Origin of the sequence: Mesorhizobium sp. M0904 (assembly GCF_040319475.1) — a bacterium.
Lineage (GTDB): Bacteria > Pseudomonadota > Alphaproteobacteria > Rhizobiales > Rhizobiaceae > Mesorhizobium.
In genome coordinates, this window is record NZ_JAMYOC010000001.1 from 1 (window position 1) to 55372 (window position 55372).

60 protein-coding genes, 2 tRNA genes and 2 pseudogenes (1 of these 64 cut by a window edge) are annotated in these 55372 nt (G+C 62.7%); 27 read left to right on the forward strand and 37 right to left on the reverse strand.

The features are described 5' to 3' along the window. Positions 1-250: 250 nt before the first annotated feature. On the reverse strand, positions 251-859 hold the full coding sequence (locus NKH80_RS00005) for a TetR/AcrR family transcriptional regulator (protein WP_352508846.1): 609 nt from the start codon (positions 857-859) through the stop codon (positions 251-253). Positions 860-962: 103 nt separating this feature from the next. Here NKH80_RS00005 and NKH80_RS00010 point away from each other — a divergent pair, with 103 nt between their 5' ends. Genes NKH80_RS00010 through NKH80_RS00020 form a run of 3 tightly spaced genes read left to right on the forward strand, consistent with a single transcriptional unit; the run spans position 963 to position 2875 of the window. Then, positions 963-1973, forward strand: coding sequence for a zinc-dependent alcohol dehydrogenase family protein (locus NKH80_RS00010; RefSeq protein WP_352988886.1), 1011 nt, complete (start codon positions 963-965; stop codon positions 1971-1973). 51 nt (positions 1974-2024) lie between these two features. Further along, the gene (locus NKH80_RS00015) at positions 2025-2471 is read left to right on the forward strand and encodes an OsmC family protein (RefSeq protein ID WP_352884924.1); all 447 of its coding nucleotides are present in this window, start codon (positions 2025-2027) and stop codon (positions 2469-2471) included. A gap of 17 nt (positions 2472-2488) precedes the next feature. Beyond that, positions 2489-2875, forward strand: coding sequence for a nuclear transport factor 2 family protein (locus tag NKH80_RS00020; RefSeq protein ID WP_352884925.1), 387 nt, complete (start codon positions 2489-2491; stop codon positions 2873-2875). Between the two features lie 6 nt (positions 2876-2881). Here the strand turns inward: NKH80_RS00020 and NKH80_RS00025 are convergent, their stop codons facing one another. Together NKH80_RS00025 and NKH80_RS00030 are read right to left on the reverse strand one after the other, a co-directional pair. Next, entirely contained in the window at positions 2882-3493 is a 612-nt protein-coding gene (locus NKH80_RS00025) for a LysE family translocator (protein WP_352988889.1), read from the reverse strand. Between the two features lie 86 nt (positions 3494-3579). Beyond that, on the reverse strand, positions 3580-3999 hold the full coding sequence (locus tag NKH80_RS00030; RefSeq protein WP_352649706.1) for a nuclear transport factor 2 family protein: 420 nt from the start codon (positions 3997-3999) through the stop codon (positions 3580-3582). Between the two features lie 169 nt (positions 4000-4168). Between NKH80_RS00030 and NKH80_RS00035 the strand changes: the two genes are divergently transcribed. After that, entirely contained in the window at positions 4169-5089 is a 921-nt protein-coding gene (locus NKH80_RS00035; protein WP_352988894.1) for an AraC family transcriptional regulator, read from the forward strand. Positions 5090-5127: 38 nt separating this feature from the next. On the opposite strand, the gene NKH80_RS00040 is transcribed toward NKH80_RS00035, so the two are convergent. From NKH80_RS00040 to NKH80_RS00070, 7 genes are all read right to left on the reverse strand, one after another. Continuing rightward, positions 5128-5466, reverse strand: a complete 339-nt coding sequence (locus NKH80_RS00040; protein ID WP_352479330.1) for a YkgJ family cysteine cluster protein — start codon at positions 5464-5466, stop codon at positions 5128-5130. A gap of 50 nt (positions 5467-5516) precedes the next feature. Next, on the reverse strand, positions 5517-5681 hold the full coding sequence (locus NKH80_RS00045) for a hypothetical protein (protein WP_023722752.1): 165 nt from the start codon (positions 5679-5681) through the stop codon (positions 5517-5519). Position 5682: 1 nt separating this feature from the next. Then, positions 5683-6090, reverse strand: a complete 408-nt coding sequence (locus NKH80_RS00050) for a hypothetical protein (protein WP_254820653.1) — start codon at positions 6088-6090, stop codon at positions 5683-5685. Next, the gene (locus tag NKH80_RS00055; RefSeq protein ID WP_352479329.1) at positions 6090-6317 is read right to left on the reverse strand and encodes a hypothetical protein; all 228 of its coding nucleotides are present in this window, start codon (positions 6315-6317) and stop codon (positions 6090-6092) included. Before NKH80_RS00055 ends, NKH80_RS00050 begins: the two co-directional genes overlap by 1 nt. Before the next feature lie 470 nt (positions 6318-6787). Next, the gene (locus tag NKH80_RS00060) at positions 6788-6997 is read right to left on the reverse strand and encodes a cold-shock protein (RefSeq protein WP_010915421.1); all 210 of its coding nucleotides are present in this window, start codon (positions 6995-6997) and stop codon (positions 6788-6790) included. Between the two features lie 538 nt (positions 6998-7535). Next, positions 7536-8327, reverse strand: coding sequence for an SDR family oxidoreductase (locus NKH80_RS00065; protein ID WP_352988896.1), 792 nt, complete (start codon positions 8325-8327; stop codon positions 7536-7538). A gap of 67 nt (positions 8328-8394) precedes the next feature. Further along, positions 8395-8856: a RidA family protein gene (locus NKH80_RS00070; RefSeq protein ID WP_352508858.1), complete on the reverse strand. Its 462-nt coding sequence runs from the start codon at positions 8854-8856 to the stop codon at positions 8395-8397. A gap of 97 nt (positions 8857-8953) precedes the next feature. Between NKH80_RS00070 and NKH80_RS00075 the strand changes: the two genes are divergently transcribed. After that, complete coding sequence (locus tag NKH80_RS00075; protein ID WP_352508859.1) at positions 8954-9805, forward strand: LysR family transcriptional regulator; 852 nt, start codon at positions 8954-8956, stop codon at positions 9803-9805. Between the two features lie 19 nt (positions 9806-9824). Here the strand turns inward: NKH80_RS00075 and NKH80_RS00080 are convergent, their stop codons facing one another. Further along, positions 9825-10580, reverse strand: a complete 756-nt coding sequence (locus tag NKH80_RS00080; protein ID WP_352753252.1) for an SDR family NAD(P)-dependent oxidoreductase — start codon at positions 10578-10580, stop codon at positions 9825-9827. Positions 10581-10657: 77 nt separating this feature from the next. Then, the gene (locus tag NKH80_RS00085; protein WP_352508861.1) at positions 10658-11326 is read right to left on the reverse strand and encodes a glutathione S-transferase family protein; all 669 of its coding nucleotides are present in this window, start codon (positions 11324-11326) and stop codon (positions 10658-10660) included. A 148-nt stretch (positions 11327-11474) separates the two neighbouring features. Here NKH80_RS00085 and NKH80_RS00090 point away from each other — a divergent pair, with 148 nt between their 5' ends. Next, a complete protein-coding gene (locus tag NKH80_RS00090; RefSeq protein ID WP_352479307.1) occupies positions 11475-11654 on the forward strand; it encodes a CsbD family protein in 180 nt (59 codons plus the stop codon). 63 nt (positions 11655-11717) lie between these two features. Here the strand turns inward: NKH80_RS00090 and NKH80_RS00095 are convergent, their stop codons facing one another. Next, positions 11718-12848, reverse strand: coding sequence for a metallophosphoesterase (locus tag NKH80_RS00095; protein WP_352988900.1), 1131 nt, complete (start codon positions 12846-12848; stop codon positions 11718-11720). A gap of 119 nt (positions 12849-12967) precedes the next feature. Here NKH80_RS00095 and NKH80_RS00100 point away from each other — a divergent pair, with 119 nt between their 5' ends. After that, positions 12968-13561, forward strand: a complete 594-nt coding sequence (locus NKH80_RS00100) for a hypothetical protein (RefSeq protein WP_352988903.1) — start codon at positions 12968-12970, stop codon at positions 13559-13561. Positions 13562-13610: 49 nt separating this feature from the next. Here the strand turns inward: NKH80_RS00100 and NKH80_RS00105 are convergent, their stop codons facing one another. Together NKH80_RS00105 and NKH80_RS00110 are read right to left on the reverse strand one after the other, a co-directional pair. Then, the gene (locus NKH80_RS00105; RefSeq protein WP_352988905.1) at positions 13611-14222 is read right to left on the reverse strand and encodes an LmrA/YxaF family transcription factor; all 612 of its coding nucleotides are present in this window, start codon (positions 14220-14222) and stop codon (positions 13611-13613) included. Between the two features lie 186 nt (positions 14223-14408). Then, complete coding sequence (locus NKH80_RS00110; protein ID WP_352988907.1) at positions 14409-14807, reverse strand: hypothetical protein; 399 nt, start codon at positions 14805-14807, stop codon at positions 14409-14411. A gap of 150 nt (positions 14808-14957) precedes the next feature. On the opposite strand from NKH80_RS00110, the gene NKH80_RS00115 reads away from it, so the two are divergent. Beyond that, positions 14958-15755: an NIPSNAP family protein gene (locus NKH80_RS00115; RefSeq protein ID WP_352988910.1), complete on the forward strand. Its 798-nt coding sequence runs from the start codon at positions 14958-14960 to the stop codon at positions 15753-15755. Positions 15756-15798: 43 nt separating this feature from the next. On the opposite strand, the gene NKH80_RS00120 is transcribed toward NKH80_RS00115, so the two are convergent. Genes NKH80_RS00120 through choX form a run of 3 tightly spaced genes read right to left on the reverse strand, consistent with a single transcriptional unit; the run spans position 15799 to position 19027 of the window. Beyond that, entirely contained in the window at positions 15799-17247 is a 1449-nt protein-coding gene (locus NKH80_RS00120; RefSeq protein ID WP_352988913.1) for an amidase, read from the reverse strand. An 8-nt stretch (positions 17248-17255) separates the two neighbouring features. Further along, a complete protein-coding gene (locus tag NKH80_RS00125; RefSeq protein WP_352988916.1) occupies positions 17256-18095 on the reverse strand; it encodes an alpha/beta fold hydrolase in 840 nt (279 codons plus the stop codon). Next, the gene (choX, locus tag NKH80_RS00130; protein ID WP_352802589.1) at positions 18092-19027 is read right to left on the reverse strand and encodes a choline ABC transporter substrate-binding protein; all 936 of its coding nucleotides are present in this window, start codon (positions 19025-19027) and stop codon (positions 18092-18094) included. The genes NKH80_RS00125 and choX overlap by 4 nt, the downstream gene beginning before the upstream one ends. 123 nt (positions 19028-19150) lie before the next feature. Between choX and betI the strand changes: the two genes are divergently transcribed. The 5 genes from betI to NKH80_RS00155 all read left to right on the forward strand — a co-directional run bounded on the left by betI (position 19151) and on the right by NKH80_RS00155 (position 23292). Further along, positions 19151-19753: a choline-binding transcriptional repressor BetI gene (betI, locus tag NKH80_RS00135; RefSeq protein ID WP_254820639.1), complete on the forward strand. Its 603-nt coding sequence runs from the start codon at positions 19151-19153 to the stop codon at positions 19751-19753. A gap of 113 nt (positions 19754-19866) precedes the next feature. After that, positions 19867-20625, forward strand: coding sequence for an SDR family NAD(P)-dependent oxidoreductase (locus tag NKH80_RS00140; protein ID WP_352988919.1), 759 nt, complete (start codon positions 19867-19869; stop codon positions 20623-20625). Between the two features lie 142 nt (positions 20626-20767). Beyond that, the gene (gene fumC, locus NKH80_RS00145) at positions 20768-22165 is read left to right on the forward strand and encodes a class II fumarate hydratase (RefSeq protein ID WP_352988922.1); all 1398 of its coding nucleotides are present in this window, start codon (positions 20768-20770) and stop codon (positions 22163-22165) included. A 160-nt stretch (positions 22166-22325) separates the two neighbouring features. Beyond that, positions 22326-22760: a DoxX family protein gene (locus NKH80_RS00150; protein WP_352988925.1), complete on the forward strand. Its 435-nt coding sequence runs from the start codon at positions 22326-22328 to the stop codon at positions 22758-22760. Positions 22761-22878: 118 nt separating this feature from the next. Beyond that, complete coding sequence (locus NKH80_RS00155; protein ID WP_352508872.1) at positions 22879-23292, forward strand: DoxX family protein; 414 nt, start codon at positions 22879-22881, stop codon at positions 23290-23292. Positions 23293-23463: 171 nt separating this feature from the next. Here the strand turns inward: NKH80_RS00155 and ppx are convergent, their stop codons facing one another. Then, on the reverse strand, positions 23464-24996 hold the full coding sequence (ppx, locus tag NKH80_RS00160) for an exopolyphosphatase (protein ID WP_352988928.1): 1533 nt from the start codon (positions 24994-24996) through the stop codon (positions 23464-23466). Continuing rightward, positions 24996-27197 (reverse strand): RNA degradosome polyphosphate kinase, encoded by a 2202-nt coding sequence (locus NKH80_RS00165; RefSeq protein WP_352988930.1) that lies wholly within the window; start codon positions 27195-27197, stop codon positions 24996-24998. The genes ppx and NKH80_RS00165 overlap by 1 nt, the downstream gene beginning before the upstream one ends. 149 nt (positions 27198-27346) lie before the next feature. Here NKH80_RS00165 and NKH80_RS00170 point away from each other — a divergent pair, with 149 nt between their 5' ends. Together NKH80_RS00170 and NKH80_RS00175 are read left to right on the forward strand one after the other, a co-directional pair. Next, entirely contained in the window at positions 27347-27592 is a 246-nt protein-coding gene (locus NKH80_RS00170) for a zinc-finger domain-containing protein (protein WP_254820632.1), read from the forward strand. A 19-nt stretch (positions 27593-27611) separates the two neighbouring features. Then, positions 27612-28844 (forward strand): FAD-dependent monooxygenase, encoded by a 1233-nt coding sequence (locus tag NKH80_RS00175; RefSeq protein WP_352508874.1) that lies wholly within the window; start codon positions 27612-27614, stop codon positions 28842-28844. 15 nt (positions 28845-28859) lie between these two features. Here the strand turns inward: NKH80_RS00175 and NKH80_RS00180 are convergent, their stop codons facing one another. Beyond that, positions 28860-29531 (reverse strand): TIGR02117 family protein, encoded by a 672-nt coding sequence (locus NKH80_RS00180; protein ID WP_352508875.1) that lies wholly within the window; start codon positions 29529-29531, stop codon positions 28860-28862. A gap of 104 nt (positions 29532-29635) precedes the next feature. On the opposite strand from NKH80_RS00180, the gene NKH80_RS00185 reads away from it, so the two are divergent. Continuing rightward, the gene (locus NKH80_RS00185; RefSeq protein ID WP_023719742.1) at positions 29636-29899 is read left to right on the forward strand and encodes a metal-sensing transcriptional repressor; all 264 of its coding nucleotides are present in this window, start codon (positions 29636-29638) and stop codon (positions 29897-29899) included. Between the two features lie 5 nt (positions 29900-29904). Further along, positions 29905-30858: pseudogene (locus tag NKH80_RS00190) on the forward strand (cation diffusion facilitator family transporter); the annotation flags it as partial. A 94-nt stretch (positions 30859-30952) separates the two neighbouring features. On the opposite strand, the gene NKH80_RS00195 reads toward NKH80_RS00190, so the two are convergent. The 5 genes from NKH80_RS00195 to NKH80_RS00215 form a co-directional block, all read right to left on the reverse strand. Further along, positions 30953-32869, reverse strand: a complete 1917-nt coding sequence (locus NKH80_RS00195; RefSeq protein ID WP_352740304.1) for a multicopper oxidase domain-containing protein — start codon at positions 32867-32869, stop codon at positions 30953-30955. 258 nt (positions 32870-33127) lie between these two features. Next, positions 33128-33877 carry an amino acid ABC transporter ATP-binding protein gene (locus NKH80_RS00200; RefSeq protein ID WP_031212005.1) on the reverse strand — a complete coding sequence of 250 codons (750 nt, stop codon included), beginning with the start codon at positions 33875-33877 and terminating at the stop codon, positions 33128-33130. Between the two features lie 69 nt (positions 33878-33946). Then, complete coding sequence (locus tag NKH80_RS00205; protein WP_352824008.1) at positions 33947-35104, reverse strand: amino acid ABC transporter permease; 1158 nt, start codon at positions 35102-35104, stop codon at positions 33947-33949. 4 nt (positions 35105-35108) lie between these two features. Next, on the reverse strand, positions 35109-36296 hold the full coding sequence (locus NKH80_RS00210) for an amino acid ABC transporter permease (protein ID WP_352753267.1): 1188 nt from the start codon (positions 36294-36296) through the stop codon (positions 35109-35111). Between the two features lie 63 nt (positions 36297-36359). After that, a complete protein-coding gene (locus NKH80_RS00215) occupies positions 36360-37388 on the reverse strand; it encodes an amino acid ABC transporter substrate-binding protein (protein ID WP_352649730.1) in 1029 nt (342 codons plus the stop codon). A gap of 427 nt (positions 37389-37815) precedes the next feature. Between NKH80_RS00215 and NKH80_RS00220 the strand changes: the two genes are divergently transcribed. From NKH80_RS00220 to NKH80_RS00235, 4 genes are all read left to right on the forward strand, one after another. Further along, entirely contained in the window at positions 37816-38985 is a 1170-nt protein-coding gene (locus NKH80_RS00220) for a cystathionine beta-lyase (protein WP_352649731.1), read from the forward strand. Between the two features lie 245 nt (positions 38986-39230). Then, on the forward strand, positions 39231-39902 hold the full coding sequence (locus NKH80_RS00225) for an RNA polymerase sigma factor (RefSeq protein WP_352508880.1): 672 nt from the start codon (positions 39231-39233) through the stop codon (positions 39900-39902). 104 nt (positions 39903-40006) lie between these two features. Then, positions 40007-40531 (forward strand): DUF4142 domain-containing protein, encoded by a 525-nt coding sequence (locus tag NKH80_RS00230; RefSeq protein ID WP_254820743.1) that lies wholly within the window; start codon positions 40007-40009, stop codon positions 40529-40531. Between the two features lie 14 nt (positions 40532-40545). After that, complete coding sequence (locus NKH80_RS00235; protein WP_352508883.1) at positions 40546-40857, forward strand: cupredoxin domain-containing protein; 312 nt, start codon at positions 40546-40548, stop codon at positions 40855-40857. 106 nt (positions 40858-40963) lie between these two features. Here the strand turns inward: NKH80_RS00235 and NKH80_RS00240 are convergent, their stop codons facing one another. The 3 genes from NKH80_RS00240 to NKH80_RS00250 all read right to left on the reverse strand — a co-directional run bounded on the left by NKH80_RS00240 (position 40964) and on the right by NKH80_RS00250 (position 42676). Then, complete coding sequence (locus NKH80_RS00240; RefSeq protein WP_352508881.1) at positions 40964-42184, reverse strand: anion transporter; 1221 nt, start codon at positions 42182-42184, stop codon at positions 40964-40966. A gap of 59 nt (positions 42185-42243) precedes the next feature. Further along, positions 42244-42320 (reverse strand) — tRNA-Arg (locus NKH80_RS00245). Positions 42321-42370: 50 nt separating this feature from the next. After that, entirely contained in the window at positions 42371-42676 is a 306-nt protein-coding gene (locus NKH80_RS00250; protein WP_352479279.1) for an ETC complex I subunit, read from the reverse strand. 160 nt (positions 42677-42836) lie between these two features. Between NKH80_RS00250 and NKH80_RS00255 the strand changes: the two genes are divergently transcribed. Continuing rightward, a tRNA-Pro gene (locus NKH80_RS00255) sits at positions 42837-42913 on the forward strand. 93 nt (positions 42914-43006) lie between these two features. On the opposite strand, the gene NKH80_RS00260 is transcribed toward NKH80_RS00255, so the two are convergent. Then, positions 43007-43834, reverse strand: a complete 828-nt coding sequence (locus NKH80_RS00260; RefSeq protein ID WP_352479278.1) for an alpha/beta fold hydrolase — start codon at positions 43832-43834, stop codon at positions 43007-43009. A gap of 129 nt (positions 43835-43963) precedes the next feature. On the opposite strand from NKH80_RS00260, the gene NKH80_RS00265 reads away from it, so the two are divergent. After that, complete coding sequence (locus NKH80_RS00265; protein WP_352988936.1) at positions 43964-44965, forward strand: GlxA family transcriptional regulator; 1002 nt, start codon at positions 43964-43966, stop codon at positions 44963-44965. 198 nt (positions 44966-45163) lie between these two features. On the opposite strand, the gene hdaA is transcribed toward NKH80_RS00265, so the two are convergent. Genes hdaA through NKH80_RS00280 form a run of 3 tightly spaced genes read right to left on the reverse strand, consistent with a single transcriptional unit; the run spans position 45164 to position 47611 of the window. Continuing rightward, the gene (gene hdaA / locus NKH80_RS00270) at positions 45164-45865 is read right to left on the reverse strand and encodes a DnaA regulatory inactivator HdaA (protein WP_352705431.1); all 702 of its coding nucleotides are present in this window, start codon (positions 45863-45865) and stop codon (positions 45164-45166) included. Between the two features lie 5 nt (positions 45866-45870). Then, positions 45871-47082, reverse strand: a complete 1212-nt coding sequence (locus tag NKH80_RS00275; protein ID WP_254820263.1) for an AI-2E family transporter — start codon at positions 47080-47082, stop codon at positions 45871-45873. Next, complete coding sequence (locus NKH80_RS00280; RefSeq protein WP_023677645.1) at positions 47054-47611, reverse strand: CDP-alcohol phosphatidyltransferase family protein; 558 nt, start codon at positions 47609-47611, stop codon at positions 47054-47056. The genes NKH80_RS00275 and NKH80_RS00280 overlap by 29 nt, the downstream gene beginning before the upstream one ends. 217 nt (positions 47612-47828) lie before the next feature. Between NKH80_RS00280 and NKH80_RS00285 the strand changes: the two are divergent. From NKH80_RS00285 to NKH80_RS00300, 4 genes and pseudogenes are all read left to right on the forward strand, one after another. After that, a pseudogene (locus NKH80_RS00285) lies at positions 47829-48484 on the forward strand (glutathione S-transferase family protein). A gap of 235 nt (positions 48485-48719) precedes the next feature. Continuing rightward, the gene (purM, locus tag NKH80_RS00290) at positions 48720-49784 is read left to right on the forward strand and encodes a phosphoribosylformylglycinamidine cyclo-ligase (RefSeq protein ID WP_352472623.1); all 1065 of its coding nucleotides are present in this window, start codon (positions 48720-48722) and stop codon (positions 49782-49784) included. Further along, entirely contained in the window at positions 49781-50488 is a 708-nt protein-coding gene (gene purN, locus NKH80_RS00295; RefSeq protein ID WP_352705304.1) for a phosphoribosylglycinamide formyltransferase, read from the forward strand. The genes purM and purN overlap by 4 nt, the downstream gene beginning before the upstream one ends. 389 nt (positions 50489-50877) lie before the next feature. Next, entirely contained in the window at positions 50878-51393 is a 516-nt protein-coding gene (locus NKH80_RS00300) for a SixA phosphatase family protein (protein WP_352988939.1), read from the forward strand. A 107-nt stretch (positions 51394-51500) separates the two neighbouring features. Here the strand turns inward: NKH80_RS00300 and NKH80_RS00305 are convergent, their stop codons facing one another. From NKH80_RS00305 to NKH80_RS00320, 4 genes are all read right to left on the reverse strand, one after another. Further along, positions 51501-51731, reverse strand: coding sequence for a DUF680 domain-containing protein (locus tag NKH80_RS00305; protein WP_352988941.1), 231 nt, complete (start codon positions 51729-51731; stop codon positions 51501-51503). Between the two features lie 378 nt (positions 51732-52109). Then, positions 52110-54332 (reverse strand): cation:proton antiporter domain-containing protein, encoded by a 2223-nt coding sequence (locus tag NKH80_RS00310; RefSeq protein ID WP_502900893.1) that lies wholly within the window; start codon positions 54330-54332, stop codon positions 52110-52112. Between the two features lie 171 nt (positions 54333-54503). Further along, positions 54504-55160: a DUF2270 domain-containing protein gene (locus NKH80_RS00315; RefSeq protein ID WP_502900891.1), complete on the reverse strand. Its 657-nt coding sequence runs from the start codon at positions 55158-55160 to the stop codon at positions 54504-54506. 98 nt (positions 55161-55258) lie between these two features. Beyond that, positions 55259-55372: the end of a molybdopterin-containing oxidoreductase family protein gene (locus tag NKH80_RS00320; protein WP_352988950.1), read on the reverse strand. 1995 nt of this gene lie beyond the right edge of the window; 114 of the gene's 2109 nt are visible here — the last part of the coding sequence; its start codon lies beyond the right edge, outside the window; it ends in the stop codon at positions 55259-55261.

Sequence of the window (55372 nt, forward strand, 5' to 3'; positions counted from 1 at the left end):
GGCATGGACTTCTAAGAAGTCCATAAAGCACGCCCATGAACTCACGTTGCTCAAGCCCGCAAGCGGGCTTGAGTGGCGGCATGGACTTCTAAGAAGTCCATAAAGCACGCCCATGAACTCACGTTGCTCAAGCCCGCAAGCGGGCTTGAGTGGCGGCATGGATTTCCAGTCCAGCCCATCTACCTTCAGATACGGAAAGGGCGGCCGAGAGGTCGCCCTTTTTGTTTGCTTTGCTTAGCGGTTTGCCCGCTCAGACGGCGGCGTCAATCCGCCGAGGGTGAGATTTGGCAGGCAAAGCACCCTCAATCAGCGCCGCGACTTCATCGGCTACTGCCAGCACAGGGGCACGGTCGTGGGTGGCGCGTGCGATCACCATCAGCCCTTCCAGCGATGATTCGACCAGCAATGCGAGCGCGTGCGCGCGGCGCTCGGGCACCCCTGCCCTGACGAAGGCGGCCCTGAGCAAGCCTATCCACTGCTCGAAAGCCGAGCGGCACAATTCGGCCAGTTCCGGCACGTCTGCCGGCGAGTCCAGCACCACGGGCGCGATCGGGCAACCGAGCGTGAACTGGTTGTCTTCCAGCATGCGCGCGACCGACTGGTAGATGTGGTGGACAGCCACCGCCGGGTCCTTTTCGGCCGCGAGCGCGGCGTCCAGCCTCTGCGTGACATCGGCGACGCTGTCGCGCGTCACCTCGATGACCAATTGGTCCTTGCCGCCCGGAAAGTGAAAGTAGAGCGAGCCTCTCGGTGCGCCTGAGGCGCTCAAGATGTCGTTGAGCGACGTGCCGTGGTAGCCGCGCTGCCTCAGCAGCCGCGCCGTCGTCTCGATCATGCGGGTGCGGGTGTCGTTCGCCATGCCAACCTCTGTCAGGAGTGAACACTATAGGCCTTGCCTCGAATATAGCAATCGGTCTACATAATATGTAGATCAGTCTACATATTCGAAAGAGAAGGCCGATATGCATAGTTATCGCCTTGAAGGAACCGGCGGAATCGAACGCCTGGTGAGGCGCGACGAGGCGCAGCCGGCGCCGAAGCAACACGAGATCGCCGTGCGTGTGCGCGCCGCTTCGCTCAACCGCCGCGACACGATGATCCTCAACGGCAACTATCCACTGGCGCCACGCCAGGGCGTTATCCCGCTGAGCGATGGTGCCGGTGAAGTCGTTGCCGTCGGCGATGCCGTCACCCGCTTCGCCGTCGGCGACCGCATCACCGGCAGCTATTTTGCGCGCTGGATCGACGGCCACATCAATGCCGGGCTGATCGACCAGCTCGGTTGCACGCTGGATGGGATGCTGACCGAATACGCGGTGCTCGATGAGCAATGGGCGGTGCGGCTTCCCGACCATCTCGACTGGCATCAAGCGGCGACGCTGACCTGCGCCGGCCTGACCGCCTGGAATGCGGTGACGGCGGCCGAGATGCCGAAGCCCGGCCAATGGGTTCTTGTCATCGGTTCAGGTGGCGTCGCGCTGTTTGCGCTGCAATTCGCCAAGCTGCTCGGCTGCCGGGTCGTGGCCGTCAGTTCGCGCAGCGAGAAGCTGGACCGGCTGCGGGCGCTGGGCGCCGACCTCGTCGTCTCGACAGCCGGCATGCCGGAATGGGGTGCTGCGGTGCGCGAGCAGACCGGCGGCATCGACCTCGTCGTCGAGACCGGCGGCCCGCCGACCTTCGCGCAATCGATGATCGCCTGCGCGCTGTACGGGCGCATCGTGCTTCTGACCATACAGGATGCGAAAGGCGGGACGGTGCAGATCCCCGGCCCGGTCTACCAGCGCAGCCTCGCCACCATCAGCCGGCTGTTCGTCGGCAATCGCACCAACCTCGAAGCCATGCTGCGCGCCATCTCGGTGCATCGGCTTAAGCCTGTCATCGACAAGGTGTTCTGCTTCGACGAGGCCCAAGACGCCTATCGCTATTTCCAGCAAGGCGACGTCTTCGGGAAAGTGGTCGTCGACGGCGCCTGACTGGTTCACCCCCAAAATTCGATCGAGCCTCAAACTAAAAGGAGAGACGCAATGACCATTCGTGAAGCAGAAGCTCAATGGCAGGGATCGTTGAAGGAAGGTTCGGGTCGGCTGAGACTAGGTAGCGGCGTCTTCGAAGGTGCCTACTCCTTCCCGTCGCGTTTCGAGGACGGTCCCGGCACCAACCCGGAGGAATTGATTGCGGCGGCGCATGCCGGCTGCTTCTCGATGGCGCTAAGCGCCATTCTCGGCCGCGAAGGTTACACTCCCGCGCGCATCCACACGATCGCGAAAGCGCATCTCGGCGCCACCGCGGCCGGGCCGACGCTGACCCGTATCGAGCTGGAGACCGAGGCAAGCGTCGCCGGGCTGGCGGCGGGGGATTTCGAGCGGCTGGCACAGACGGCCAAGGAGACCTGCCTCGTATCGCGGGCGCTGGCCGGCGTCGCCGTGATCACGCTCAAGGCCCGCCTCATCGAAACCGCTACTGATCACTGAAGGGAAAGGAATATCCAATGACACAGGAACTCATCATCGACATCGCCGCGGCCAAACGCTCCGCCGAAACGGCCGAGATCATGCGGCGCTACAACGACGTCTTCCAGCGCCACGACCCATCGGCGCTCGACGATCTGGTGGCGGAAGACTGCGTGATCGAGAACACCACGCCGGCCCCGGACGGCGCCCGCCGCATCGGCAAGGGCGCCTGCGTCGAACTGTGGTCGGCGATCGCGACCGGACCCGGCACGCGCTTCGACATCGAAGAAACCTTCGTCGCCGGCGACCGGGCGACGATCCGCTGGCGCTACTGGATGGCCGACGGCAATTCGCTGCGCGGCGTCAACCTGATGCGCGTGGCGGACGGGCAGATCGTCGAGGCCATGGGCTACGTGAAAGCATAAGGCTCTCTACGGGTCTGCCAGCGCCAGTTTGGCGCCCAGCATTACAAAGGCTCCGGCGAAGGTACGGCGCATCCAGGTCAGCACCTTTGGCCGCGACACGACATGGCTGCGGATTGACGCCGCGAAAACGCCGTAGCCGACAAAGACCGCGAAGGTGAGCAGCATGAAGACGCTGCTGAGTTCCAGCATCTTCGACAGCGCATGCGGTTCGGTGGTGCTGACGAATTGCGGCAGAAAGGCAAAGAAGAAGATCGACAGCTTCGGATTGAGGATGTTCATCAAAATGCCGGAGGCGATCACTTTGCCGGCGGATCGCGGCGCGACATCTTCGTCGACGCTCAGGCCGCCCTTCTCCTTCAGCGTGTTCCAGGCCATGTAGAGAAGATAGGCGACGCCGAGATATTTCAGCGTTTCGAAGGCGACGGCGCTGGTGTGCAGCAGTGCCGCGAGGCCGGTGATGGCGGCCGCCATGTGCGGGATGATGCCGAGCGTGCACCCGAAAGCGGCAATGATGCTGGCGCGCGCACCACGCGAAAGCCCGGCGCTCAGCGTATAGAGAACGCCGGTGCCGGGCGAAGCCACGACAATCAGCGACGTCAACAGGAATTCGATGCTCACGGATGGTCTCCCGGCGTTGGCCCTGCCGCCGGCAGCGTAATCAGCGAAACGTGCGGGCACAAGCCAGCCTGAGAGCCTATGCGCATTCAGATCATGCTGTTGGCGTGCAGCTTGCTGTCCGCGATGGGCTGCCGAACTTCCCAGTGTTCGACGAGCTTGCTGTCCTTCAGCCTGAAAATGTCGACAATGGCCAAGCCCTCCTCTTGGGGTTCACGTTTTGCGTGCATGTGCACGATGACGAAATCCCCTTCGGCAAAAATCCGCTTCACCTCTCCCCTCACGAGGGGAAATGACTGTTTGAGCTGTTGAAGATAGGCTTTGAAGCCGTCTGCACCATCCGCAATGTTCGGATTGTGCTGGATGTAGCGTTCGCCAAAATGCATCGAAGCAGCGTCGATGTTGCCCTGGTTTACTGCTTTGTCGATGAAGTCCAGGACGATCGTCTTGTTGGTCTCGAGCGAATTAAAGCTCTTGGCTGGAACTGGATTTGATGGTTCGTCACGCATGTCTTTGCTCCGTGGGGGGCCTGCTTTTGCCTGGCATGGACAGGAGTCCGCAGGCCGATATTGCCAACATGATCAGCCACGCTTGTGAGATGGTCGATACGCTATTCGCCTGGATTCTTATCCAATCGTCTAATATCGTCATCTGGTTCATCGTCGGAGGATGGTTCTCATGGACGCCTTGTCCGAAATTCTTGCTTCGCTGCGATTTGGCAGCGCCATGATCGGCAGCGCGACCCTGCATCGGCCATGGGGTATTTCAGTCGATCCGACAAGGAATGCCGCCATCCACGTCATACAGAACGGCGAATGCTGGTTGCGGCTAGCCGGTGAAAAAGAGCCGATCCGCTTAGGCGAGGGAGACGTCATCCTTGTCGCGAGCGGTATCGGGCATGCCCTTTGCAATCCGGCGGGTGCACCAACGGCATCTATATCCGCCGTCCTTTCCGCAAATCGGAGCGGACCAGAACCGAAAAGCGAGAGCGGCGCGACAACTCTTCTTTGTGCGAGGTATTCACTCGACGGCGTCGGGCCATATCCGATGGTTTCGCTGTTTCCTCCGCTGATTCATTTGACCCGGAATCAGATCGACACCAGCGAGCCGCTGCGGCTTGCCCTGGAACTTCTGCAGGTCGAAGCGAAAGGCAATCTCGGCGGCCACGACATTGTCGCCCCACGTCTTCTCGACAGCACGTTGATCTTCTTGTTGCGTGCCTGGATCGAACATCAGCCACTTGGAACAGCGGGATGGTTTGGCGCCTTGCGCGACAAAGGCATTGCGCAGGCCTTGCGCCTGATCCACGAGCGGCCGGACAATCCCTGGACCATCGCTTCCCTTGCCAGCGGCGCGGCACAGTCCCGAGCCACCTTCGCGCGTCGCTTCGCTCAACTGGTGGGACAGCCGCCGCTCTCCTATGTGACTCGATGGCGGATGAATCTTGCCGCCAGGGCTCTGCGGGAAACGAACCAGAATATTGGCGAGATCGGGCGCGCCGTCGGATATGAATCGGTGCCGTCGTTCTCGCAGGCATTCAAACGGTTGACCGGACGATCGCCCGGCCTCTACCGCAGCGACTTTCGATCATCCGACTGAGCAAATTTAAACTGGGGACGCCAGCCCGTGTGTTGTCATTACAGCGTCGGCAGTCCGTGAGCCCGGCGCGCCATCAGGCAGTCGTCATCGCCCGGCATGCACGCGCGGCAGACGTCGGGACGGATCTCGTAGATTCCGCAGGCGGTCGACTTGCCGACTTCGCCGCACAGTGCCGAACAGCGCGCGCCGTCGCAGCGCATGCCGGCTTCGTCGGCAGCCACGTATTTTTGCGGGATAAGGTCGAGCTGAGCGTCATCCTCGGTTGAAAAGCGCGGCCATCTTGATGAGTAGGCGCAGCAGGCGCCACAAGTCTGGCAATCGAAGGCAACCGGGTCGGCGCCCTCTTGTGGCGACGAAGAATCCTCTGCGACCGCCAAGGCAAGCAGCCTTGGCGCCGATTTCCGGCCGGCATCTTGCTGCAAGGGCGCTATTTCTTCTTCGGCTTACGCGGCGGCGCTTCGGCCGGCGACCTGAACAGATCGGTGCCCGCTTCGGCGGCTTCGCCGGTTTTTGGCGCGGCGGCCGGCTTGGCCGGCTTCACGGCGGCAGCAGGTGCTGCCGGTTGCCCCTTGGCGGAAAACTTGATTGCCATATCAATCCTCGTCAGAGAAACGCGATGATGGCGCGTTCGGATTGCGAAGGCGGCCGATGAGCGCCGAAACGGCCGTGATGTTCATTTCTTCGGGCGACCAGTTCCTGGCCTCCTCGATGTGCCGGGGGGCCAGCTCGCGATGCGTGCTGCCGCTGTAGGCGGCGTCCTGAAAGGTCACGCGCTCGTGCGTCTTGGCGTTTTCCCGGACGTATTCGATCAGATAATTGGGACATTCGGCGCGGCCGCGCACGCCGAGCCGCACCTGGGCATCGCCGTGGACACGCCGGCAGCGCTCGAGCTTTTCGAGCACGCGCCGGACATATTCGACCGGCTTGTCGAGTTCGCCTACGACATCGGCAATGGTCGAATCGGCGGCGATCGCCTTTTGAGGCACACGTTTGGTGGCCATCAGCGTTTGCCTGCGCGTTTTGGCGAGGCCGCGAGCGCAGCCGTTGCCGCGATGTCATCGGCTTCCTTTTCCAGCCGCAGTTCGCGCAGCCGCGCGGTCTTGGCTTCGCGGGCCTGGCTGACGGCATCCCGTTCGGAATTGATGCGGTCGAGCGACATCGACTGGGTCCGCGTTTTGCTGAAGATGGATTCAGCCTGGTCGCGGGTTTTTTTTGAAGTTTCGGTCAAGGTCTTTCTCCCGGTTCGGAGCGCGCCGCCCAAAAGGCAACGAGACTGGTCTTTCGGCCAGGATCCCGCACAAAGCAATACGGCAGCCGGTTTCAAATTGCTGGGAAATTCTATTCTGACGGCCATCTGATGGCGCTTTCCGCGCTTCCGGTGCTCACGGGCCCAAATGTCCGCTGCGCTCCGGTTCTCGAAACCACCACCATATGACTCGCCAGAGCGAATTTCGAAACAGCCTCTTAGCACGTCCGGGCCGTCGAGCAGCGCTCTTTCGGCGGTCGAAGCGCAAAAATGAAAAAGGCCAGGCACCGCCTGACCTTCCATGAGAGCGCCTGCGCATCCCGAGAGACGCGCAAAGAGACGCTCTTCTCATGCGCATGAACTGGGGACTTAGCCTCCCGCGATCATGCGCTGGAATTAGCCATTCACCGGTGCCAGTACATCCGTGGTCACCGGTGAGGCTGAATTCCGTTTTACGCCGCCTTCAACTGGTCGGCGGACATCTTGCCCGACTTGTTGTCGCGGACCATCTCGTAGCCAAGCTTCTGGCCCTCGACGATGTCGCGCATTCCGGCGCGCTCGACGGCTGAGATGTGGACAAAAACGTCGGCAGAACCGTCGTCAGGCTGAATAAAACCAAAACCCTTGGTGGCGTTGAACCATTTAACTGTGCCTGTGCTCATAACGAACCCTTTCCATGGCAAATATTCGTTCATCGTCATGCGGATGCACAACAACGTTTGTCTCGATTTTGATGGGGAAGTTCGTCAAAGGCGCGCCTTGGCACGCGGATAACAAAAGTCGGTCAAACAAACATCGACAAAGTTCTTATAGACTTCTTTGCGCGCCGTGTCAATTTTTTGATTTGCGACACTCGCGGAGACGCACGTCGGCGACCGGCGTGCCGGCAAATCCGACAGCAAAAGCCGGGCTATTGCCTGCCAAAAAACCACTTGGTGGGGTCCGTCGTTTAAGGGAAACGCCGAACCGCTCTATCTCTTTGTTTTTGCGCAATTCGGGACGGAAAACCGTTCACACTTTTCCTGGAATTGCTTCAGCCGGGAACCATTTTGGCGCCAGGGCATTTTTTCGGTGTCGAAAGCCGTTCTCGAAAGAGCGATCTTGAGAAAGGCGGACGACAAACAGGACGCCCCCCGCGCAGATAAAAGGCACGAGGGGCGTTCCTGTGTGATGCGACCATCCCGCCGCTGCTCGTGCTCCTCACAGCATGCCGCGGCTGAGTCCACCATCCACCGGCAACGCCACTCCGGTGACATAGGCGGCGTCGTCGCTGGCCAGGAACGCGGCAACAGCGCCGAACTCGGCGGGGGTGCCATAACGCTTTGCCGGGATTTCGGCCTGACTCTCGGCGGCGATCACGGCGGCGTCGACACCCCTGTCGGCTGCGTCCATGGCGTCGAACTCTTTCGTCCGGTCCGTCGCAAAACGGCCCGGCAGCAACAGGTTGACGGTGACGCCGTCCGCCGCCACTTCGCCGGCCAGCGTCTTGGCCCAGCCGGCGAGCGACGCACGCAGCGCATTCGAAGCGGTGAGGCCGCGGATCGGCTCGCGGACGGAAGTCGAAGAAACGGCGATGATGCGCCCCCAGCGCTGCGCCCGCATGCCTGGCAGGAAAGAAATGGCGATGCGCATCTGGCTCAGCACCATGCTGGTGAACTGCTTCTCCCAGACGCTCGCATCGAAGACGCTGGCCGCGAAGGGCGGCGGGCCGCCGCCATTGAGCAGGACGATGTCGATCCGCTGATGCTCGTCCTCGACGGCACGGATCAGTCGGGAGACGCTGTCGTTGTCCGAGAGGTCGGCGCTGAAGGTCGAGCAGATGTGGCCGGCGGCCTCGATCGCGCGCCGTGCCGCATCCAGGGTCGCCTCCCCTCGTCCGACCAGAATGATCTCGGCACCTTTCGTCGCGAGCGCTTCGGCAACGCCGAAACCGAGGCCCTTGCCTCCGCCAAGAACAAGCGCCTTCCGTCCCTCAAGATTTGCACTTATCAAGCCAAGCCTCCTCCTGGTTCGACTGCGTAGCCTCGGGTCAGGCCCGAGGGCATGCTTTGGGGGTGCATCAGCGGACATGCACGATAGCGTCGGCTTCGACCGGAACATTGGCCGGCAAGCCGGCCATGCCGAGCGAGCAGCGGGCGTGCTCGCCACGCCCGCCGAAAACATGGAGCAGAAATTCGGATGCTCCGTTGCCGACCTCCGAATAGGCCGAAAAGCCGGCCGCCGCATTCACATAGACGGTCAGCTTGGCGAATTTCACGACGCGGTCGAGATTGCCGTCCAGTTCCTTGTCCAGCCAATAGACGACGTTGGCCGCGCAAAGCCGGGCGGCGTTGCGCGCAGCAGCCAGATCGATCTCTGCGCCAACCCGGCCGATTGCGGCGATATCCGACCCGATCTCGGGTATCTGGCCGGAGACATAGACGATGTCAGCGACGCGAACCGTCGGCGAGAACGGCAAAGCGGGCCGCTCGAGCGACGGCCAGGCGACACCGAACTCCTCAAATCTTCTTCTGTAGGACAAGGTGGCTGCTCCTGTTTTCGTTCGCGCGAGCAGACCTTGAATTCAGATCTGGCTTTCGGATAGCCTGATAATGCTGACACAGCTATCAGGAATTCTTATGACCGGAGATATCGACGTCAGACTGCTGCGCGCCTTCGTCACCGTGGCCGATACCGGGACGGTGAGCCGGGCAGCCGATCGGCTTGCCCGCACCCAGGCGGCGGTGAGCATGCAGCTTCAGCGCCTCGAGGGCGAAGTCGGCGCGGAGCTGCTGCACCGCTCGCCGCGGGGCGTGACGCTGACCGAGGCCGGCGAGATCCTGCTCGCCTTCGCCCGCAAGGCCATCGCGATCGGCGACGATGCCAGGCGTGAGATTGAAGGCCGCAGGCTGGTCGGCCGTGTCCGGCTGGGCATCGTCGAGGATTTGGCGGTAACGCGGCTGCCGTTGATCATCGCCGACTTCCGGCGCCGGCATCCTTCCGTGGAGATCGAACTGACATCGGCCAGCAGCAGCGATCTCAGCAAGGCGTTGGGCGAAGGAAGATGCGACATCGTCATGGCCGATCCAGCGCGCTTCACAATGGCGCCGCGAGGCCATCTGTCACGACAGCTGGTCTGGGCGGCAAGCCGCATGATCGAGATCGACGACGAGGTCGACCTGCCGCTGATCATCTTCGACGGCGCCTGCTCCTGGCAGGACAGGATGCTGGCTTCGCTCGCCGAGGCCGGGATCGGCTGGAAGATCGGCTGCCGCGTGTCGACCTTCGCGACACTAATCTCGGCGCTGAGGGCCGGGCTTGGCATCGGGCTTCTGCTGCAGGAGGGGCTGCCGCCCGATTGCCAAAGCCTCAACGGACGCTTCAACCTGCCGCCGGCGCCGACGGCGGATTTCGGCGTCTACCTCGCGACGGACCCGTCGCGGCTGGTCGAGGAATGTGGGGACTTCCTGCGGGCGGGATTCGAGGCGTAGCGAAAAGATCCGACGCCGTTCATCGTTCCTGGTCGGTCGGGCGGATGACGATCTCGTTGACGTTGACGTGCGGCGGCTGGCTCACGGCGTAGAGAATGGCCGCGGCGATGTCCTCGGCGGTCAGCGCCTCCATGGCGGCGAGCCGCTTGTCCAGATCAGCCTTGAACGCCGGATTGGTGATGTGGTCGCCGAGCTCGGTGCGCACCAGGCCGGGCTCGATGACGGTGACGCGAACCTTGTCGGCGTAGACTTCGCGGCGCAGCGATTCGGAAAAGCCGACGACACCGAACTTGGTTGCTGCGTAGCCGCTGGCCCCCGGATTGGCGACACGGCCGGCGACCGACGAGACGTTGACGATGTGACCCTTGGCGGCCCTGAGATGCGGCAGCGCCGCCTTGGTGACCCCCATCAGCGCCAGCAGGTTGAGCTCGACCATGCGGCGCCAGTCGTCGAGCACCGCTTCGGCGGCCGGCGACAGAAGCATCACCCCGGCATTGTTGACGAGGATGTCGAGGCGGCTCCATTCGTCGACAACCTTGTCGACCATGCCGGTGACATCATCGTTGCTGGTGACGTCGGCCTCGATGCGGAGCGCCGCGCCGCCGGCCTTTTCTATACGCGCGGCCAGCGCTTTGAGGCGATCGGCGCGGCGCGCCGCAATCGCCACCTTGGCCCCGGCGGCGGCCAAAGCCGCAGCGGTCGCCTCGCCAATGCCCGACGATGCGCCGGTGACCAGCGCAACCTTGCCGGCCAATGCGGAAGGAACAGATATCATTGTGAAGTCTCCAAGGCCCCAGCCCGATCTTCAGATAGGCCGCGGGCGGCGAAGTGGAAGACCAGCTTTGCTCGGCTCTATTCGTCTGGGCCGGGCTCCGGCCAAGGCTCTTTCGCCGCCTCGGCATACCAGTGGCGCATCGCCGGCATCGAAAGCACGGCGTCGACATAGGCGCGGGTATCGGTTGCCAGCGTGCCGCCATAGGTGTCGAAGCGGGTGACGACCGGCGCGTACATGGCGTCGGCCGCGGTGAAATGGCCAAACAGGAACGGGCCGCCTTTGCCGTATTTTTCGCGGCATTCGCGCCATAGCTCCTCGATGCGCGCCCGTTGTGCCTCACCTTCGGCGTCGAGCGGCTTGTGGCCTTTTGGCCGGCGCAAATTCATCGGCCAGCCGTAGCGGACCTCGCGAAAGCCGGAATGCATCTCTGTCGCCGCCGAGCGGGCCAGCGCGCGGGCGCCGATGTCGGCCGGCCAGAGCTTTTTCCCGGGAAACAGCTCGGCGAGATATTCAAGGATGGCAAGGGTTTCCCAGACGATCCGGACCTCGCCATTCGGCAGCCGATGGTTCAGCACCGGCACCTGGCCTGTCGGCGATATCCTGGCCAGATTGGCCGCGGTCTCGGGCGTGCGCAGGCGCACAAGACCTTCCTCGAACGGGATCTCCAGATACTTCATCGCCAGCCACGGCCTCAGCGACCACGACGAAAAACATTTGTTGCCGATGAAGAGCGTGAATTCAGCCATTGTCCCTCCGGCCCCTGTCTGTTCGGGCGTCCTGGTGCACCCTATCCTGTCGGCTTCGCGACCGGAAGCTATGCCAATCGACGGGCCGAACCCGGAACCTAAGCGATCCGCGACCGTTTCTCCAGGCGAACGGATCAGGAGATGCGAGATGGTGAACAAGGATCAGGTTGCCGGCGTTGCCAAGCAAGCCAAGGGCTCGGTCAAGCAGACCGCCGGCAAGGCCACCGGCAACAGGCGCACCGAGGCCGAAGGTGACGTCGACAAGGCGACCGGCAAGATGCAGAAGGCTTACGGCGACGTGAAGCACAAGGTGAAGAAGGCGCTTTGACGCCGACGCTTCGCAAACCAGAAAAAGGCGGCTCGGCCGCCTTTTTTGGGCCTCTCCTGCCCGTCAGAAAGTCAGACTTTTGCTGTACGCATTGGTGAAGGCGACCTCGCCATGATCTCCGGCGGCTTCGCCCAGAACCACATCCATGCTGCTGCCGGTCACCCGCGCCAACGCAAAGCCGCCCATGAAGGCAGCCTTCGGCTTGAACAAATCGAGCCCGTCACGGTGATAGATCATCGGCGTCGCGTGCTGGTGGCCATGGAAGATGCCGACGACGTTGTAGCCCTTCAGCACAGCCAGCAGCGCCTGCCTGTCGGCTTCGCTCCACCAATGCGGTGGGCCCGTGCCGTTGTCGTCGAAGGTCTTCTCGGCGGCGTCCCATCTTTCGATCGAAAAATTATCCCAGCCATAATGCTGGAACAGGATGACCGGGCGCCCGTCGCCGGCATAGGTCGCCAGGTCCTGCTTCAGCCATGGCAGGCTGCTGACTGCGCCATGGCCGGTATCGCCGGCGAAACGGTGCGTCTGGACAAGATGCAGACCGCCCCAATCCCATGAATAGCAATCGGTCTCGAGATCGTAGTTGGTCGCCGGCGCGGGCGGCTTGAAGAAAACGCCGGGGCGGTGATTGACCTCGACGTAGTCGCGCATTTCGCGGCGGTACCAGTCGACATGCGAGCGTGGGCCGTTCTGGTCGAGGTCGTGATTGCCGAGGCCGACATAGACCGGCATGTGCACGCGGTCGGGGCCAACGCCCTGCTGGTAGCGCTGGCTGAACTGGAGCAGCTGCGTGCCTTCGCTGGGCTGGGTGATCTGGCCGCCACCATCATCGGTGATGTCGCCGCCAACGACGAGGCCGAGCGGCGTGCCGATATTGCCCGTCGAATGCAGACCGGTGGCGACGCCGTTGATTTCAGCCGGCAATTGTCTGTCACCGACGCCGTTGAGTGCGGCGACATTGCGCAGCAGGGCGGCGTCGGTCTTGCCTTCCTGCTCGCAGTGCGGGCTCAATCCGTTCGCCATGCGACAGGCATGGACATCAGCGATAAACAGGAAGGTGGCGTCGATCGGCGGAATGCGCTGCCCGGTCTGGCCGAAGGCCGGGCGCGAAACGGCGCCGGCCGCGGCAACGGCCGCTGCCTTCATCAGGAAACTGCGCCGGGAGACCGGTCGGGCGGAAATTCTGTGCATCATGCGCTAAAATTCAGCACGACGCGAACCGGCAGTCCAGTTGCTCGCAAAGTGTGTCGACACGTTCTCCCAGGTCTGGCATTGCTTTCGGCATTCAACTTGCGCGGGCAGAGGAGGACGCCATGAAAACTGCATCCATCGGCATGACAATGGCGATCCTGGCGATGACGAGCGCAGCGCACGCCTCCGCGTGCATCGACGCCAAATCGGCCAAGGCCGGCTTCGTTCTCGAAAGGCCTGGCGTCCACAGCGAATTTCGTCCGGCGGCGGGCGGAATGGTGGCGGTTGCCAACAAATACCCGTCGCAATCGCCGCAGTCGCAGTACCTGTTCGGCGGGCTGATCGAAGTGTTTCGCGACAGCAGCACAGGGCAGATGGCGATGATCCCGTTTTCCGATCTCAGGAAGGTGTTCCCACTGAAGGCGGGGGCCAAGAGCAAGATCGTGTTTGCCCGTCTTGCACCGAACAAGCCGCCGAAGGGCACCGAGACGCTGGAGATCAACGTCAAGGGCAAGGAGACGTTCAGCCTGGGTGATTGCAAATACGCCGTGCTCGCGGTCAAGCAGACGATCAGGAGCGAGGCCGGCGAGACGCGGGACGAGTTCACCGCGCTTTACGCACCCGATCTGCAGGCAGTTGTGGCCAGGCGCTATGACGAGGGCACCAGCGCCGAAAGCGTGGTCGGCTACGAGCTGATCAAGCCGCTGCCGAATTAAGCGTTCGGCCTCCCCGCCTCGGTCATAGTGAGCGACTGTCCTGCCGGCGTCAAAGGGCTCTGTGCAGTATCCTGCTACGTCGCCTCGTTCCCGTTTTGGACGACATAACTCCCTGCTCCAACGCCATCAGGCAGTCGCGCAGCACGCTTGCGTCCTGTGCGGTCTTGGCCATCGACATGGCGCCCGAATAGCTGGCGACGGCGAGCGCTGCGAAGCGCTGCGGATCGGTGCCCAGCTCCCGTCCCGCCCGCTGGTCGGCGCTGATCTTGTCGGCGATCGCCTGGCGCCAGGCCGAAAAAATGCCGGCAAGGGCCATGCGGAAATCCGGATCGGCAAGCGACAGTTCATGCGCCAGGTTGTTGAGCGGACAACCGCGCACGAAACCTTGCCGCTCCAGCTCCGCCGCGACGGCCGCGAACACGGAGCGCACGCCCTCGCGCGCTGAGGGAGCCATCCGCACCGGTGCGATCCATGTCTCTTCGACCGCGGCGGCGACCCGCTCCTCGATCACTGCAAGCGCCAGCGCCTTCTTGGTTGGGAAATGGTGGTGCAGCGCGCCGCCGGTGACGCCCGCCGTCGCCATCAGGTCGCCCATGCTGGACGCATGATAGCCGCGTGCCTGAAACGCCTCCTCGGCGACGTCGAGCACTTTCTTGCGCATGCCTTCGGGGTCGTTGGTGCGTTTTTGAGCTCGCGACCTTGGGCGAGCGGACATCTCTGCTGACATCTTCACACGATAGCAGATTGACAAAACAGGACAACCGGTCTGTTTTGTAAAATAGCCGGTAGGGTTTGCTTGGCGCGACTCCGCCAACGCCCAGTGATCGATTCGGGCGAGGCGCTGCTTCTAATCTTTCATGAACCAATCAGTATCCAACGTGCCTCTTCGCCACTCCGTTGCGGTCACATCCGCACTTGAACTAACCACCGACGATTTCGCGTCTCTTGCGAGGCTCTTCAATTCGGCAAGAGCCATTTTTTCTTCGAGTGGCAAAAGGTGCCCGGCACTCCAGAGCCTGACATTTTCGTCTGTATGCCTCAGGGTCTCCAACAGAAAAGGTCGGCCACGATCAGGTCGGTTCCTGATTTCCCTTATTGCTCGGATTAAGCGGTCGTGAGCCGCATTCGATCCTTTGACATCCCCCATTTCAAGTAGCTGACGGTGCAATATGGCAGCCTCAACGTATTCTCTTTCGGGGTCCCTTGGCGCTTCTGGCTGCTTCACATCGAGCACTTTCTTGCGCATGCCTTCGGGGTCGTTGGTGCGTTTTTGAGCCCGCGACCTTGGGCGAGCGGATATCTCTGCTGACATCTTCACACGATAGCAGATTGACAAAACAGGACAACCGGTCTGTTTTGCAAAACAGGATGACTGTCCTGTTTTGGAGCTCGCACGATGAACCTGCCTTTGAACGCCATACCTAATCCCGATCTGCTCGCCTCGCCCGTCGTCGAACTCAGGCAATACACTCTGAAACCCGGCCGGCGCGAGACGCTGATCGGCATCTTCGACAATCACCTGATCGAGGGCCAGGAAACCGCGGGAATGACCATCATCGGCCAGTTCGGCGATCTCGACCGGCCGGACATGTTCGTCTGGCTGCGCGGCTTCGACGGCATGGAAGCGCGGAAAAACGCTCTGACCGCCTTCTATGACGGGCCGGTCTGGGCTGCCTGGCGCGATGCCGCCAACGCCACGATGATCGATTCCGACGACGTGTTGCTGCTGAGGCCGGCCTGGCCGGGCGCCGGCTTCGATCTCTCGGGATCGCAACGAGCAATCCAGACGGATCTCGAAGAACCAAGCACAAGCAGTGCTTTGCAGACAATTATTGTCATCAAGATTCATCATCTGCGACCGGGACTGGAAGCCGGCTTCGCCAGGGACTTCCAGACCGCGGCTCTTCCGGTGCTTGCCGCATTTGGCGCACAGCCGCTGGCCGCCTTCGTCACCGAACATGCCGAAAACAGCTTTCCGCGGCTGCCGGTGCGGGCCAGCGAAAACGTCTTCATCAGCGTCACGGGTTTCGCCAGCGCCGAAGCGTATGCCCGGCACGAAGCGGCCTTGGCCGCCTCCCCGGACTGGCAGGCGCTTCAGCAGACCGTACAAGGGGAATTCGCCAGGCCCGCGGAGGTTTTGCGTCTGTCACCGACGGCGCGATTGCTGCTCGGGCAGCACCCAATTTCGGTATGAACCAACATCGTCGACGCCCCCTACCTCGCCGGAGCCTCCTGGTTCATGCCTGAAAGTGTCTGGCATGGATCGCCTGGTAACGCGTGGTCCATGCGGTTGCCTGCTCCAGGTCAAGGGAAACGCGCAACAGCCGGTGGTCCTCGTTCTTGCGGCCAATGAGCTGGATGCCAATCGGCAGGCCGCCCTTCGACTGAAAAAGCGGCAGGCTGGCGGCCGGTTGCCCGGTGACATTAAAGATTTCGGTGAAGGGCGCAAAGCCGTAGGCCCGGCTCGCCCAAGCCTCGTAATCGAAGAGAGCACCATCGCCATGGATGGCGCCAAGCCGGGGCGTAAGCTCGGCCGTCGTCGGCGTCATGATCAGGTCGAACCCATCGAACGCCATCGCCATCGCCAGCGAAGCGCTGTGCACATGGTCCAGCGCTCTGAGATAATCGGTGGCCGAGGATCGCCGAAAACAGTCGAGCGCGTGACGAGTCAGGCTTTCGATTTCGCCGGCACCCGGCATCCGCCCGATCTCATCGGCGCGCTCGTCAACCAGCCGCGCGACCTCCGACATCCAGAAGATGCTCCAGTCCGCTTCGGCGCTGGCTTCCCGCGGGAAACGCGCCTCTGTGACCTCGTGCCCCATGTCCTCGAGGAGGCTCATGGCTTCCTGGAATTTTCCCCCGATCTCTGACGCGACGGGCGTGCCATCCGGCCGGTGCATCAGGCACGCGACGCGCAGACGCTCGCCGGGCGAAAACAGCGAGTCCAGGTAGGATGGCACCGATTTCGGCACGGAGTAAGGCGCTCCTTGTTCTGGACCGGCAGTCATGTCCAGCATGGCGGCGCTGTCCCGAACGGTGCGGGATAGGACACTGTCGGCGTAGAGCCCGGCGCCGACCTGACCTCGATAGGGGCCGACAGGCGTGAGCCCGCGCGACGGCTTCATGCCGAACACGCCGCAACAGGCAGCCGGCACCCGGATCGAGCCGCCGATGTCGGAACCGTGGGCGGCCGGCACCATGCCGCTTGCCACCGCGGCGGCAGCTCCGCCGCTTGAGCCGCCCGCCGTCAACGAAGGATCCCAGGGGTTCAAGGTGGGGCCGCGAAAGCTGGGTTCGGTGACAAAGTCGTTGGCAAATTCAGGCGTGTTTGTCTTTCCCAGCAAGATCAGACCGGCGGCCCGCCAGCGCCGGACGATCTCGCTGTCGGGCTTCGGCGCGGCATCCTTGAAGTAGAGCGACGAGTGCGTCGTCGGCCACTCCCGTACATTGACGCCGGTGTCCTTGACCAAGAAGGGAATGCCGGCGAGTGCGGCCTGCCGGTTGCAGCTTGCCGCCGCGGAAAGCGCCCGGTCCGCATCGATCAGTGTCACGGCATTGATGGCGGGATTGATGCTTTCGATCGCTTCGATAGCCGCCTCAACGACCTCGACAGCCGACAGTTCACCCGAGCGAACATGCCCGGCCAGGGCGACGGCATCCAACGCCACGTATTCGGAAAGGTTCATGACTGCTCTCAGCCCAGATTGCCGGTCGCTTCGAGGTCGGCTTCATTCCAGACCTTGAAATACCGGGCGATGGCTGCCGCAACCAATGCCGGATCCTCCCAGTGCGGGTTGTGTCCGCATCGCACCGCGCTTACAAACGCGGCGGCGGGGATTTCTTCGAGGAGCCGCCGTTGGTGCGTTTCGTCGAAGAGCAGGTCGCGCCCGCCCGCAATGACAAGCGCCGGCAGGTGCAGCGTGCGCGCCTTGTCGGTCAGATCGACGCGCCGAACCTGCTCCAGGATTGCGCACCAAAGTGCCGCCGGCATGGCTGACGCCTCCTTTGCAGCCATGGTCAGGAAGTCCGCTGGAACCTCGGCCTCGCAGGCATGCCAATATTCATAGAACGGATCGGCCGGCGATATCGGGTCTCGAAGTGCCCGCACACCAACGGTCATCGGGTGATCCTCACCGATCTGCGGCCGCAGCGTTCCGGCCATCAGCACCAGGCCACCGATCATCTCGGGGTAGCGCGCGGCTGCCTCGATCGCCACCATGCTGCCCAGGGAATGCCCGACCAGAACCGGCCGCTCGAGCCGCAATCGCTCGATCAAACTCGCCACATCTTCCGCGAAATCCGCCGGGGCGAAGCCGCGTGTCCCGGCCGGCGAGGCGCCATGCCCGCGCAGGTCTGGAATGACAAGCCGGCGCCCGGCGAGATGCGGCGCCAGCAAGGAGAAGCTGCGGCTCGTGTCGGAGAAGCCGTGCACCAGCACCAGCGCGGGCTCCTGCCCGTCGATTTCGACGCAGGCCGTTTCAGCACCGACCTTGCGCTTGCGGCCGTTCCAGCCCGCCTGATCGGCCGATATCACAGGCCGAGCTGCTGCTTGACTGCGTCGAGCGCGGGCTTGCCATCGAATGTGGTGACACCGGCAAGCCAGGCGCCGAGCCTATCCGGATTCTCCTTGACCGCCTTCAGGCCGGCTTCCTCCGGCTTCATGCCGTCATTGATGAGATAGCCCATGCCGAGATTTTCGAAATCGATGTCGAAGGCGAGATTCTTCAGCAACTGCCCGACATTCGGGCATTGCTGCAGATAGCCCTTGCGCACCTGCGTCGTCACCGTCGCGGCGCCGAAGTTCGGTCCGTAGAACTTGTCGCCGCCGCTCAGATATTTGAAGTCGTACATCGTGTTCATTGGATGCGGCGCCCAGCCCTGGAAGACGATGAAGCGCTTTTCCTTGATCTCGTAGCCGACCTCGGAAAGCATGCCGGCTTCACTCGATTCGACGACCTGCCAGCCATCGAGGCCGAGCGACTTATCAGCGATGGCGTCCATCATCAGCTGGTTCGAGCCCGGCTCGATGCCGTACATCTTCCTGCCGAACTTGTCGGCGAACTTTTGCAGGTCGGCAAAATCCTTGACGCCGGCCTCCCAGACGTAAGTCGGCACGGCAAAAGTGTATTTGGCGCCGACGAGATTGACGCGCACATCGTCCACCGAGCCGTCCTTCTTATAGGGCTCGTAGTAGGTGATCATCGCCGGATCCCAATAGCCAAGGAACACGTCCAAATCATTGTTCTTCAAGGATTCATAGATGACGTTGATGCCCAGAAGCGAGCTTGCCGGCTTGTAGCCGAGCGCATCGAGCAAGACGCTGGTGACGCCGGTAGTGAAGGCAAGGTCGTTCCATCCAGGCTCGGCCATGCGCACGACCTTGCATTGCTCGGGTTCAGCCGCAAAGGCCGGCTGGATCGCCAGCAGGACGCAGAGCGAGGCGCCTATTTCAAGGCAACGCAGCATTTCGGTTCTCCTCATTTCACCAACGACGTTGACCATTCGGTTTTTAAATTGTCCAAACGGTCAATCATTGATCTCGGCGGACAAAAATGTCAACGTCGGTTTTCGATGCATGGATCCCGGCCCGTGAAACTCAAGCGTCTCAGCGACATACGCCGTAAGGAGCTGCGGCAAGCCGCCTTTGCCGTGCTTCAGCGCGAAGGCATAGCTGGCGCCACCATAGAGAAAGTGGCGGCACAGGCCGGCGCGTCGAAGGGCATCGTGCTGCACTATTTCAACAGCAAGCGGGAGCTTTTCGAGCATGCCATGCGCGAATCGAACCTGGTGCTGCGTCATGCGGTGGTGGAGCGGTTGAGGCAGGCGCGTACGCCAATGCAACGGATAGATGCCATCATCGAAGGCAATTTCGAGCCGCATCTCTTCCAGCCGTCCCTCTGCCACGCTTGGCTTTCGCTTTGCGCGGAGGTGCCGCGCGACGAAAAGCTTGCCCGCATCCAGAAGGTGATCCATGCGCGCATGCGCTCCAACCTGCTGTCCGGCCTGCGCGTTCTGGCGCCGGCGCGCGATGCTGACGAGATCGCGTTCGGCGTCACCGCCCTGATCGACGGGCTGTGGTTGCGGCTTGGCCTGCAGCCCGGCAGCGTTACGCGTGAACAGGCCATTCATCAGGTCAAGGATTTCGTCGCTACCCGCCTGGCTGTTCGACGCGGTGCAGCCGCTGCCGAATAGACAGGCGCATCAGCCGAAAGTTCATATTGTAGGATAGGCCGGCGGCTTGACCACAATTGGCAACGGCGCTGTTCTCCTTAATCAGACAAGACGGCAATGCGCGGGAGTGTTGGATGAGACTGGGCGGCAAACGGGCACTGGTCACCGGCGGCTCGGACGGGATCGGGCTGGCAATCGCCGAGGCTTTCTCGCGCGAAGGCGCGGACGTGCTGATCGTCGGCCGCGACGGCAAAAAACTCGACGCCGCCCGCGAGCAGCTCGGGAATAATGTCGAAACGCTGTCGGCCGACCTGTCGGCCAGCGCCGGCATCGACGCCGTGGTCGAGCATGCCAGACGCGGCCCACCTCTCGATATCCTCGTCAACAACGCCGGCGTGGCATTCCTGGTGCCGTTCGAGACCGTCAGCGAGGACCAGTTCCAGCAATCGTTCGCGCTCAACGTCACGGCCGTATTCTTCCTCACGCAACGGCTGTTGCCGCATCTCGCGCCGGGCGCGGCTTCGGTGATCAACATCTCGTCCTATTTTGCGTACAAGATGATCCCGAAGCGGCCGTCCAGCCTCTATTCGCTGTCGAAGGGCGCGCTCAATTCGCTGACCAGATCGCTCGCCTTCGAGCTCGGGCCGCGCGGCATAAGGGTCAACGCCATCGCGCCCGGCACGGTCGACACAGCGATGCGGCGTAGGTCGATCGAAAACCTGCCGGAAGCCGCGCAAGCCGAGCTCAAGGCCTATGTCGAGCGCAGCTATCCGCTCGGCCGCATCGGCCGGACCAGCGACCTTGCCGGCATCGCGGTCTATCTCGCCAGCGACGAGGCGGCGTGGACCAGCGGCGGTATCTTTGCGATCGACGGCGGGTATACGGCCGGGTGATGAGCGCGCCCTCCTCCTCGCTTGTGGGAGAAGGAAAAGGCGCGGCTTCAACCGATTTGCATCTCCATCGCCCGCAATCTCCGCTTGAAGGCGTTTGTGCAACGCGATACGCCGTTTGCAAATTGCAAACCGGAGAGACTTCGTGAGCGCGCCAGAGACCAGAACCGAAACCGACACGTTCGGTCCCATAGAGGTCGCCGCCGACCGCTATTGGGGCGCGCAGGCGCAGCGTTCGCTGGCCAATTTCAAGATCGGCTGGGAGAAACAGCCGGCTTCGATCGTGCGGGCGCTGGGCATCGTCAAGCGGGCGGCCGCCGAAGCCAATATGGAGCTGAAGCGGCTCGATCCGGCGATCGGCAAGGCCATTATCGAGGCCTCCCAGGAGGTCATCGACGGCAAGCTGAACGACCATTTCCCGCTGGTCGTCTGGCAAACCGGCTCGGGCACCCAGTCCAACATGAACGCCAATGAGGTGATTTCCAACCGCGCGATCGAGCTTTTGGGCGGCGTCATGGGGTCGAAGAAGCCGGTGCATCCCAATGACCACGTCAACATGAGCCAGTCGTCGAACGACACCTATCCGACGGCCATGCACATCGCCTGCGCCGAGCGCATCATTCACGACCTGCTGCCGGCGCTGAGACATTTGCATGCGGCACTCGACGCCAAGACCAGGGCTTTCGCCCACATCGTCAAGATCGGCCGCACCCACACGCAGGACGCGACGCCGCTGACGCTCGGCCAGGAGTTCTCCGGCTATGCGGCGCAGGTCGCCTCGTCGATCAAGCGCATCGAAATGACCCTGCCCGGCCTGCAGGAGCTGGCACAGGGCGGCACCGCGGTCGGCACCGGTCTCAACGCTCCGGTCGGCTTTGCCGAAAAGGTGGCGGCGCGCATCGCCGCGGTCACCGGCATCGATTTCGTCACTGCGCCGAACAAGTTCGAGGCGCTGGCCGCCCATGATTCCATGGTGTTCTCTCACGGCGCCATCAATGCCTGCGCGGCGGCGCTGTTCAAGATCGCCAACGACATCCGCCTGCTCGGCTCCGGCCCGCGTTCGGGCCTCGGCGAACTGTCGCTGCCGGAAAACGAACCGGGTTCGTCGATCATGCCTGGCAAGGTCAATCCGACCCAATGCGAGGCGATGACACAGGTTTGCGTACAGGTGTTCGGCAACAATGCGGCGATCAGCTTCGCCGGCAGTCAGGGCCATTTCGAGCTCAACGTCTACAATCCGCTGATGGCCTATTGTTTCCTGCAATCGGTACAACTGCTGGCCGACGCTTCGGTGTCCTTCGCCGACAATTGCGTCATCGGCATCGAGGCCCGCGAAGACAACATCAAGGCCGCGCTCGACCGTTCGCTGATGCTGGTGACGGCGCTTGCGCCGACGATCGGCTACGACAACGCCGCCAAGATCGCCAAGGCGGCGCACAAGAACGGCACCACGCTGCGCGAGGAAGCACTGGCCACCGGGCTGGTTAGCGAAGCCGACTATGAGCGGCTGGTGCGGCCGGAGGACATGACGCATCCGGGCTAGGGTGTTGATATGCCTGGATCACAACACCCATGTTCATCGCGAAAACGTTACCTGGGTGAACAATCCGTAACCAATCTGACGTCTTTGGTGAACAGTCGACCTGCGCTAACTAGGCGGGTATCCCAAGCCGTTTGGCCAAACCCCTTCTGGAGAGTTACGCATGTCCACCAACACGTCCACCAACGCTTCGTTTGCCCGTTCCGGCACCGCCGCCGGCGCCTCGGGCACGATCCTGCTCGGCCGCCTCCTACTTTCTGTCATCTTCCTGCTTTCCGGTTTCGGCAAGCTGACGGCGATTGCCGGCACCGCCGGCTATTTCGGCAGCCTTGGCCTGCCGCTGCCGATGGTGACCGCCATTGTCGTCGGCCTTATCGAACTGCTTGGCGGCCTGGCCATCCTCGTCGGCTTCCAGACCAGGATCGTCGGCTGGGTAATGGCGATCTTCACCGTCGCCACCGCGCTGGTCGCCCACACCGGCTGGGCCGATCAGATGCAGATGATCAATTTCATGAAGAACCTCGGCATTGCCGGCGGCTTCCTCGTGCTCGCCTCCTCGGGCCCAGGCGCGTATTCGATCGACGCCAAGCGCGGCTGAAGCAGTCCAGCGTTCCTGAACAAAGGGGCGCGGAATTTTCCGCGCCCCTTTTTCGTTGTCGGTTCATATCCGCTGGCTGGAACTCTGCTAGGATCGGTCGCCGATATCGGAGGAGACCATGCCTCGCAATGCGCTGCTCTTGCTTTCCCGGCTGCTGCTCGCCGCGCTGTTCGTGCCGTCCGGCTTCCATGCGCTTGCCGACATCGCGGGCACATCAGGCTATTTCGCCGGCCTCGGCCTGCCGCTGCCGACGCTGGTGGCTTGGGCGACAGGCCTGTTCGAGTTGATCGCCGGGCTGCTCATCCTCGTCGGCTTCAAGACGCCGGTCGTGGCGCTGCTGCTCGCTGCCTTCTGCATCGCGGCGGGCTTCCTCGGTCATTATGGCCAGGGCGGCGACGATCCGACGCTGACCTTCATGCATTCACAGATGCTGATGAAGGACATCGCCATAGCAGGCGGTTTCCTGGCGCTGGCAATGGCTGGTGCGGGCGCCTGGTCGGCCGACGGGCGGCTGGTTGCAGCGAGCGCCTAAGCTGCCGCCCGGTTTATTCGGTGTTCAGAAAAACGAACTTTGCGAGACGGCTCACATTGACGGGCCAGCGAAGAGGACGAAGATCCCGGCAACCAACAGCTGCAGAACCTGCCTGGATTTCACGGCGTTTTCCTTCTTTCCTCAACGGTCGCGACGCGACAGCGCGGGCGTCTATTTGACAGACATGCCAGGCCCGCCCTCGACCGCCAGCACCAGCCGGCGGTTGGTGACCCTTGCCAGTTGTGCCAGCCGGCCAGCCGGCCGCTCGCCGTAAAGATCGGCCAGCGCTGCCGGCAGCACCAGCGCCAGCACGCCATTGCCGCGGTTTTCCCATTTCAGTCGCGGCATGACGCCGGGCATTGCCGCGCTCAGCAAATAGACGACGCGCAGCAGCGCGGCCAGCACGCGGGCGCGCTCGAGATAGCGCGGTGTCGCCAGCCCGCGGATTTCCGGAGCGGCTTCATTGAACACGCCCTCGTGGCGAAACAGGCTGACAAGCGCCAGGAAGGCGCGGCCGGGATGGTCGACGCCAATAAACGAGGCGTGAGCGATGATGTTGAGCGATTGCTTGCCGCGATATTCGGGATGGGCACGCCAGCCGATATCGGCGAGCAGGCAGGCGGCGTGGCGGTAGCGCGCCTCATCCCTGGTCTCGTCGATGCCGAAGGCGGCGAATGCCTTGCCGGTCCATTCGACAAGCTCATGCGCGTGGTCGACCGAGCGCGAGCGCAGGCGGGCAAGCTCTTCCGCAGCCGAGATCAGCGGATCGGCCTTCTGCTCGGCCTTGTCGAGCAGCGAATAGAGAAAGCCCTCGCGCACGCCCAGCGCCGACACGATGATCTTCGACGGCTGCATCGCCGCCATGATCTCCTGCAGCACGATGGCGCCATAGGGCAGCAGCGAGCGGCGGTTCTTGGAGATGCCCTCGATGCCTTTGATCTTGTCGATCTCGGCTTTGGCGACCTGCCGGAGGAAGTTCGCGGCGCTTTCGATGCCGATCTCGTAGTGGTGCATGACGCCGAGCGGGTAGTTGGTCATTTCCATGTGAAGCCGGGCGAGGTTTCGCCAGGTGCCGCCGACCGTGTAGAAGGCCCTGCCCTGCCCGCCCTTCAGCAATTTCGCCCGCGCCAGTTGCTCGCGCGTGATCCTTGCCGCCTGGGCCAGCGAGTTCTTCGCCATGTCCTGCAGGCGCAAGCCGCCCAACGGCAGCGTGATGCCGTCACCGATCGTCTCACCGTCGATATCGATCAGTTCGAGGCTGCCGCCGCCAAGGTCGCCGGCGATGCCGTTGGCCGGATGGAAACCGGAGATGACGCCGAGTGCCGAATAATGAGCTTCCTCGCGACCGCTCAGCACCTGGATCTCGGTCCTAAGCACATCCTCGGCGCGGTGGATGAAGTCGGGGCCGTTGACCGCCTCACGAGCGGCGGCGGTCGCCAGCACATACATGCGCTCGGCGCCGGCCTGGTCGGAGAGCGCGCGGAAGCGGCGGAACTCTTCCATCGAACGCGTCACCGCCTCGGGATCGAGCTTTCCGGTCGAAACGATGCCGCGGCCGAGGCCGGCCAGCATCTTTTCGTTGAACAGCAAGGTCGGCGAGCGCGCCAGCCCCTCATAGATCACAAGACGGATCGAGTTCGACCCGATATCGATGATGGACAGCGGTCGGCGGTCCTGGAGCCGGCCCTGGGACGCTGAAATCATCAGCCCGTCGCTGCGTTCTGTTTCTTGCGGCGTTTGAACTGCGCGATGCGCTTGGGCGCATGCGACTTCAACGCATCGCCCCGTCCGGACAGGCTCGGATTGGTCATGAAATATTCCTGCGCGTTGAACGGTTCCTCGCCCTCTTCCAGCACGACGCGCCGGGAGGTTCCGTCAGCCAATACGTCGAAACTTTGCTGGTTGTCCATGATGTTGCCGAGCATGATCTGGCCGAGCACCTGCTCATGCACAGTTGGATTGGTGATCGGCACCATGGTCTCGACGCGGCGGTCGAGATTGCGCGGCATCAGATCGGCCGAGGAGATGTAGACGATCGCCCCGTCCGAGGGCAGGCCGTGGCCGTTGCCGAAGCAATAGATGCGGCTGTGCTCGAGGAAGCGGCCGACGATCGACTTCACCCTGATGTTCTCCGACAGGCCGGGCACCTGCGGTCTCAGGCAGCAGATGCCGCGCACGACGAGATCGATCTCAACGCCGGCGCGGCTGGCATCGTAGAGCGCGTCGATGACGATCGGGTCGACCAAGGCGTTCATCTTCATCCAGATGCGGGCCGGTCTGCCCTCCAGCGCGTGGCTGATCTCATCCGAAATGTGCTGGAGGATGCGGTCGCGCAGCGTGAACGGCGAGATGGCCAGCCGCATCTGCTCGGCCGGCTCGGCATAGCCGGTGATGAAGTTGAACAACTGGGCGACATCGCGCGCGATTGTCGGGTCGGTGGTGAAGAAGGACAGATCGGTGTAGATGCGGGCGGTGACTGGGTGGTAGTTGCCGGTGCCGAGATGCACGTAATTGCGCAGCCTGCCGTCCTCGCGCCGCACGACCAGCGACATCTTTGCGTGGGTCTTCAGTTCGAGAAAGCCGAAGACGACCTGGACGCCGGCGCGCTCGAGGTCGCGCGCCCAGCGGATGTTGGCCTCCTCGTCGAAGCGCGCCTTGAGCTCGACCAGCGCCGTCACCGACTTGCCGGCTTCCGCCGCATCGACCAAAGCCCGTACGATCGGGCTGTCGTTGGAGGTGCGGTAGAGCGTCTGCTTGATCGCCACCACTTCCGGGTCGGCCATTGCCTGGCGCAGAAACTGCACCACCACGTCGAAGGATTCGTAAGGGTGGTGGACGATGATGTCCTTCTCGCGGATCGCGGCAAAACAGTCGCCGCCATGCTCGCGGATGCGCTCGGGAAAGCGCGGATTGTAAGGCGTGAACTTCAGATCGTCGCGGGCGACGGCGACGAACTCCGAGATCTGGCTGAGCGCCAGCGGACCGGTGAGCACGCTGATCCGGCTGGCCGAGACGCCGAGCTCGCCGGCGACGAAATCGCGCAATTCGGCCGGCATCGACCTGTCGAACTCAATGCGGATGACCGAGCCGCGGCGTCGCCGCTTCAGCGCCGTCTCGAACAGCCGCACCAGATCCTCTGATTCTTCCTCGACCTCGATATCGCTGTCGCGGATAATGCGGAACGTGCCGGAGCCCTTGACCTCATAGCCGGGAAACAGCTTGCCGATATAGAGACTGACCGCCTCTTCGAGTGGAATGAAGCGGACATGATGCTTGCGATCCGGCAAACGGATGAAGCGCCTCAGCGCCACCGGCAGGCGCAAAAGCGCGCTCATTTCCTCGCCGTTCTTGCGGTGGCGCAATTGCAGCGCCATCGAGAAACCGAGGTTGGGAATGAACGGGAACGGATGCGCCGGGTCGATCGACAGCGGGGTCAGGACCGGAAATACCTGCTCCTGGAAATGGTCCTCGAGCCAGGTCTTCTCGTCCTTGGTCAGCGCATCGCGGGTGATGCTTTCGATGCCTTGTTTGTCGAGCAGCAGCATCAGCGCCGAAAGGCTGTTCTGCTGGTCCTCCTGCAGGCGCTCGACCTCGCGCAGCAATTGTTCGAGCTGCTGCTCGGGAGTGCGCCCATCCGGGCTCTTCAGCACGATGCCCTCGCGCACCTGGCCGGCAAGACCGGCGACGCGGACCATGAAGAACTCGTCGAGATTGGCTGCCGATATCGACAGGAAGCGAACGCGCTCGAGCAGCGGATGATTGGCGTTCAGCGATTCTTCGAGCACGCGCCGGTTGAATTGCAGCCAGGAAAACTCGCGGTTGACGAAGCGGTCGGGGTTGCCGCCTTCGCGGCTCGCCGCCTCGACGGTGATGAATTCGCTCTGCACCGGCTTCAGTTCGTTCATGGTTTCCGCTCTTCCCACACCGTTCGACGACCACAGCCTTAACCGGCTTAACTTATCCTCTGACAGGCTTTTGCGACAGTTTCATTTCATCGATCTTGCAAAGAGATGGGTTATGATCCAGATGCAATCGACAAGATCAGGAGACGACGATGGCAGGCGGTTCCATTCCCCATTTCCAGAACGATGCGGGCTATCCGGCAATCGACATCGGCGTCAAGGAATTCATGTGCACCGGCGCCAATCCGCCTTTCGACCACCCGCATGTATTTCTCGATATGGGCGACGACAATGAAAAAGTCTGCCCCTATTGCTCGACGCTCTATCGCTATTCGCCCAAGCTGAAGGCATTGGAAACGCAGCCGCCGGGCTGCCTCTATATCGACCAGGCCGCCTGATTCTTCCGCGACAAGCCTGATGCGAGAAACGCAGTCCCGGCAGGTGGTCATCGCCGGGGCGGGCGTCGCCGGACTGACCGTGGCACTGGCCTTCGCCGAGCGCGGCTATCGGACAAAACTGTTCGAACAGGCGCAGCACCTCGAGGCTGCCGGTGCCGGCATCCAGCTTTCACCCAACGCGACATGCATCCTTCGACAATTCGGCCTACTCGATCGGCTGCTGCCGACGGCGGTGCGGCCGGAGGCGGTCGTGCTGAAGGATGCCGTCACGCTGCGCGAGCTGGCGCGCGTACCGCTTGGCCAGGCGGCTGAAACGCGCTGGGGAGCACCCTATCTCGTCGCCCACCGCGCCGACCTGCAGTCAGCGCTGATGGCGCGGATAGCCGAGCGCTCCGAGGTCGAGCTTGTCACTGGTGCCCGCGTCGGCGGCGTCGCAACCGGACCGAATGGCATCACCGCAACAGTCGAGATTGCCGGCACGACCATCGAAGCCGAAGGATCGTTGCTGGTCGGAGCCGATGGCGTCTGGTCGTCGGTGCGAGAAACGCTCGCCCGCAAGGCGGCCGATTTCCGGAGAAGCCGCTTCTCGGGCGAGCTTGCCTGGCGCGCAACGGTGGCCGCGGACAGCCTCGCCGGACAAGCCTTCAGGGTGATCGGAGCGCCCGATTGCGTTACCGCATTCCTCTATCCAGGCTTCCATATGGTCGCCTATCCGGTCAGCCGTGGCGCGGTCTTCAACCTCGCGGCCTTCACCAAGGGCGAGCGCATCGCCGAGAACTGGTCGGGGCATGCCGACCCCGCCATCCTCGCCAACGCCATGCGCGGTACCGCGCCGGCGCTGGTCCGTCTGGCGAGCGAGGCCGCGCCATGGACGGCATGGCCGATCCATACCGTCGAGCAGCGGCGGTGGACGACGCCGGAGGGCATAGCGCTGATTGGCGATGCGGCGCATGCGATGACGCCGTTTGCCGCACAGGGAGCGGCGATGGCGATCGAAGACACGGTAACCCTTGCCGGTTTCGTTGCCAGCTCGCCTGCCGACCTCAGCAGCGCGCTTGTCGCCTGGGAACAGGCGCGGCGGCCGCGCGTATCCCAGGTCGCCCGCCGCGGCGCCCTCAACCGCCTCGCCTGGCATGCGGCCGGGCCGGTGGCGATGGCCCGCAACCTGTTCCTGGCGATGCGCTCACCCGAAAAACTCGCCGCTGATCTGGACTGGCTCTATGGCTGGCGGGCGGACGCTCGGCGGTCCTAAGTCATCGGAGCCTTGTCAATTGTAAAGCCGCATCGACAGGCTAAGCGAGGCCGGCAGCGGGTTCCACCAGCCGGTGCGCAGGCCGGCGGTGCGCAGTGCCGCCGCCGCCCAGGTGTTGCAGCCGACCAGCGCGTTGAAATGGCCATTGGCTTCGAAGAAACGATCGAAACGGGAGTAGGCCGCATCCTCGATCGGCATGGCCCCGTTCGGTCCCTGCTGAAAACTCGCTGCAATGAAATCGAGCAGCGCCGCAAAGCGTTCCTCACTTACGTCGAAGCCGGCGACGTCGGGATGCGGCTCGGCGATTTCGCCTGAAATGTCGACATGCATCACCGAGGCATCGACGGTCAGCGCCTTCATCACCGGCACTGCCTTCAGTTCCGACCAGGTCGGCGTCTCGAGATAGAAGGCGCGGCCGCCCCAGCCGAAGACGATGTAGCGGACCTCCGCCATGTCGGCCGGAATGCCGGCATCGACCAGGAAGTGGAAGCGCCGGCGCACATCGTCGTCGACCGGGATGGCGATGTCGGTGTGGATCGGATTTTTCAGCACCACGATGCGGTGGCTTGCGCCGATCGGATCGGCAGCGGCCGCCGGCCAGAGCGGGCGCGGCAGCAGCGTGCCCAGCGCCACCGCAAGGACTGCTGCAACGACCAGCAGGTCGAGAAAACGAGCAAGCTTCTTCATGGGGAAGGCATAGGCCAAGCAATGTTCAAGGTGAAGCCTCTCCGGAAATTGCACAGCTGACTTAGCGCTTGACGCGTATCCTCCCCGGGAGGATATGCAGAGGCATGTCAGATCACCTCCACGCTTCGCATCCTTCCATCATAAAGCGCCTGAAGCGCGCGCAAGGCCACCTCGCGGCGGTGCTGGCGATGATCGAGGCGCATCGCCCTTGCGTTGATCTGGCGCAGCAGCTTCATGCCGTCGAACGGGCCATCAGCAGCGCCAAGCGCGAGCTGATCAATGATCACATCGAGCATTGCCTGACGGACAGCGTCGAAACCGGCGGCAACTCGCTGGCGGAACTCAAGCAGCTGGCGAAATATCTATGAATGCCATCGTAGCCCGCATTCTGGAATGGCTCGGGTTCGGCTCGCACGCCGCACATCATCACGGCGATCACGGTCCGCACGGCCACAGCCATGGCGTCATCGATGCGACAATTGCCACCACCGATCGGGGCATCTGGGCAATCAAATGGTCGTTCGTGATCCTGGCGATCACCGCAGCATTGCAGATGGTCGTGGTTGTGCTGTCGGGGAGCGTGGCATTGCTGGCCGATACGATCCATAACATCGGCGATGCGACCACGGCGATCCCGCTATGGATTGCGTTCGTGCTGGCGCGGCGCAAGCCGTCGCGGACCTTCACCTATGGCTTGGGCCGGGTCGAGGATCTGGCCGGCATCATCATCGTGCTCATCATCCTGTTCAGCGCTGTAGTCGCCGCCTACCAAGCCATCGACAGGCTGATCAATCCACAAGCGGTGACGCACCTGGGCTGGCTGGCGGCGGCGGGCATTGTCGGCTTCCTCGGCAACGAGGCGGTTGCCGTGTTCCGTATCCGCGTCGGCCGCGAAATCAACAGCGCGGCACTGATTGCCGACGGCTATCACGCCCGCACCGACGGACTTACCAGCCTTGCCGTGGTCATCGGAGCCACCGGCGTCTGGCTTGGCTTTTCCTTGGCCGACCCGATTGTCGGCCTGCTGATCACGATTGCGATCTTCGGTATCGTCTGGCAATCGGCCCGCTCGGTGCTGACCCGCGTGCTGGATGGAATCGAACCCGGTGTGATGGATGAAATCCGACATGCCGCCGAGCACGTTCCGGGCGCACGCATTGTCGATGCCAAGGCGCGCTGGATCGGTCATAGATTGCACGCCGACATCGCAATTGCCGCAGACGAAACCCTGCCGCTGTCGGAAGCGAATAACATCGCGGCGGCGCTGAAGGACGAACTGTCCCAGCATATGCCGGCCTTGGCTACGGCGAATGTGCGGTTTTCAACCGAACGTGGAGAGAACGACCATCCTCACCCTCACGAGACGTGCATGACGAAAACCACGGCCACGAGCACTGAAGGTCCCTTTTAGACGGCTACGGTCAGGTGACATCGATGACGACCATCAGCCCGCCGCCGCCCTTCTCCTCGACATTGTTGTTCGTGGTGTGATGCGGGATGTGGCAATGGATCAGCCATTTGCCCGGACGCTGCGCCTTCCAGATCACGTCGTAGCGCTGACCCGGCCCGACATTGACCGTATCGGCAAGGAAACGACCGGGGGCAGGGATCGTTTCGCCGTCGCGGGCAACGACCTCGAACGGTCCGCCATGGATATGCATCGGATGGATGAAGCCGTTGTTGGTGCCGATGAGCCGCACCTTGAGCGTCTCGCCAACCTTCATCGGGATCGTCTCGGTCGAGGGATAGGCCTTGCCGTTGATGGTGAAGAAATTCGGCATGCCGCCGTCCATCGGCATCGACGGGTAGGTCAGCCCTTCTCGCACCAGCCATTCCTGAAGCTCGATGACGTAATCCTGGTCGGCCGCGACCTCGTCGGCGGGATTGGCGGGATCGATGATCAGCGCACCGTAGAGGCCGAGCGCCTGGGTTCGGTCCGGCTTGGCATGTGGGTGATAGAAATAGGTTCCGTGCTGGGTTGCGGTGAATTCGTATGAATAGGATTGCCCGGGCTCGATCGGCGCCTGCGTGATCTCGGCCGGTCCATCCATCTGGTTCGGCAAGATCATCCCGTGCCAATGGATGGTCGTTTCCTCAGGCAGGCCGTTGGTGACGTTGATCCTGACCCGATCGCCCTGGCGAACGTGAATTCGCGGACCAGGAATCTGGCCGTTATAGGCATAGGCGTCGACCGCAACGTCCGGCAGGATCTGCCAGCGGACCACTGAAGGCCTGAGCTCGAATACCTTGACGCCTTTCTCAACTCGAAACGGCAGGTCCTGGTCACCCCTTGTCGACAGACCATAAGAGGCGGCCACGAGGCGCGGATCGGTGGCGGCCATGTCGCGCATTGCGTCGGCCGGCGTGTCGCGATCCATGATCATGCCTCGCGGCATGATCACCCCGCCGACGTCGCGTGCCGACAGCGTCAGGTTCAGCCAGTTCGCCGGCGCGATCATGCCGATGCCGAGCGCCAGCAGGGAGACGGCACCTAGGGCAGCGACCTGCGGCGTCGTGGCATCTGTCTCCATGTGATGGCCGCCGCCTTTGCCTTTGTGGGAAGCCATATCGTGGCGCTGCCCGCGATGGCCGCTGGCGTCGGCCTGCTGCATTTGCATCTGCGCATGTTGCCTCGTGGCAGGCTGCTCCCGGCCATCGATGCCGGCTGCCTGCGCGCGCTGCGTCATCAGCCCATGCTTCAGCCCCCGGGCGACCAGCCAGACATTGGCCGGGTAGGCAAGCGCAAAGCCGGCGATGACGCCGATCGACATCACGCCCCAGAACAACAGCTCCGTCGGTTCCATCGCGCGCATGTCGCGGCCCATCATCAGGAAGCTCATGACCGGTGCCATGCCGGCCATCATGAAGTTCATGGAGATGAACTCGGGCAGGAAGCTCTTGCGCACGTTCTCCCAATAGGTGCCGCCCATCATCGATTTCATGAACAGCGATTGGAAGATGAACAGGCCGAAGGCAAAGCCGGCCAGATATTCGACAATCAGGTCGATCCACATCGGCAGGCCGAGCGCCGCCGTGACGGCGGCGGCAAGAATGATGCCGGTGGCATCGCCGGCGACGCAGTGGATGGTGGAGCCGACGCCCTGCTTCCAGAGCGGCCGGGTGAAGAGTTCATGCTCGCCGGGCCGGGGCTCCTTGTCGGCGAGCACGTAGAGCAGCAAGCCGAGCGGACCCATATAGAGGGTGACCAGAATGAAGCCCCATTTCATCACCACCGGCTCGGGATTGTTGCGATATTGGTCGAAGCCGACATAAAGCGTCGAAGCCAGCGCCAGCGCGAACCAGACGACGAGGAAATAATCGATCGGTTGGATGAGCATCAGGATGAACCCGTGACCTGCCGCCGCACGCGCCCACGCGGCTCGCTATACAACTCCCAATGGCAATGAACGCAGCCAGCGCGCTTATGATCCGCGCCGGCCTTAGTTACCAGGTTGCAACGTGACCACTCGAACGACCTGAAGCACGCTTGCTATCTTCTCGCGCAACGCAAGGTCAGCGCTCGTCGAATATGCTCGGAGCCGAGCGAGACAGAGAGGCTTGATCCGCCGCTCTTGTCCCGAACCCGGCGTACAGGATCAATGCAGGATCTGCGACAGGAACAGTTTCGTGCGCTCGTGGCGCGGGTGGTCGAAGAACTCGGCCGGCGTGTTCTGCTCGACGATCTGGCCTTGGTCCATGAAGATCACCCGGTTGGCGACTTTGCGCGCAAAGCCCATCTCGTGGGTGACGCAGAGCATGGTCATGCCTTCCTCCGCCAGCCCGACCATCGTCTCCAGCACTTCCTTGATCATTTCCGGATCGAGAGCCGAGGTCGGCTCGTCGAACAGCATGATCCGCGGGTTCATGCACAGCGAGCGGGCGATCGCCACGCGCTGTTGCTGGCCGCCGGAAAGCTGGCCGGGATATTTGTTGGCCTGTTCCGGGATCTTGACGCGCTTGAGGAAATGCATGGCGATTTCCTCGGCCTGTTTGCGCGGCATCTTGCGCACCCAGATCGGCGCCAGCGTGCAATTCTCCAGAATGGTCAGATGCGGGAACAGGTTGAAGTGCTGGAACACCATGCCAACCTCGCGGCGCACCTCGTCGATCTTCTTCAGATCGTTGGTCAGTTCCTTGCCGTCGACGATGATTTTGCCCTTCTGGTGTTCCTCCAGCCGGTTGATGCAGCGGATCATCGTCGATTTGCCGGAACCCGACGGGCCGCAGATGACGATCCGCTCGCCGCGCATCACCTTTAGATTGATGTCCTTCAGCACATGGAATTCGCCGTACCATTTGTGCATGGCGATGATGTCGATGGCGACATCGGTGGTGGAAATGTGCATCTTGGCGGCATTGACCTTGATCTCTTCCGCGCTGACGGCGTTTTCTATGGCCATGACAAGGTCCCCTTTTTAGCGTTTGTGGCCGGTGTCGAGACGGCGTTCCGTGTACATTGAATAGCGCGACATGCCGAAGCAGAACAGCCAGAAGATGAAAGCCGCGAACACCAGGCCGGATCTGGCCGTCTGCGGCGTCGCCCAACTGGCGTCGGAGAAGTTCTGCTTGACGATGCCGAGGAGGTCGAACATCGAGATGACGATGACCAGGCTGGTGTCCTTGAACATGCCGATGAAGGTGTTGACGATGCCGGGAATGACCAGCTTCAGCGCCTGCGGCATGACGACCAGACCTATCTTCTGCCAGTAGCTGAGGCCGAGCGAATCGGCGCCCTCATACTGGCCTTTGGGGATCGCCTGCAGGCCGCCGCGCACCACTTCGGCCATGTAGGCGGCGGCAAACAGCGACACGCCGATCAGCGCGCGCAGGAACTTGTCGAAGCTGACGCCGGCCGGCAGGAACAGCGGCAGCATCACGCTGGCAAAGAACAGCACCGTAATCAGCGGGATGCCGCGTACCGTCTCGATGAAGATCACGCACAGCAGCTTGACGATCGGCATGTTCGAGCGCCGGCCGAGCGCCAGCACGATGCCGACCGGCAGCGACACGGCTATGCCGACGAAGGACAGGCTGAGTGTCACCAGCAGTCCACCCCAGAGCGGGGTTTCGACATAGGGCAGGCCGAACATGCCGCCGACCAGCAGAACGAAGGCGACGACCGGCAGTACGAAAAAGAGAAGAATGGCGTTCAGCCCCTTGCGCGGTACGCGCGGAATGAGCAGCGGCACCAGCAGCGCCACGAACAGGATGGCCACCAGGATCGGGCGCCAACGCCCTTCCAGAGGATAGCGGCCGAACATGAACTGGCCGAACTTGGCGTTGACGAAGGCCCAGCAGGCCCCGGTCCAGCCGTCCGGCTGGATGCCGCCCTGCGCCACGGTGGCGCAGACCGTGCGGTCCGGTCCCGTCCACTGGGCGTTGATGAAAGCCCAATTGACGATCTGCGGCAGGATCATGGCAACCAGCACGATGCCGATGATGGTCAGGATGGCGTCGCCGGTCGATGCGATCAGATTCTTGCGGACCCAGGCGGTGAGGCCACGCTCGCTCGATGGCGCCGGTTGGGCCAGCGCCATCTCCGTCCGCACCCAGGACATGTCGTGTTCCTGCATGTCCCTACCTCTCCACCAGCGCCATCCTGGCGTTCACGACGTTCATAATCGCCGACGTGATCAGGCTGAGCGCGAGATAGACAGCCATCATGATCACCACGCCTTCAACCGCCTGCCCGGTCTGGTTCAAGACCGTGCCGGCAGTCGCTGTCAGGTCCGGATAGCCGATGGCGATGGCGAGCGAGGAATTCTTGGTCAGGTTGAGATACTGGCTAGTCAGCGGCGGAATAACGATGCGCATCGCCTGCGGCACGACGACAAGCCTGAGGATCGATCCCGAGCGCAGCCCGAGTGCCGCGGCCGCCTCGGTCTGGCCTGCGCTGACGCCCCTGATGCCGGCGCGCACGATTTCGGCGATAAAGGCGGCCGTATAGCAGGACAACGCCAGATAGAGGGACAGGAACTCGGGCCTGACCTGAAAACCACCGACGAGATTGAAGGTCGACTGCTTTGGAAATTCGAAGCTCAGCGGAAAGCCGCTCAGCGCGTAGGCCAGCAGCGGCAGGCCGACAATCAACGCTATGGATGTCCAGAACACCGGGAATGGCTGTCCCGTCGCCATCTGCCGCTGCCGCGCCTTGCGGGCCACGAACCAGGCCATGGCGATGCCGAGGAGCAGTGCGACCAGGATCAGCCAGGAGCCCTCGCCCAATATTGCGCGGGGAAAATAGAAGCCGCGCTGGTTGAGGAAGGAGCCGAACGGCAGATTGATGCTCTCGCGCGGCGGCGGCAGCACGGCGAGCACGCCGGAATACCAGAAGAAGATGACCAGCAGCGGGGGGATGTTGCGGAACACCTCGACATAAACGGTGCAGATCTTCCTGATCAGCCAGTTATGCGACAGCCGGCCGATGCCGACGATGAAACCGATGATGGTGGCGGTGATGATGCCGACGACGGCCACGATCACGGTGTTGATAAAGCCGACCAGGATGGCACGGAAATAGGTCGAATCCGATGAATAAGCGATGGCGCTTTCGCTGATGTCGAAACCGGCGCGGCCCTTGAGAAAGCCGAAGCCGGAAGCGATGTGCAGCCGCGTCAAATTGGCGATGACGTTGTGGGTAACCCACCAGACACCCGCTACCAGCAGGACGAGGACCAGCGCTTGAAAGAATATGCCGCGGACGCGCGGATCATTGATGAAGGAACCGCGGCTTGGCTCCTCGCGAAGAACTTCCTGCGATGCCATTCGACAGTCCCCTGGAAAGAGAGACCGGAAGGCAGACGATCTGCCTTCCGGATCCATTTTCGATCAGCGGATCGGCGGAGCGTACTGCAGGCCACCCTTGGTCCACAGCGCGTTGATGCCGCGGGCGATCTTCAGCGGGCTGCCGGAGCCGACATTGCGTTCGAACATCTCGCCGTAATTGCCGACGGCTTTGACGATGTTGACGACCCAGTCATTGGAGACGCCGAGATCGGTGCCGATCTTGGTGTCGGCTTCCTGGCCGAGCACGCGCTTGATCTCGGGATTGTCCGAGTTCTTCATCTCGTCAACATTGGCCTGGGTGATGCCCAGTTCCTCGGCGTTGAGCAGCGCGAAATAGGTCCACTTGACGATGTGGTACCACTGGTCGTCGCCCTGGCGCACGGCCGGCCCAAGCGGTTCCTTGGAGATGATCTCGGGCAGCACGACGTGGTCGGCCGGCGAGCTGAGCGTCAGGCGAATGCCGTAGAGACCCGACTGGTCGGTGGTGTAGACGTCGCAGCGGCCGGCGTCATAGGCGGCGTTAACCTCATCCAGCTTTTCGAAGACGACGGGGTTGTACTCCATCTTGTTCGACTTGAAATAGTCGGCAAGGTTGAGCTCGGTCGTGGTGCCGCTCTGCACACACACCGCCGCGCCCGAAAGCTGCAGTGCCGAATTCACGCCCGGAAGCTTCTTGGCGTTGATCATGAAGCCCTGACCGTCATAATAGGTGACGCCGACGAAGTTCAGGCCAAGCGCCGTGTCGCGGTTGATGGTCCAGGTGGTGTTGCGCGACAGGATGTCGACCTCGCCCGACTGCAGCGCGGTGAACCGCTCCTTGGCACTGAGCGGCGTGAACTTGACTTTGCTGCCATCGCCGAAGACGGCGGCCGCCACGGCGCGGCAGAAATCCACATCGATGCCTTTCCATTCACCCTTGTCGTCAGGCGCCGCGAAGCCAGCAAGACCCGTATTGGTGCCGCACTGGATGAAGCCTTTCGCCTTGACGTCGTCGAGCGTGCTCGCCGACGCAGCCGAAGCCGCGAATCCAAACGCGGCGGCGCCCAAAACGCCGATTGCAATGTGTTTCATGACCCACAGACCCTTTTCTGTTTTTTCCAGGCGAACCTGACTTTTTCCCGTGTGAACGCAGCTATGTAATCCCGGCCCATCACCGGAATCGCGCATCGTAACCGACGCGCTGCCTCCCATTCACGAACAACATCGAAGGCGATTATTCCTGTGAGGTCAAGGGAAATGACCAAATCCGAAAGACTTTGAAAACCAACCGCCTGAAATGCCTGAATTGCAGACAAACGCGCTCGCAAATTGGTCAGCGCGCCAATTAAGCCGGCAAAGTCCGACCGTGACTTGCCAAGCGCACCTGGCAGCCGTTCAGAGGATCTACGGCGCATTGCTGAATTGGCATATTCAAGACCTTGGCCTGGCGAGGGCGGTGCGGTTGCGCGGCCAATGCCGCCGCACTATGGCTAACGACCAACCCATGGGACGAAAAGCAATGGCAAAAGACGGCAGCGAGATGGGCGTCAACACGCGGCTCGCCCATTCCGGCAACAACCCGCATGACTATTTCGGCTTCGTCAATCCGCCGGTGGTGCATGCCTCGACCGTGCTCTATCCCAATGCGGCGGCGATGGCTTCACGCAGCCAGAGATACACCTACGGCACGCGCGGCACGCCAACCACCGATGCGCTGAACAGCGCGATCGATGCGCTGGAAGGTTCGGCAGGCACGGTCGCGGTACCGTCCGGCCTGGCGGCGGTGACGCTGCCGCTGCTCGCCTTCCTGTCGGCCGGCGATCATCTGCTGATCGTCGATTCCGTTTATCATCCGACCCGCAACTTCGCCGACACGATGCTGAAGCGGCTGGGCATCGAGGTCGAGTATTACGAACCGCGCATCGGCGCCGGCATCGCGGCGCTGATCAAGCCCAACACCAAGGTGGTGTTCACCGAATCGCCGGCCTCCAACACTTTCGAGGTGCAGGACATACCGGCCATCGCCAAGGCAGCACATGCCGCCGGCGCCATCGTCATGATGGACAACACCTGGGCGACGCCGCTCTACTTCCGCCCGCTCGACCACGGCGTCGACATCTCGATCCACGCGGCGACGAAATACCCGGCCGGCCATTCCGACGTGCTGCTCGGCACGGTGTCGGCCAATGCAGCTTGCTGGAATCAGCTTTGCGAGACGTTCAACACGATGGGCTGCTGCGCCGGACCGGACGACGTCTACCAGGTGCTGCGCGGCCTGCGCACGATGGGCGTGCGGCTGGAGCATCATCAAAAGAGCGCGCTTTCCCTCGCCGGCTGGCTGGAGGATCAGCCCGGCGTAGCGCAGGTGCTGCATCCGGGGCTGCCCAGTCATCCCGACCACGCTATGTGGAAGCGAGATTTTTGCGGATCGAGCGGCATCTTCTCGATCGTTCTCGCGGGCGGCGGACAGAAGCAGCAGCACGCCTTCCTCGACGCGTTGAAGTTTTTCGGCCTCGGCTATTCCTGGGGCGGCTATGAGAGCCTTGCCGTGCCGGTATTCCTTGGCGACCGCACAATCGCCAAGGGCCCGTATGACGGGCCGCTGGTGCGCCTGCAGATCGGGCTCGAGGATGTCGAGGATTTGAAGGCCGACCTGGCGCGCGGGCTGGCGGCGGCCGCTGATGCCTGAGCCAGCACCATTCCAGACTGAGTCAGAAAATCGGCGTAACAGCCTGGAAAAATTGCGATCCTGAGCGATATCACGGCGACCGATCGGTCGACTCTACAAAACAGGGGCGGCAGTGTGGTGAAGGCGGTAGAATAGTCTCTGCCAGTCCTTGAAACGGATCGAGGTTGGCCGGCGGGATCGGTCGGGAACCTTTTGTCGGCCGATGCATCCAATGTCGCGATGAGAAGCCTATCAGGAGATCGGCCATGCCTGCTGCGTTGACGGCAACGCCCGCCGCTTCCGGCGATATGCAGCTTGTCGGCCGCGCGCTGGCACGTGATGGCGATGCATTTCGCACCATCATCAAGACGCACAACCAAAGGCTCTACCGCATCGCCCGCGGTGTTGTGCGGAACGACAGCGAGGCCGAGGACATCGTCCAGGAGGCGTATGTCAGCGCCTTTGCCCATCTCGAGTCCTTTCGCGGCGATGCCTCGCTCGCCACATGGCTGTCGCGTATCGTCATCAACGAAGCCCTCGGCCGCTTGCGCAAAAGGCGGCGAATGGTAGCGATGCCTGAAAACCCGCAAGCCGAAATCATCCGGTTTCCCCTCAACCCGAGCGACGATCCGGAGCGGACGATGGCGCAACGGCAGATCCTTGAGCTTGTCGAACGGGCAACCGACAGTCTGCCCGATGTCTACCGGATCGTGTTCGTGGCGCGCGTCATCGAGGGATTGAGCATCGAGGAGACCGCCGAACTGCTTGGCGTGCGACCAGAAACCATCAAGACGCGGCTGCACCGCGCCCGCGCGCTGGTGCGCAAGGCGCTGGACGACCAGATCGGCCCGGTGCTGCTCGACGCCTTTCCGTTCGCGGGCCGGCGCTGCGAACGGCTGACCAATGCCGTGATGCAGCGGCTTGGTCTTTCCGGATAGGCCGCGGCGATTTTCGCGGGAACGTTTTCCCGTGACCTGCATCCAATGAGCATCACTGAAAACGAAGCCCGATGCAGTTCCGCGTCGGGGCGAAGGAGAGCATCATGTTTATTCGATCGACCACGGCACTGGCCGCAATTTTCCTGCTTGGCGCAGCGCCCTCGTCGCAAGCTGCCGACAAACCGACCGACCCGCAGATCGCACATATCGCCTACACAGCGGGCGTGCTTGACGTCGAGGCGGCCAAGCAGGCGCTGAAGAAATCGAAAAACAAGGAGGTCGTGGATTTCGCCAAGGACATGGTGCGAGATCACGAGGCGGTCAACAAACAGGCTCTCGACCTGGTCAAGAAGCTCAAGGTCACGCCTGAGGATAATCCGACCAGCAAAGCGCTGACCAAGGCGGCGGCCGAGGAACGTGCCAAGCTTGCCAAGCTCAAGGGCGCAGCGTTCGACAAGGCCTATGTCGCCAGCGAGGTGGCCTACCACAAGCAGGTCAATGGCGCGCTCGAAACTCTGCTGATCCCGTCCGCCAGCAATGCCGAGCTGAAGAGCCTGCTGGAAACCGGCCTGAAAATATTCCAGGGCCACGAACAGCACGCCGAACACGTCGCCGGCATGCTGAAGTGAGGATCGAGCCAATGATGTCGCGGCGGCATCTGTGGGTTGCTCTGGCATTGGCCATGGGTGCCGCGCCGGCCAAGGCCGAAACCATCGAGGTGACGATCGAGAAGCTTGTGTTTTCGCCGGCGAAGATCGAGGCGAAGGTCGGCGACACGATCAGGTGGGTAAACAAGGACGTGTTCGCCCACACGGCAACCGTCAACGGCGCCTGGGAAGTGATGATCCCGCCGAAGAAGGCGGCGAGCCTGACGGTGAAGAAGGCGGAATCGGTCGATTATTTCTGCCGCTTCCATCCCAACATGAAAGGCCATCTGACGGTGACATCGCCCTGACCGGCTAATGCATGCCGCGCAAAAGTGTGCAGCGGTTTTGCGACAACGACATGATGAAAAAGAGCCTAATGCGCGCCGCATGAGGTCGGTCGAATGCGACGCGCTTCTAGGCCGCCAGCCATGCCGTCCCGGCAAGAAGGGTGACCAGCGTCAACGGCAGGCCGACCTTGAAGAAGGCGATGAAGCCCAGCGGTTTGCCGGAGACCCGCGCGTGCTCGGCAACGATCAGATTGGCGACCGAGCCGAGCAACGTGAAATTGCCGGCCAGCGTCGAGCTCATGGCGACGACCAGCCAGGCCCGCTCGGGGTTTTCCAGTCCGGGCACGAACGGCTTCAGCGCCAGCACGGCCGGGACATTGCTCATGATGTTGGACAGCACCGCGGTGAAGCCGGACAGCCGCCACACATCATTCAGCCCAAGGTCTTTTGCCGAAGCGACGATGTCGGGCGTAAGCAGCGTCTTCTCGGCTCCGGCGACGACGATGAACAGCCCGGCGAACATGAACAGCAGCGGCCCATCGATCTCGCGATAGATGCGCTCAGGTTTGATGGCGCGGGTCAGCAACAGAATCGCGCCGCCGATCAGCGCCGCCTTGGCAACCGGAACGCCGGCAAAGAAGGCGATGGCCAAACCGATACAGACGACCACCGCCTTCAGCACCTGTCCCGGCAGCATGCGGCCTCGGTAGACTTCGGGGCTGAGCTCGGCCTTGCGCGAAAATTCGGCATGGTAAACGATGCGGACGATGACGATGACGGCGACGAGGCCGAACAGGGCCACCGGCGCAAGCGCCGCCGAGAAGGCCGGATAGGAAATCCCCGACAGGGCGCCGATGACCATGTTCTGCGGATTGCCGGTGATGGTCGCGACACTGCCGCAATTGGATGCGGTCGCCGTGGCGATCAGATAGGGAACCGGGTTGCGGTTGATGACGCGGGTGACATGGACGACGATCGGCGCCATGACCAGGCAGATAGCGTCGTTGACGAGGAATGCCGACAGGACGCCGGTCAACAGCGTCACCATCACCAGCAGCATGAATGGCGCATGCGCATGCTCGATGGCGAACCCGCCGAGCGCGCGAAAGGCGCCCGACACTTTCAGATGCGCCACGACGATCATCATGCCGAGCAGAAGCGTGATGGTGTCGAAGCTGATGGCGCGGTAGGCGTCTTCCATGTCCAGCGCGCCGATGGCGATCATCGCCGCACCGCCGAGCAGTGCTATCCCTGCCCGGTCGAGGCGCAGCCCGGGTATTCTGCCGACGGCAACGCCGGCATAAGTCAGGACAAGGATCAGCAGCGCCGCCGCGCCCATCGCTGTCATGTGTCGGAAATCCTATGCGACTGGCGAGTGAACCTGTCCCGAATGGACCTGTGAGATATTGGCGATCCCGACAGGATTCGAACCTGTGACCATCGGCTTAGAAGGCCGGTGCTCTATCCAGCTGAGCTACGGGACCGCTGGCCGGCCGCATGACCGGCGGATTGTGCCGGCAGGGCCGGTATGGGATCAATGCGTCCAGGGCGTCCTGCGGTCATAGCGGAAATTCTCCGCATAGGAAATCTGGCGGCGCTTGATTTCCTTCGGCTCCTCGACGCGGAAAGCCAGGCCTTCCTTCTCGGCATAGGCGACCGCCTCTTCTCTTGTGTCGAAGGTCAGCCTGATCTGGCTTCGCATGTCGCCGGACGTGGTGTAGCCCATCAGCGGATCGATCTTCTTGCGCTGCTCCGGATCGAATTCCAGCACCCAATGGCCGGTCTTGGCCTTGCCGGACTGCATCGCGGTTTTGGCTGGGCTGAAAATGCGGGCTGACATGACCACCTCATTGCTGGTTGCAAGCGCACGACCCCGACACCAGATTACTGTTCTCTGGCCATGCACTAGCCCGTCATTACTGCGCAATGCCGCCGGCAGCAAGGCCGATGGCTTTTTACGCTTGCTTTGGTGGGCTGAAATCACTAGGCAACAGACCGTTCGGAGTGTAGCGCAGCCTGGTAGCGCATCTGGTTTGGGACCAGAGGGTCGGGAGTTCGAATCTCTCCACTCCGACCATTCCTCACAGCGAATCTCATCGGCAGCGCAAGCGGATCACGCTCGAGCGGACGGACAGCACGAGCCTGCGCTGCCCGTCCGATACCCAAGCCGTCAGCCCTGGATGAAGGCCAGCAGATCCGGATTGATGATCTCCGGATGGGTGGTGCACATGCCGTGCGGCAGGCCCTTGTAGACCTTGAGCGTGCCATGCTTCACCAGCTTGATCGCAAGCAGCGCGGAATCGGCGATCGGCACGATCTGGTCGTCGTCGCCGTGCATAATGAGCACGGGCACGTCGAGCTTCCTTAGATCGTCGGTGAAGTCGGTCTCGGAAAAGGCCTTGATGCAGTCGTAATGGGCCTTGGCCCCACCCATCATGCCCTGGCGCCACCAATTGTCGACGGCGCCTTGCGAGACCTTGGCGCCCTCGCGGTTGAAGCCATAAAACGGGCCGGCCGGCACATCCCTGTAGAACTGGGCGCGGTTAGCGGCCAGGGCGGCGCGAAAGCCGTCGAAGACTTCGATCGGCAAGCCGCCGGGGTTGCTGTCGGTCTTGACCATAATCGGCGGCACGGCGCCGATCAGCACCGCCTTGGCAACACGGCCGCCGCCGCCATAAAGCGCGACGTAACGCGCCACCTCGCCGCCACCGGTCGAGTGGCCGATGTGGATCGCATCCCTGAGATCGAGATGCGCCGCCAGCGCCGCCACATCGGCGGCGTAGGTGTCCATCTCATTGCCGGTCGCGGTCTGCGACGAGCGGCCGTGGCCGCGGCGGTCATGTGCGATGACGCGGTAGCCCTTTTCGAGGAAGAACAGCATCTGGTTGTCCCAGTCGTCTGAGCTCAGCGGCCAGCCGTGATGGAACACGATCGGCTGGCCCTTGCCCCAATCCTTGTAGAAAATCTCGGTGCCGTCATGGGTGGTGAATGTGCTCATCGTCCTACTCCTTGATGGAAAAGTTGGGGGTAACAGGGAAGCTTTTAGCCCCCTCAGCTGGAAAAATTATAACAGTGCGGTCAGGGTGAGCATTGGCAAAACGGACATTCAACGTGGCAAAACTGACAAATGACGGCTGCGCGTGATCTGATCGAAATCGGCCTCGTCTTGTATCCCGGCGTGCAGGAAGCAGCCGTGCTCGGCCTGACCGATCTTTTCATGCTGGCAAACCGGCTGGCTGTCGAGCGGTCGCCGGACGCGGCGAGGCTTCGCGTCAGTCATTGGCAATTGGAGGACTCGGGCCACACCGTAGTCCGCAGCTTCGACAGCGAGCCCGGCGCCGACAATGAACCAGCCATGGTTATCCTCCCGCCGACGTTGGGGGATCCGATCGCTCGGGAAGCAGCCGCGCCCTATGCCGGCTGGCTCAGGGATCGCCACACGGCAGGCGCGACGCTCGGTTCGGTCTGCGCCGGCGCCTTCGTGCTTGCCGAGACCGGCTTGTTGTCCGGTCGCGCCGCGACGACGCACTGGGCTTATCGCGACGCGCTGGCGCTACGCTTCCCAGACATCCTGCTCGACGCCGACAGACTGGTCATCGACGATGGCGATATCATTACCGCCGGCGGCTACATGGCCTGGACCGATCTCGGCCTGAAGCTGGTGGACAGGGTGCTCGGGTCAGCCGTCATGATGGACACGGCGCGTTTCATGCTGGTCGATCCACCGGGCCGCCAGCAACGTTTTTACAGCCCGTTTGCGCCGCGATTGACCCATGACGACGAAGCGATCCTCAAGGTGCAGCACTGGCTGCAGGCGAACGGCGCGCGCGACGTGACGCTTGGCGCCATGGCCGAGCATGCGGGGCTGGAGGAGCGGACCTTTCTGCGACGCTTCCGCAACGCCACTGGCCTGAGGCCGACCGAATATTGTCAGCACCTGCGGGTCGGCAAGGCGCGCGAGATGCTGGAAACCACGATGCGATCGATCGACCAGATCGCCTGGGAGGTCGGCTATGACGATCCCGGCTCCTTCCGCAAGGTATTCGCCAGGATAACCGGGCTGGTGCCCGGCGATTATCGCCGGCGCTTTGGCGTGGAACGAGCCGCGATTGCAGGAGGTGAAAGTTGAGACCTGGCCGCCGCAATGGCGCTACCAGATGCATCTGACGGCAAGCTCGCCGGGCGAGAACCCCAACCACTCCATCCCGACGAGCCTACTACCTGATTTGATACGCAATCAGGACCGGGATTAGCCGGCAAGCTCTTTCTTGCAAGACAGATGCCAGCCTTTTTTCCCAAAATGGGACGGCGGCTGAACTGGAATCCTCTAAATCTCGAACTCGCCCTGCCCTTCATCCATGGCGCTGACGGTCTCGGCTGCTAGGGCGCGGGTGATCGGCGTCTTGCGCTCGAGCGCGGTGCGGTCGAGCCGTTCGACCACCCGCATTGCGGTGGCCAGCGAGCGTTCGATGCGGCGCACCAAATATTGCACGACATGCGGCTCGACCTCGACCTGGCGATCGGCGAACAGCTTTGTGATGACGCCGGCCAGCAAGAGGTCGTCGGGCTCGTGGATCTCGACGGTAGCCGCCGCCTTCAGCCGCGATGCCAGGTCGGGCAGCCGGACGCCCCAGGCAGAGGGAAAGCGGCGCGCCGTCAACAGTAAGGTCGAGCCGGCGCCGCGCACCGCATTGATCAGGTGGAACAGACCGTGCTCGTCGACCGGGCCGGCATCGACATCGTCGATCAGGGCCGGATGCGCACCAAGATTTTCGATGCGCTCGCCGATGCGGCCGGCCTCCACTTTGACCGCGTCGGCGCGGGTCTGCCAGATCGAGGCCAGATGGGTTTTTCCGGAGCCGGCCGGCCCGGCCAGCACGACAACCGGCGACGGCCAGTCCGGCCAGCGGTCGACAAGCGCCGCCGCCTGGCTGTTGGTGCTGGAAACGACGAGCTCGTCGCGCGAATAGCCGGTGCCGTGGCCTAGATCGAGCGGCAATTGGCGCGGCGGATCGATCTTGTCCGGCATCTGGCTCAACCGCGCGCGCCCCCGCGGCGGCGCACCTGCAGCGGCGGCACCGGCTCGTCGGCATGGCCCTTGTAGAGCGGCGATTCGAGATAGCGCGCGATGGCGAAGCGCACCAGAACGGCAACGGCGGCGGAAGCCGGAACGGCGATCAGCAGGCCGACGAAGCCGAACAGCGCGCCGAAGGCAAACAGCGCGAACATCAGCCACACCGGATGCAGACCGACGCTTTTGCCGACCAACCGCGGCTGCAGGATATTGCCCTCGATGAACTGGCCGACGAAGAACACGCCGGCCACCGCCGCGATCATGGTCCAGTCCGGCCAGAACTGGACGAAGGCGACGCCGACGGCCAGCACCAGGCCGGTCAGCGAGCCGACATAGGGGATGAACGAGATCAGCCCGGCAAACAGGCCGATGAGGATGCCGAAATTCAGGCCCGTCAACGTCAGGCCGGTGGCATACATGGCGCCCAGCACCAGGCACAGCGTGCCCTGTCCGCGCACGAAGCCGGCGGTTGCCGTGTTGATATCCCTGGCGATCGCCCTGACGGTCTTGACATAGTCGCGCGGCACCCAGCTGTCGACGATTGCCACCATGCGGTCCCAGTCGAGCAGCATGTAGAAGGCGACGACCGGCGTCACCACGAACAGGCTGACGACCGAGACCAGCGCAACGCCGGAGCTCCAGATCGAGGTGAAGACGGTGGTCAGGAGGCCGAAGCCGGAGGTCAGCAGCGAGTTCAAGCCTTCACGCAGGCCATTGGCGTCGACGCCGAATTTCTCTTCCAGCCATTTCGGGTCGAAGCTGGTGATCAGGCTCTGCAGCCGGGTCAGGTAGTCCGGCAGCTTGCTGGCGAAATCAGCCATCTGCGAGGCGAGCACCGGAACCAGGATGACGACGGCCAGCACCAGGACGACGATAAAAGCGACGAGGATGACCACCGTCGCCATCAGCCTGGACAGGCCGAGACGCTCCAGCCGGTCGGCGACAGGGTCGAGGAAATAGGCGAGCACCATGCCGGCAACGAAGGGCAGAAGGATGCCGCTGAAGACGTAAAGGAAGACGGCGAGGATGATGGCGCTGACCAGCCAGAAGCGGATCTGCCGGCGAAACGACGCCGATGCCGCAGCCTCCGCTGCCGCGGCTTCGGCCTCGGCGTCGATGGACCGTTCGTCAGGTGCCCGATGTTCAGGTGCCGGGTGTGGAGCCTTCGCCATAGCCGCTCATATGCCTCAGCCAAGCCACGAGATAGGCCGCGGCCGAAGCCACGGTCAAGACCCCGGACAGCAATATGAGGGCCGGCCTCAGCGGATCGAGACGGATGTCAAAGGCGAGTTCGCCCAACACCACTGCCGCCAGCACGATCTGGATCGCGGTGTTGGCCTTCGACACCAGGAGCGGCTTCATCTCAACCGGATGCGCCATGACGGTGGATAAAAGCACGGCGCAGACGATCAGTGCGTCGCGCGATACCATGGTAACGACCAGCCACAGCGGCAGTTCGCCACTGAAGCCCAGGACCACGAAAACCGAAACCAGCAGCAGCTTGTCGGCCATCGGATCGAGATAGGCGCCGAGCCTGGAAAACTGATTGAAGTGGCGGGCGATGAAGCCGTCGACGCCGTCGGAAATGCCGGCAATGAGGAAGCCGGCAAACGCCCAGTCCCAGCGTTCCTGCAGCATGGCCAGCACCACTGCCGGCACCAGCACGAAGCGCATGATCGTGATCATGTTGGGGATGGTCAAACGCATATCCCGTCGCTCTTGTTTGTCGATACATGATGGAGATGGAGGGTTACGGCAAGTGAGAAGCGACACAGAAGCTGCCAATCACCCCTCGAGGGCGCCAGCAATGAAATAGGTCAAGACAGATGTCGATTTCGGGGAGGCTCATTCGTCTCACGATGGGAAGCCGAAGAATTCGCCCAGACCTTCCTGGACCGCGAGCAAGGAAACGGACGCGATGACAATCACTATCACAGCTTTTGAACGATCGCCCGATGGCGGCAAGGGACTGGCGCGCGATACGCGCGTTCGCTGGGCGCTCGAAGAAGTGGGGCAGCCGTATGAGGTTCGTCTTGTTTCCTTTGCAGAAATGAAGGCGCCTGGCCATCTGGCCATCCATCCCTTCGGCCAGATCCCCACCTATGAGGAAGGTTCTCTCTCGCTGTTCGAAACCGGCTCGATCGTCTTTCACCTTGCTGAGCAGCATACGGGATTGCTGCCGAAGGATCGCAATGCCCGCGCGCGTGCGATCACGTGGATGTTTGCCGCACTTAACACCGTCGAGCCGCCGATCCTCGAATTAACGACGGCAAGAATATTCGAACGTGACAAGCCTTGGAGCGAGGAGCGCTTGCCGTTGGTAAAGGACCGTGTTCGGGCTCGGCTGGACAAACTCTCGGCCCACTTAGGCGTCGCCGACTGGCTCGATGATACGTTCAGCGCGGGCGATTTATTGATGGTGTCAGTGCTGCTGCGACTAAGAATGTCCGGCATTTTGGACGAATATCAAAACTGGCTGCCTATGTAGCGCGCGGGGAAGCACGGCCGGCTTATATCCGGGCTTTCACCGCGCAATTTGCGATCAACGCCCCATCAACCAGCATTACCTCATAAAGCTGAGCCGACAGCAGGTCTTTCTCAAGCTCATTGATATCTGGAACCCGGTTGGGGTTTGACCTGGATGCGCAATGGTGCCGATCGGCAGGTCGGCGGACAGCGCCCTGGACAGCGCCTCCCTCTGGCCTGCCGGCCATCTTCCCCTCAAGTGGGGAGATCGGCAGTTTCAGCGCCGTTATCCTTGCGGACCGAAACCGTTCATGCGAAGAGCCCGAGAAAGCAGGGAAAGAGTATGAGCAAGCGCAAGAACGGGCTCACCTATGCCGAAGCGGGCGTCGACATCGACGCCGGCAATCTCATGGTCGAGAAGATCAAGCCGCTGGTGCGCGCCACCCGCCGGCCGGGCGCCGATGGCGAGATCGGCGGTTTCGGCGGCCTGTTCGATCTCAAGGCAGCCGGCTTTACCGATCCGGTGCTGGTCGCCGCCAATGACGGCGTCGGCACCAAGCTGAAGATTGCCATCGATGCCGGCAAGCATGACACGATCGGTATCGACCTCGTCGCCATGTGCGTCAACGACATCGTCGTGCAGGGCGCCGAACCGCTGTTCTTCCTCGACTATTTTGCCACCGGCAAGCTCGATCCCGACCAGGGCGCTTCGATCGTCGGCGGCATTGCCGCCGGCTGCCGGCAGGCCGGTTGCGCGCTGATCGGTGGCGAGACGGCGGAAATGCCCGGCATGTATCACGACAAGGACTACGACCTTGCCGGCTTTGCAGTCGGTGCCGCCGAACGCGGCCAGTTGCTGCCGACCGACGACATCGTCGAGGGCGACGTGCTGCTCGGCCTTGCCTCGTCGGGCCTGCATTCGAACGGCTTCTCGCTGGTCCGCCGCATCGTCGCCGTAAGCGGCCTTGGCTGGGGCGATCCGGCGCCGTTCAATGACGAGGCGACGCTGGCCGAGGCGCTGCTCGAGCCGACGCGCATCTACGTCAAGTCGATCCTCAAGGCGATCCGCAACACGCATGGCATCAAGGCGCTGGCCCATATCACCGGCGGCGGCTTTCCCGAAAACATCCCGCGCGTTCTGCCCAAGGATTTTTCGGCCGAGCTCGATCTCGGCGCCATCGAGGTGCCGCCGGTGTTTTCGTGGCTGGCCAAGACCGGCGGCGTCGCGCCGGAAGAGATGATGCGCACCTTCAATTGCGGCATCGGCATGATCCTGGTCGTCGCCTCCGGCCAGGCGGCGCAGGTCGCCGCCGTTCTGCAGGAGGCCGGCGAGACGGTGACGCCGATCGGCCAGATCGTGCCGCGCCGCGATGCCGGCGTCATCTATCGGGGCTCGATCGGCCTATGACCAGAAAACGCACCGTAGTGCTTATTTCGGGGCGCGGCTCCAACATGACGGCGCTGATCGCGGCGGCGAGCAACCCGGCCTATCCGGCCGAAATCGTCGGCGTCATCTCCGATCGCGCCAATGCCGCCGGCCTCGGCATCGCCGCGGCGCGCGGCATCGCCACCAGGGTGATTTCGCGCTCGGACCATGCCGGCAAGGAAGCGCATGACGGGGCGATCGACGCGGCCCTTGTCTCTTTTGGCGCCGAGATCGTCGCGCTGGCCGGCTATATGCGCATTCTCGGCGCGCGTTTCGTCGAGAAGTGGCAGGGCCGCATGGTCAACATCCACCCTGCCCTGCTGCCTGCCTTCAAGGGGCTGGATACGCATGCGCGGGCGCTCCGCGCAGGCATGCGCATCCATGGCTGCACAGTGCATTTCGTCACGCTCGACATGGATGACGGGCCGATCATCGCCCAGGCCGCGGTGCCGGTGATGGTCGGCGACAATGAGGATACGCTGGCCGCGCGCGTGCTCAAGGCCGAGCACCAACTCTATCCGCTGGCGCTGGGGCTGGTCGCCGAAGGCAAGGCGCGGATGGAAGGCGGCCGCACGGTGTTTTCGCGCTTCGCCGACGATGCCGACAACGCCGCGTCGGTGGTGATCGCGCCCGACCCGCTGCGCGAAGAGACCGACCTCGAGCACCTGGCGCGGATCACCCCGTGAGGGTCCGTAGAAAAGGCCAATAAATCGTCGGGTCGGCAGAAATAGACCAATGGACGTTTCGACAGCGCGATCCGGACAAAGCGTGATCTGGCCGGCGTCTTCGAGTACGACGAGGCGGACCATCCGAAAAGTGCCACGGCATATTTTTATCTCTGTCGGATCGAGGACGGGCGTGTAGGTCCTGTCGTCGGTGCAATTCACGTTCGATCGGGCGATTGGGCCATTACTGAAGCAGACATTTCGGTCAGATGGGATAAAGATGAACGGTGCGTAGGCCTGTTTATCTTTGGTGCGCTTTGGGCGAGTTTTGATACCGTCACGGGTGCAAGACATGGCGGCGGATATGGAAAGACTTTCAGCCGGACATCCCTTGGACTTGAATTGAATCCATGAAGCAACTGCTGCTGCTGCGTCACGCCAAGTCGAGTTGGGACGATCCCGACCTCATCGACTTCGACCGGCCGCTGTCCGCGCGCGGGCTGAAGGCAGCGCCGCTGGTCGGACGCGAACTGGCCCGGCGCGGCTGGCTGCCGGAGCTGGCGCTGGTATCGCCGGCGCTGCGCACCCGCGACACGTGGCGGCTGCTCTCGGCGGAATTGCCGGCAAAGGTGCAGGCCAAAATTGCCCAGGCGCTCTACGAGGCAGCGGCGGCGGACATCCTCGCCAAGGTGCGACAGGTAAAGGCGGGAACCGGAACGCTGCTGGTGCTTGGCCACAATCCCGGGTTGGAGGAGTTCGCGCGCGGTCTTGCCGGGGCTGGATCGGATGAAGCGGCGCTGAAAAAACTGGCGGATAAATTCCCGACCGCGGCCCTGGCCCGGTTTGACGTCGATGGCGATTGGGCCGGTCTTACCTTCGGCGGCGCCCGGCTGACGCACTGCATCTGGCCAAAGGATCTTCGCTAGGGATTGCCTGGCAGGCCGGGGGATCGCCGACCTTCGGCCAAACCCGCTTCGCACAAACAAGAGCGGCGGGCCAAGCCCGCCGTTCTTTGTGCTCCGGGCCGTGATAATCAGCGGCCCCAGTTGCCTTGGCCGGATTCAGGCGCCACCGACTCGGAAGTCGTCTTGGCACCGGTATGCTCGGAAGCAACCGGCTTGCGGATGGAGCCGGTAAACGTGTTGTCGACGTTGGCAGCAGGAGCGGCCGGCTGGTTGACGTTGTCCGAGCCATAGTGGTCGCTGCCGGCAAAAGCAGTGCCTGTGGCAACAAGGATGGCGGCGGTAAGAGCAATCTTGGTCATTTCGGGTACTCCGGTAGTCTTTGTTCTGTCCGTCAAGTGGCGTGCCTTGGGAGGAATTCGCGTCGCTCGGACCACCCCGAGATGGGTCGGCAAGTCTGTCGTTTCCAATCACGAAAATTTTGTACGGGTGTGCCAAATTGGCAGCTTGAAATTCGACATGCGGCTCCTTCCGCCACACTGTTCTTCTTTATTTTCAATTGGTTACGCGGTCATTGGTGATTTTCTGGGCGAACATTCTGGGAGCCGGCGTTCACCCTTTCCTGTACGCTCCGTCAACAGAACCGAACCGTTCGGTTCGAGTTCTTTTACGTTTGACTGATCAGCGCTTCAGAGCCTCAGTCGACATGTCTGCCGACGGGTCAGTGCGCGCCATGAATATCACGCCGCCAGCTCAGCGCCAGCGGCGTCATGCTTGGGCCGCGCGCTGGCCAGAAGCACCACGGGGCAATTGCAGGCGGCCAAAACAGCGCCGGCGGTTTCGCCGAAGAACAGGTCCCCACCCGGACGTTGGGTGACGCCCATCACGACGATCGCCGCGCCGTTGGCCGCCTCCCGGGTGATGGCCTTGTCGGGTGTGACGCGGGTATGGAACGCTGTGTCGATATGCAGGCCGTAGCGGCCCGCCAAATCGGCGATGTCTTTCAGCACGGCCTCTTCGCGGCTATGCGACACCGATGTCGACCTGCGGCCCTTGGCTGCCTTTTGCGAAACGTAGAGAACTTTGATCCGTGCCCGGTTTGGACGGGCCAGCGCCAGCGCCAAGTCGGCGGCGCGACGCGCCACCTGGGTACCGTTGACGGGGACGAGAATGCTGGTTCCGGCCTTCAGCGTCGGCATCTTTTCGGCAGCATTGCCGCCGTTCAGGACCAGGCAAAGCGGGCCGTCAAATCCTGCGGCAATGTCGTTGAGGGCCGGCGCGAAGGCGCCATCGGCGGTCAGCACATTGTCAAGGCCGACCAGCAACAGACCGTATCCCTTGCGGGCCTCTTCGGCGATCGTCTCACCCGTGGCCTCCAATTCGGTGCGGGCCGTCAGGTGGACTCTGTCGACAAGCGTATCTTCGATCCGTTTCACCGCCTGAGCGCTTTTTTTTGCGCCCTTCTTGATTTCCTGCAGGGCGCGCTCCTGTCCCTTGCTGTCGGTCGGCCTGTCAACTCGGCCGTCTTTCGGCTGAAGCAAGGTGGTGGGCAGGCGAAGCAATGTGGTGGGCATGCCGCTGCCTCCACCGACCAGTCCGGCGAGATAGGCAGTGAACTTGCCGATCCTGCTGTCGTCGACCAACACCAGCAGCCGCTCCAACCTGGAAATGAAGCCGTATTCGTCCAACGCCTCGCGCTCGACACGCTGCTGCTCGTCATGCCCAACCGGCAGCCGGCCGAGCGCCCAGCGCAGCATCGGCGGCATGGCCAAGGTGGTGATCACGGCCATGGTGACGATCATGGTGAAGAGGTTGTGCGATAGGATGTTCATCGACAGGCCGATGCTGGCGACGATCACCTCGGTCGAGCCGCGCGCGTTCATTGCACTGCCGACGGCGATTGCTTCCTTGAACGACATGGCGGCGAGCTTGGCGCCGATGAATGCGCCGCCGAACTTGCCGATGCTGGCGATGACCACAAGTGCGCCCGTCAGCATGGCAAGCGTCGGGTCGGCGAGCACTGTGAGATCGGCGGAAAGCCCCGCCATGCCGAAGAAGATCGGCATGAACAGCGCGGTGATGACGCCGCGCAGCTGGCCTTCGATATGGCTGGAGAGGATAGGCGATTCCCCGACAAGGATGCCGGCGACGAACGCCCCCAGCACCGTATGGACGCCTATCATGTTGGTGATCAGCGCCATGACGCCCATGATGATAAGGATCATGGTGATCACCGCAAACTCACTGCGGAATTGATCGTTGGTCCAGCGGATCAAGGTGAAGACAAGACGACGGCCAATGGTGAAGGAGAACACCATGAACAGTGCCACGGCGGCGATGGTGGTCACCAGCGGTACGAGCTGCAGCCTGCCATTGGTGGCGATGCCGAAGGTTACGGCGATGACCAGCCAGCCGATCGTGTCCTCGATGATCGCCGAGGAGATAATCACCTGTCCGAGGTTGCGGCGCATGAAGTTCATCTCGCGCACCACCATGGCGACGATCTTGACCGACGAGATCGACAGCGCGGTGCCCAGGAACAGCCCGGCAACGGTGCGTTGCGTCGGGTTGGGCAGCAATGCGTCCGGCAGGAACTGCGCCAGCGCGAAACCGCAGATGAAGGGCATCACGACGCCGGTAGCCGAAATGGAAAAACAGGCCGCGCCAACCCGGCGTACCAGCCGCAGGTCCGTCTCCATGCCGGTCAGCAAAAGCAGCATCAGGATGCCGAGCTGCGAGACGGCGTCGATCATGCCCTTTTGCGCGGGATCGGGGGGAAAGATCAGGTGCTGGGCCGACGGCCACAGCCAGCCGAACAGCGAAGGACCGAGCAGGATGCCGCCGATGAGTTGGCCCATGATTGCCGGCTGGCCATAGCGCTGCAACACTTCGCCCAGGCCGCGCCCGACAAGCAGCAGAAGCACGATCTCGGCGACGAAAGCGCCTTCGCCCGAACCACCCATGCCGGAGGCCTTGGTCCCGGCAACAAGCGTCTCCGCTGCCCCGGCCGCGCCTGCGGGGACGAAAGCGCAAACCAGCAGCGCCAGGCTGGAACGTGTCGGAGCCTGCCAAGCCATGAAACCCCCATCGCCCAAGTGCACGTGCCCAACAACGCGCGACAGGGCGTTGCGTTGCTAGACGTGAACGTCACCGAAGGAGAGTTCGCCGTCGTCGCTCTCTGTCAGAAAGGCTGTCACCAGCAGGCCCGCATAGAGGACGGCGACCAGCACGACGATGGCGCCACCAGGAACTGGACCCAGCGCAGCACTGGCGACGGCCTCACGCATCGACCCGACGAAGCCGATGGGGACGCCTTCGGTCAGAAGACTGGGGGTCGACAGTTTGAGGATCCAGGCCAGCAGCAGAATCAGCAGCATGTAGATGTAATTGCGACGCAGGCGGCGCGCCAAAGCCACGCGTTGCGAAATCAGGAATTTTGGAGCGCGCAGGCTCTCGCCGACGATCAATAGCCAATCGGACGCGAAGTCCGGCTGCGGCGAGAATATCTGCCCGAAATAGTGCCGTTCGAACTGGCGCACGCGAGCCCGATAGAAGTCGAAAAAGCGATATCGGCGGGCCTCTATCCACAGCAGCAGCAGGACAAGCAGCATGGCAAACAGCAGCACGCCATGGTGAGCGCTGGCTGTCGAAAGCGAGACGGAAAGCATCGCCGCGACAACGGTTATCGCCCAGTTGCTCGTCCGGTCCAGGCGGTCGCGCCACCCAGCCATGCGCGCAATCTCGGCGCGATGAAAGTGGGACATCGTGGTTACGAGTTCGCCGGACGACAATGTCCTTCCGATGGGATCCGGCGCCGGCAACACTTCCGCCATGACAATGCCTCCACCCGCCACGCGAAAACGGCCGGATGGAGATATCGTTCCGACGCTCAACCCGCTGGGCGCAGCCAGACCTTGTTGTCGTGGAAGGCGGCGCCGCCATAGGGCGCCGGCGCATCGGCGCCGGTGAGCACGTTGATGCCCTCGCCGCGCTCATGGGCGCT

Bases quoted from the DNA above. Each gene is read 5' to 3' on its own strand.
- NKH80_RS00005 (WP_352508846.1), bottom strand. From the start codon at position 859: ATGGCGAACGACACCCGCACCCGCATGATCGAGACGACGGCGCGGCTG.
- NKH80_RS00010 (WP_352988886.1), top strand. From the start codon at position 963: ATGCATAGTTATCGCCTTGAAGGAACCGGCGGAATCGAACGCCTGGTG.
- NKH80_RS00015 (WP_352884924.1), top strand. From the start codon at position 2,025: ATGACCATTCGTGAAGCAGAAGCTCAATGGCAGGGATCGTTGAAGGAA.
- NKH80_RS00020 (WP_352884925.1), top strand. From the start codon at position 2,489: ATGACACAGGAACTCATCATCGACATCGCCGCGGCCAAACGCTCCGCC.
- NKH80_RS00030 (WP_352649706.1), bottom strand. From the start codon at position 3,999: ATGCGTGACGAACCATCAAATCCAGTTCCAGCCAAGAGCTTTAATTCG.
- NKH80_RS00035 (WP_352988894.1), top strand. From the start codon at position 4,169: ATGGACGCCTTGTCCGAAATTCTTGCTTCGCTGCGATTTGGCAGCGCC.
- NKH80_RS00045 (WP_023722752.1), bottom strand. From the start codon at position 5,681: ATGGCAATCAAGTTTTCCGCCAAGGGGCAACCGGCAGCACCTGCTGCC.
- NKH80_RS00050 (WP_254820653.1), bottom strand. From the start codon at position 6,090: ATGGCCACCAAACGTGTGCCTCAAAAGGCGATCGCCGCCGATTCGACC.
- NKH80_RS00060 (WP_010915421.1), bottom strand. From the start codon at position 6,997: ATGAGCACAGGCACAGTTAAATGGTTCAACGCCACCAAGGGTTTTGGT.
- NKH80_RS00075 (WP_352508859.1), top strand. From the start codon at position 8,954: ATGACCGGAGATATCGACGTCAGACTGCTGCGCGCCTTCGTCACCGTG.
- NKH80_RS00080 (WP_352753252.1), bottom strand. From the start codon at position 10,580: ATGATATCTGTTCCTTCCGCATTGGCCGGCAAGGTTGCGCTGGTCACC.
- NKH80_RS00085 (WP_352508861.1), bottom strand. From the start codon at position 11,326: ATGGCTGAATTCACGCTCTTCATCGGCAACAAATGTTTTTCGTCGTGG.
- NKH80_RS00090 (WP_352479307.1), top strand. From the start codon at position 11,475: ATGGTGAACAAGGATCAGGTTGCCGGCGTTGCCAAGCAAGCCAAGGGC.
- NKH80_RS00095 (WP_352988900.1), bottom strand. From the start codon at position 12,848: ATGATGCACAGAATTTCCGCCCGACCGGTCTCCCGGCGCAGTTTCCTG.
- NKH80_RS00100 (WP_352988903.1), top strand. From the start codon at position 12,968: ATGAAAACTGCATCCATCGGCATGACAATGGCGATCCTGGCGATGACG.
- NKH80_RS00105 (WP_352988905.1), bottom strand. From the start codon at position 14,222: ATGCGCAAGAAAGTGCTCGACGTCGCCGAGGAGGCGTTTCAGGCACGC.
- NKH80_RS00110 (WP_352988907.1), bottom strand. From the start codon at position 14,807: ATGCGCAAGAAAGTGCTCGATGTGAAGCAGCCAGAAGCGCCAAGGGAC.
- NKH80_RS00115 (WP_352988910.1), top strand. From the start codon at position 14,958: ATGAACCTGCCTTTGAACGCCATACCTAATCCCGATCTGCTCGCCTCG.
- NKH80_RS00120 (WP_352988913.1), bottom strand. From the start codon at position 17,247: ATGAACCTTTCCGAATACGTGGCGTTGGATGCCGTCGCCCTGGCCGGG.
- choX (WP_352802589.1), bottom strand. From the start codon at position 19,027: ATGCTGCGTTGCCTTGAAATAGGCGCCTCGCTCTGCGTCCTGCTGGCG.
- NKH80_RS00140 (WP_352988919.1), top strand. From the start codon at position 19,867: ATGAGACTGGGCGGCAAACGGGCACTGGTCACCGGCGGCTCGGACGGG.
- NKH80_RS00150 (WP_352988925.1), top strand. From the start codon at position 22,326: ATGTCCACCAACACGTCCACCAACGCTTCGTTTGCCCGTTCCGGCACC.
- NKH80_RS00155 (WP_352508872.1), top strand. From the start codon at position 22,879: ATGCCTCGCAATGCGCTGCTCTTGCTTTCCCGGCTGCTGCTCGCCGCG.
- ppx (WP_352988928.1), bottom strand. From the start codon at position 24,996: ATGATTTCAGCGTCCCAGGGCCGGCTCCAGGACCGCCGACCGCTGTCC.
- NKH80_RS00165 (WP_352988930.1), bottom strand. From the start codon at position 27,197: ATGAACGAACTGAAGCCGGTGCAGAGCGAATTCATCACCGTCGAGGCG.
- NKH80_RS00170 (WP_254820632.1), top strand. From the start codon at position 27,347: ATGGCAGGCGGTTCCATTCCCCATTTCCAGAACGATGCGGGCTATCCG.
- NKH80_RS00175 (WP_352508874.1), top strand. From the start codon at position 27,612: ATGCGAGAAACGCAGTCCCGGCAGGTGGTCATCGCCGGGGCGGGCGTC.
- NKH80_RS00180 (WP_352508875.1), bottom strand. From the start codon at position 29,531: ATGAAGAAGCTTGCTCGTTTTCTCGACCTGCTGGTCGTTGCAGCAGTC.
- NKH80_RS00185 (WP_023719742.1), top strand. From the start codon at position 29,636: ATGTCAGATCACCTCCACGCTTCGCATCCTTCCATCATAAAGCGCCTG.
- NKH80_RS00195 (WP_352740304.1), bottom strand. From the start codon at position 32,869: ATGCTCATCCAACCGATCGATTATTTCCTCGTCGTCTGGTTCGCGCTG.
- NKH80_RS00200 (WP_031212005.1), bottom strand. From the start codon at position 33,877: ATGCACATTTCCACCACCGATGTCGCCATCGACATCATCGCCATGCAC.
- NKH80_RS00205 (WP_352824008.1), bottom strand. From the start codon at position 35,104: ATGCAGGAACACGACATGTCCTGGGTGCGGACGGAGATGGCGCTGGCC.
- NKH80_RS00210 (WP_352753267.1), bottom strand. From the start codon at position 36,296: ATGGCATCGCAGGAAGTTCTTCGCGAGGAGCCAAGCCGCGGTTCCTTC.
- NKH80_RS00215 (WP_352649730.1), bottom strand. From the start codon at position 37,388: ATGAAACACATTGCAATCGGCGTTTTGGGCGCCGCCGCGTTTGGATTC.
- NKH80_RS00220 (WP_352649731.1), top strand. From the start codon at position 37,816: ATGGCAAAAGACGGCAGCGAGATGGGCGTCAACACGCGGCTCGCCCAT.
- NKH80_RS00225 (WP_352508880.1), top strand. From the start codon at position 39,231: ATGCCTGCTGCGTTGACGGCAACGCCCGCCGCTTCCGGCGATATGCAG.
- NKH80_RS00230 (WP_254820743.1), top strand. From the start codon at position 40,007: ATGTTTATTCGATCGACCACGGCACTGGCCGCAATTTTCCTGCTTGGC.
- NKH80_RS00235 (WP_352508883.1), top strand. From the start codon at position 40,546: ATGTCGCGGCGGCATCTGTGGGTTGCTCTGGCATTGGCCATGGGTGCC.
- NKH80_RS00240 (WP_352508881.1), bottom strand. From the start codon at position 42,184: ATGACAGCGATGGGCGCGGCGGCGCTGCTGATCCTTGTCCTGACTTAT.
- NKH80_RS00250 (WP_352479279.1), bottom strand. From the start codon at position 42,676: ATGTCAGCCCGCATTTTCAGCCCAGCCAAAACCGCGATGCAGTCCGGC.
- NKH80_RS00260 (WP_352479278.1), bottom strand. From the start codon at position 43,834: ATGAGCACATTCACCACCCATGACGGCACCGAGATTTTCTACAAGGAT.
- NKH80_RS00265 (WP_352988936.1), top strand. From the start codon at position 43,964: ATGACGGCTGCGCGTGATCTGATCGAAATCGGCCTCGTCTTGTATCCC.
- hdaA (WP_352705431.1), bottom strand. From the start codon at position 45,865: ATGCCGGACAAGATCGATCCGCCGCGCCAATTGCCGCTCGATCTAGGC.
- NKH80_RS00275 (WP_254820263.1), bottom strand. From the start codon at position 47,082: ATGGCGAAGGCTCCACACCCGGCACCTGAACATCGGGCACCTGACGAA.
- purM (WP_352472623.1), top strand. From the start codon at position 48,720: ATGAGCAAGCGCAAGAACGGGCTCACCTATGCCGAAGCGGGCGTCGAC.
- purN (WP_352705304.1), top strand. From the start codon at position 49,781: ATGACCAGAAAACGCACCGTAGTGCTTATTTCGGGGCGCGGCTCCAAC.
- NKH80_RS00300 (WP_352988939.1), top strand. From the start codon at position 50,878: ATGAAGCAACTGCTGCTGCTGCGTCACGCCAAGTCGAGTTGGGACGAT.
- NKH80_RS00305 (WP_352988941.1), bottom strand. From the start codon at position 51,731: ATGACCAAGATTGCTCTTACCGCCGCCATCCTTGTTGCCACAGGCACT.
- NKH80_RS00310 (WP_502900893.1), bottom strand. From the start codon at position 54,332: ATGGGTGGTTCGGGCGAAGGCGCTTTCGTCGCCGAGATCGTGCTTCTG.